The organism is Sphingopyxis sp. CR5, assembly GCF_059693785.1.
Genome location: NZ_JCATIE010000001.1, coordinates 469,463 through 527,133, shown reverse-complemented (window position 1 = coordinate 527,133; position 57,671 = coordinate 469,463). Strand labels below are relative to the sequence as shown.

The 57,671-nt window shown below is 66.5% G+C and carries 45 protein-coding genes (2 of these 45 running past the window's edge); 20 read left to right on the top strand and 25 right to left on the bottom strand.

Translation table 11 applies throughout. The annotated features are described in order from the left end of the window. Positions 1–1,595: the 5' portion of a TonB-dependent receptor gene (locus AC58D2_RS02490; protein ID WP_497387024.1), read on the bottom strand. It extends 529 nt beyond the left edge of the window; the window shows 1,595 of its 2,124 coding nt (coding positions 1–1,595); the start codon lies at positions 1,593–1,595; the stop codon falls past the left edge of the window. A 293-nt stretch (positions 1,596–1,888) separates the two neighbouring features. Beyond that, positions 1,889–3,712 (bottom strand): translation elongation factor 4, encoded by a 1,824-nt coding sequence (gene lepA, locus AC58D2_RS02485; protein WP_497387022.1) that lies wholly within the window; start codon positions 3,710–3,712, stop codon positions 1,889–1,891. A 312-nt stretch (positions 3,713–4,024) separates the two neighbouring features. Between lepA and AC58D2_RS02480 the strand changes: the two genes are divergently transcribed. Beyond that, a complete protein-coding gene (locus tag AC58D2_RS02480) occupies positions 4,025–7,261 on the top strand; it encodes a type ISP restriction/modification enzyme (protein WP_494227934.1) in 3,237 nt (1,078 codons plus the stop codon). A 47-nt stretch (positions 7,262–7,308) separates the two neighbouring features. Here AC58D2_RS02480 and AC58D2_RS02475 read toward each other — a convergent pair whose 3' ends face one another. The 7 genes from AC58D2_RS02475 to argH form a co-directional block, all read right to left on the bottom strand. Beyond that, a complete protein-coding gene (locus AC58D2_RS02475; RefSeq protein WP_494227935.1) occupies positions 7,309–8,193 on the bottom strand; it encodes a transposase in 885 nt (294 codons plus the stop codon). A gap of 93 nt (positions 8,194–8,286) precedes the next feature. Beyond that, positions 8,287–9,279 carry a HEAT repeat domain-containing protein gene (locus AC58D2_RS02470; RefSeq protein WP_497387019.1) on the bottom strand — a complete coding sequence of 331 codons (993 nt, stop codon included), beginning with the start codon at positions 9,277–9,279 and terminating at the stop codon, positions 8,287–8,289. A gap of 49 nt (positions 9,280–9,328) precedes the next feature. Next, positions 9,329–9,475 (bottom strand): hypothetical protein, encoded by a 147-nt coding sequence (locus AC58D2_RS02465; RefSeq protein ID WP_497387017.1) that lies wholly within the window; start codon positions 9,473–9,475, stop codon positions 9,329–9,331. Positions 9,476–9,554: 79 nt separating this feature from the next. After that, positions 9,555–10,331, bottom strand: coding sequence for a precorrin-2 dehydrogenase/sirohydrochlorin ferrochelatase family protein (locus tag AC58D2_RS02460; protein ID WP_497387015.1), 777 nt, complete (start codon positions 10,329–10,331; stop codon positions 9,555–9,557). Between the two features lie 151 nt (positions 10,332–10,482). Then, the gene (gene lysA / locus AC58D2_RS02455) at positions 10,483–11,742 is read right to left on the bottom strand and encodes a diaminopimelate decarboxylase (RefSeq protein WP_497387013.1); all 1,260 of its coding nucleotides are present in this window, start codon (positions 11,740–11,742) and stop codon (positions 10,483–10,485) included. A gap of 142 nt (positions 11,743–11,884) precedes the next feature. After that, positions 11,885–12,145: a hypothetical protein gene (locus AC58D2_RS02450; protein WP_497387011.1), complete on the bottom strand. Its 261-nt coding sequence runs from the start codon at positions 12,143–12,145 to the stop codon at positions 11,885–11,887. 1 nt (position 12,146) lies between these two features. Further along, positions 12,147–13,517, bottom strand: a complete 1,371-nt coding sequence (gene argH, locus AC58D2_RS02445; RefSeq protein WP_497387165.1) for an argininosuccinate lyase — start codon at positions 13,515–13,517, stop codon at positions 12,147–12,149. On the opposite strand from argH, the gene AC58D2_RS02440 reads away from it, so the two are divergent. Both AC58D2_RS02440 and AC58D2_RS02435 read left to right on the top strand, forming a co-directional pair. After that, positions 13,516–14,142 (top strand): TlpA family protein disulfide reductase, encoded by a 627-nt coding sequence (locus AC58D2_RS02440; protein ID WP_497387009.1) that lies wholly within the window; start codon positions 13,516–13,518, stop codon positions 14,140–14,142. The genes argH and AC58D2_RS02440 overlap by 2 nt on opposite strands. Before the next feature lie 229 nt (positions 14,143–14,371). After that, on the top strand, positions 14,372–15,523 hold the full coding sequence (locus AC58D2_RS02435) for an acyl-CoA dehydrogenase family protein (protein ID WP_497387007.1): 1,152 nt from the start codon (positions 14,372–14,374) through the stop codon (positions 15,521–15,523). A 151-nt stretch (positions 15,524–15,674) separates the two neighbouring features. Here AC58D2_RS02435 and AC58D2_RS02430 read toward each other — a convergent pair whose 3' ends face one another. The 3 genes from AC58D2_RS02430 to AC58D2_RS02420 form a co-directional block, all read right to left on the bottom strand. Continuing rightward, complete coding sequence (locus tag AC58D2_RS02430) at positions 15,675–16,133, bottom strand: outer membrane protein (protein ID WP_497387005.1); 459 nt, start codon at positions 16,131–16,133, stop codon at positions 15,675–15,677. A 207-nt stretch (positions 16,134–16,340) separates the two neighbouring features. Further along, complete coding sequence (gene rlmN / locus AC58D2_RS02425; RefSeq protein WP_497387003.1) at positions 16,341–17,570, bottom strand: dual-specificity RNA methyltransferase RlmN; 1,230 nt, start codon at positions 17,568–17,570, stop codon at positions 16,341–16,343. A 191-nt stretch (positions 17,571–17,761) separates the two neighbouring features. Beyond that, positions 17,762–18,505, bottom strand: a complete 744-nt coding sequence (locus tag AC58D2_RS02420) for an SDR family oxidoreductase (RefSeq protein WP_497387001.1) — start codon at positions 18,503–18,505, stop codon at positions 17,762–17,764. A gap of 117 nt (positions 18,506–18,622) precedes the next feature. Here AC58D2_RS02420 and AC58D2_RS02415 point away from each other — a divergent pair, with 117 nt between their 5' ends. Beyond that, positions 18,623–19,015 (top strand): winged helix-turn-helix transcriptional regulator, encoded by a 393-nt coding sequence (locus AC58D2_RS02415; RefSeq protein WP_497386999.1) that lies wholly within the window; start codon positions 18,623–18,625, stop codon positions 19,013–19,015. Between the two features lie 168 nt (positions 19,016–19,183). Here the strand turns inward: AC58D2_RS02415 and AC58D2_RS02410 are convergent, their stop codons facing one another. Further along, positions 19,184–19,513: a UrcA family protein gene (locus AC58D2_RS02410; protein ID WP_497386997.1), complete on the bottom strand. Its 330-nt coding sequence runs from the start codon at positions 19,511–19,513 to the stop codon at positions 19,184–19,186. A gap of 158 nt (positions 19,514–19,671) precedes the next feature. Here AC58D2_RS02410 and AC58D2_RS02405 point away from each other — a divergent pair, with 158 nt between their 5' ends. Further along, positions 19,672–20,553 carry a LysR family transcriptional regulator gene (locus AC58D2_RS02405; protein WP_497386995.1) on the top strand — a complete coding sequence of 294 codons (882 nt, stop codon included), beginning with the start codon at positions 19,672–19,674 and terminating at the stop codon, positions 20,551–20,553. 87 nt (positions 20,554–20,640) lie between these two features. Here the strand turns inward: AC58D2_RS02405 and AC58D2_RS02400 are convergent, their stop codons facing one another. The 8 genes from AC58D2_RS02400 to AC58D2_RS02365 form a co-directional block, all read right to left on the bottom strand. Beyond that, positions 20,641–20,973, bottom strand: coding sequence for a basic helix-loop-helix domain-containing protein (locus tag AC58D2_RS02400; protein WP_497386993.1), 333 nt, complete (start codon positions 20,971–20,973; stop codon positions 20,641–20,643). 127 nt (positions 20,974–21,100) lie between these two features. Beyond that, positions 21,101–22,102: an NAD(P)H-dependent glycerol-3-phosphate dehydrogenase gene (locus AC58D2_RS02395; protein ID WP_497386991.1), complete on the bottom strand. Its 1,002-nt coding sequence runs from the start codon at positions 22,100–22,102 to the stop codon at positions 21,101–21,103. A gap of 99 nt (positions 22,103–22,201) precedes the next feature. Continuing rightward, complete coding sequence (locus tag AC58D2_RS02390) at positions 22,202–23,137, bottom strand: alpha/beta fold hydrolase (RefSeq protein ID WP_497386989.1); 936 nt, start codon at positions 23,135–23,137, stop codon at positions 22,202–22,204. 42 nt (positions 23,138–23,179) lie between these two features. Beyond that, a complete protein-coding gene (locus AC58D2_RS02385) occupies positions 23,180–24,034 on the bottom strand; it encodes an alpha/beta hydrolase (RefSeq protein ID WP_497386987.1) in 855 nt (284 codons plus the stop codon). Then, positions 24,031–25,479 (bottom strand): DUF3336 domain-containing protein, encoded by a 1,449-nt coding sequence (locus AC58D2_RS02380; protein ID WP_497386985.1) that lies wholly within the window; start codon positions 25,477–25,479, stop codon positions 24,031–24,033. Before AC58D2_RS02380 ends, AC58D2_RS02385 begins: the two co-directional genes overlap by 4 nt. A 147-nt stretch (positions 25,480–25,626) precedes the next feature. Continuing rightward, positions 25,627–27,186 carry a wax ester/triacylglycerol synthase family O-acyltransferase gene (locus AC58D2_RS02375; protein WP_497386983.1) on the bottom strand — a complete coding sequence of 520 codons (1,560 nt, stop codon included), beginning with the start codon at positions 27,184–27,186 and terminating at the stop codon, positions 25,627–25,629. After that, positions 27,170–29,536, bottom strand: a complete 2,367-nt coding sequence (locus AC58D2_RS02370) for a glycerol-3-phosphate 1-O-acyltransferase (protein ID WP_497386981.1) — start codon at positions 29,534–29,536, stop codon at positions 27,170–27,172. Before AC58D2_RS02370 ends, AC58D2_RS02375 begins: the two co-directional genes overlap by 17 nt. A gap of 127 nt (positions 29,537–29,663) precedes the next feature. Beyond that, on the bottom strand, positions 29,664–31,217 hold the full coding sequence (locus tag AC58D2_RS02365; RefSeq protein ID WP_497386979.1) for an HAD-IB family hydrolase: 1,554 nt from the start codon (positions 31,215–31,217) through the stop codon (positions 29,664–29,666). A 285-nt stretch (positions 31,218–31,502) separates the two neighbouring features. On the opposite strand from AC58D2_RS02365, the gene AC58D2_RS02360 reads away from it, so the two are divergent. The 11 genes from AC58D2_RS02360 to ahpF all read left to right on the top strand — a co-directional run bounded on the left by AC58D2_RS02360 (position 31,503) and on the right by ahpF (position 49,211). Beyond that, a complete protein-coding gene (locus AC58D2_RS02360) occupies positions 31,503–32,504 on the top strand; it encodes a LacI family DNA-binding transcriptional regulator (RefSeq protein WP_497386977.1) in 1,002 nt (333 codons plus the stop codon). 126 nt (positions 32,505–32,630) lie between these two features. Continuing rightward, complete coding sequence (pgmB, locus tag AC58D2_RS02355; protein WP_497386975.1) at positions 32,631–35,600, top strand: beta-phosphoglucomutase; 2,970 nt, start codon at positions 32,631–32,633, stop codon at positions 35,598–35,600. Next, entirely contained in the window at positions 35,594–37,963 is a 2,370-nt protein-coding gene (locus AC58D2_RS02350) for a TonB-dependent receptor (protein ID WP_497386973.1), read from the top strand. The genes pgmB and AC58D2_RS02350 overlap by 7 nt, the downstream gene beginning before the upstream one ends. A 68-nt stretch (positions 37,964–38,031) precedes the next feature. Then, complete coding sequence (locus AC58D2_RS02345; RefSeq protein WP_497386971.1) at positions 38,032–39,285, top strand: MFS transporter; 1,254 nt, start codon at positions 38,032–38,034, stop codon at positions 39,283–39,285. 64 nt (positions 39,286–39,349) lie between these two features. Continuing rightward, complete coding sequence (locus AC58D2_RS02340) at positions 39,350–39,961, top strand: TetR/AcrR family transcriptional regulator (RefSeq protein ID WP_497386969.1); 612 nt, start codon at positions 39,350–39,352, stop codon at positions 39,959–39,961. A 299-nt stretch (positions 39,962–40,260) separates the two neighbouring features. Next, positions 40,261–40,665: a hypothetical protein gene (locus AC58D2_RS02335; protein WP_497386967.1), complete on the top strand. Its 405-nt coding sequence runs from the start codon at positions 40,261–40,263 to the stop codon at positions 40,663–40,665. Between the two features lie 7 nt (positions 40,666–40,672). Beyond that, the gene (locus AC58D2_RS02330; RefSeq protein WP_497386965.1) at positions 40,673–41,956 is read left to right on the top strand and encodes an efflux RND transporter periplasmic adaptor subunit; all 1,284 of its coding nucleotides are present in this window, start codon (positions 40,673–40,675) and stop codon (positions 41,954–41,956) included. Positions 41,957–42,049: 93 nt separating this feature from the next. Then, the gene (locus AC58D2_RS02325) at positions 42,050–45,226 is read left to right on the top strand and encodes an efflux RND transporter permease subunit (RefSeq protein WP_497386963.1); all 3,177 of its coding nucleotides are present in this window, start codon (positions 42,050–42,052) and stop codon (positions 45,224–45,226) included. Positions 45,227–45,363: 137 nt separating this feature from the next. Continuing rightward, positions 45,364–46,773 (top strand): efflux transporter outer membrane subunit, encoded by a 1,410-nt coding sequence (locus AC58D2_RS02320; RefSeq protein WP_497386961.1) that lies wholly within the window; start codon positions 45,364–45,366, stop codon positions 46,771–46,773. A 150-nt stretch (positions 46,774–46,923) separates the two neighbouring features. Continuing rightward, complete coding sequence (ahpC, locus tag AC58D2_RS02315) at positions 46,924–47,487, top strand: alkyl hydroperoxide reductase subunit C (RefSeq protein ID WP_497386959.1); 564 nt, start codon at positions 46,924–46,926, stop codon at positions 47,485–47,487. Positions 47,488–47,627: 140 nt separating this feature from the next. Further along, positions 47,628–49,211 carry an alkyl hydroperoxide reductase subunit F gene (gene ahpF, locus AC58D2_RS02310; protein WP_497386957.1) on the top strand — a complete coding sequence of 528 codons (1,584 nt, stop codon included), beginning with the start codon at positions 47,628–47,630 and terminating at the stop codon, positions 49,209–49,211. A gap of 66 nt (positions 49,212–49,277) precedes the next feature. Here ahpF and glpD read toward each other — a convergent pair whose 3' ends face one another. Beyond that, on the bottom strand, positions 49,278–50,816 hold the full coding sequence (gene glpD / locus AC58D2_RS02305) for a glycerol-3-phosphate dehydrogenase (RefSeq protein ID WP_497386955.1): 1,539 nt from the start codon (positions 50,814–50,816) through the stop codon (positions 49,278–49,280). Between the two features lie 127 nt (positions 50,817–50,943). Between glpD and zwf the strand changes: the two genes are divergently transcribed. The 3 genes from zwf to eda all read left to right on the top strand — a co-directional run bounded on the left by zwf (position 50,944) and on the right by eda (position 55,108). Further along, the gene (gene zwf / locus AC58D2_RS02300; protein ID WP_497386953.1) at positions 50,944–52,407 is read left to right on the top strand and encodes a glucose-6-phosphate dehydrogenase; all 1,464 of its coding nucleotides are present in this window, start codon (positions 50,944–50,946) and stop codon (positions 52,405–52,407) included. Positions 52,408–52,527: 120 nt separating this feature from the next. Then, positions 52,528–54,369 (top strand): phosphogluconate dehydratase, encoded by a 1,842-nt coding sequence (gene edd / locus AC58D2_RS02295; RefSeq protein ID WP_497386951.1) that lies wholly within the window; start codon positions 52,528–52,530, stop codon positions 54,367–54,369. A gap of 118 nt (positions 54,370–54,487) precedes the next feature. After that, positions 54,488–55,108: a bifunctional 4-hydroxy-2-oxoglutarate aldolase/2-dehydro-3-deoxy-phosphogluconate aldolase gene (gene eda, locus AC58D2_RS02290; protein WP_497386949.1), complete on the top strand. Its 621-nt coding sequence runs from the start codon at positions 54,488–54,490 to the stop codon at positions 55,106–55,108. A gap of 32 nt (positions 55,109–55,140) precedes the next feature. Here the strand turns inward: eda and AC58D2_RS02285 are convergent, their stop codons facing one another. Genes AC58D2_RS02285 through AC58D2_RS02275 form a run of 3 tightly spaced genes read right to left on the bottom strand, consistent with a single transcriptional unit; the run spans position 55,141 to position 57,433 of the window. Beyond that, positions 55,141–56,775 carry a sulfatase-like hydrolase/transferase gene (locus AC58D2_RS02285; RefSeq protein WP_497386947.1) on the bottom strand — a complete coding sequence of 545 codons (1,635 nt, stop codon included), beginning with the start codon at positions 56,773–56,775 and terminating at the stop codon, positions 55,141–55,143. 14 nt (positions 56,776–56,789) lie between these two features. Continuing rightward, positions 56,790–57,221 (bottom strand): hypothetical protein, encoded by a 432-nt coding sequence (locus AC58D2_RS02280; RefSeq protein ID WP_497386945.1) that lies wholly within the window; start codon positions 57,219–57,221, stop codon positions 56,790–56,792. Next, positions 57,218–57,433: a hypothetical protein gene (locus AC58D2_RS02275; protein ID WP_497386943.1), complete on the bottom strand. Its 216-nt coding sequence runs from the start codon at positions 57,431–57,433 to the stop codon at positions 57,218–57,220. Before AC58D2_RS02275 ends, AC58D2_RS02280 begins: the two co-directional genes overlap by 4 nt. A 126-nt stretch (positions 57,434–57,559) precedes the next feature. Between AC58D2_RS02275 and AC58D2_RS02270 the strand changes: the two genes are divergently transcribed. Then, positions 57,560–57,671 carry the 5' portion of a TetR/AcrR family transcriptional regulator gene (locus AC58D2_RS02270; RefSeq protein WP_497386941.1) on the top strand. It continues 500 nt past the right edge of the window, so 112 of the gene's 612 nt are visible here — the first part of the coding sequence; its start codon is at positions 57,560–57,562; its stop codon lies off the right edge, out of view.

Below are 57,671 nucleotides of genomic sequence, written 5' to 3'. Positions count from 1 at the left end.
GCTTCGAACGTATATCCCGTCCCCTGCCCGCGCAGCACGCCCTCGACGCTCCACGCCTTTTCGAGCTTGAAGTCGGGATTGCCGATCTCGAACGCTTCGGTTCCCGCGTGCGGACCGTTGGCGAACAGTTCCTCGGCCGCGGGGGTTCGCTCGGTCCGCGACACGTTGACGCCGAAACGCCAGTCGCCGGCAAGGCGATAGGAGGCGCCGAGCGAGCCCGAGAAGGAGTTTAAGCTGCGGTCGCCGGCAAAGAATTGCGGCTGGTCGGGCGTCGGCTTGGCGCTCAGGCTCGTATGCTCGAACCGGGCGCCCGCTTCGACCTTCAGCCGATCGAGATCGAGCTGCTGCAACGTGAACAGGCCCCATTGCCCGGTGCTGTTCTTGGGCAGGAAGGCTTCCTCGCCCACGACATTGAAGTCGCGGGTATAGAATTGCGCGCCGGTCGCGCCCGACCACACGCCGCGCTTTGCCTGCGTCAGCTCCAGCCGGCCCTCCATGCCCTTGTTGTAAAAGGTCGTGCCGACCGCGCCGTCTTCCTCCAGCTCCGAATGCTGATAGTCGGCATAGCCGTAGCGCAGCTTGATCTTGTCGATCAGGCCGCCGTTCGCATCGACCTCGGCGCGCGCGTCGATGCGGTCCTGTGCCAGGCTGAGCCGCGGGCCTTCCTGCTCCTGGCCCGGTTCGGTCGCAAAGCGGATCGGCACGCCATAAAGGCTGTCGTAATGGCTGTAGGCAATGCCCAGGCTGCCGCCCTCGCCGATATAGGCAATGCCGGCGCCCGCGGTCCACGTCTTCGCGGCGCTGTTGGGCAGCTTGCCGCGCACCGCGGCATTGGCGGCGAAGTCGACCGGCTCTTCCTCGTCGGGATCGACCGGCAATCCGGCCGATTCGAGCGCCTGCGCGCGCAGCTCGGGGGTCAGCGCATAGCCGCCGATCCGCATGTCGTCGGACTTCATATAGCTGCCGTCGGCGTGGACGACGAGATGATCGGTCAGCGGCACGTCGACCGCGCCCGCGACCGAGCGTTCCTTCGCCGCGGTGCCATAGGTCGCGATCGCGCCGACATGCACCGGCTCGTCGGGCACCTCGGTCGGGATGCGCTTGTCGAGCACGTTGACGACACCGCCGATCGCCGACGAACCATAGAGCAGCGACTGCGGTCCGCGCAGCACCTCGATACGGTCGGCAAGCAACGGGTTGACCACGGTCGCATGGTCGGCCGACGTATTCGACACGTCGATCGAGCCTATGCCGTCGGTGAGCACGCGGACGCGCTCGCCCTGCAGGCCGCGCAGCACCGGGCGCGAAGCGCTCGGGCCGAACGAGGTGGCCGACACGCCCGGCGTGCGCGCCAGCGTCTCGCCGATCGAGGGGCGCAGCTTCTGCGTCAGGTCGGCGCCTTCGAGCACCGCGACCCCCGACAGCATGTCCTGCCGTGCGGTCGGCAGTACGCCGGTCACCACGATGTCGCGGCTCGGCTCGGTGTGATAGCTGTCGTCCTGGTCGGCAGCGGTGGCGTCCTGGGCGTGGGAGAGAGTGGCAGCGCCCGTCATCGCGATCATCGCGCAGCCGGCCCGCAGAAGGATCATCCGCATGAATGCTTCCCCTAATATGTTATGATATAAAATAGTATGCGCCCGCCGCCGCAGCGCGACCGGCGAGGGTCCCGCTACGCCTTTCATGCAGATGTTACAACATCACATTGCTCGTTTCGACGCCGCAAAGCCTCGCTTCGTCGCAGCACCCGCGCATCAGGCCGCGCAAATGCGCCCAAAAACCGCGCCGCCACAATTTCCGCGTTCCCACAGAAATCCTATTTGGTTCTCTATATAGGCCTTAACAAACCAAGCGCGAAGCATCCATTCCGCAAGAGATGGGCCGCTGGTTACTAAGCATCATCCCCCATCCGCAGCGCCGCGATGAACGCCTCCTGCGGGATGTTGACGTTGCCATATTCGCGCATCCGCTTTTTGCCTTCTTTCTGCTTTTCCAGCAGCTTCTTCTTGCGGGTCGCGTCGCCGCCGTAGCATTTGGCGGTCACGTCCTTGCGCAGCGCGGCGATGGTTTCGCGGGCGATCACTTTCCCGCCGATCGCGGCCTGGATCGGGATCTTGAACATGTGGCGCGGGATCAGGTCCTTCAGCCGCTCGCACATGCCACGGCCGCGAGCCTCGGCGCTCGCGCGGTGGACGATCATGGAGAGCGCGTCGACCGGCTCGTTGTTGACGAGGATGCTCATCTTGACGAGGTCGCCGGGGCGGTGGCCGATCTGGTGATAGTCGAAACTGGCATAACCGCGGCTGATGCTCTTCAGCCGGTCATAGAAATCGAACACCACCTCGTTGAGCGGCAGTTCATAGGTGATCTGCGCGCGGCCGCCCACGTACGTCAGGTTCTTCTGGATGCCGCGGCGGTCCTGGCACAGCTTCAGGATCGGCCCCAGATAATCGTCGGGGACATAGATCACCGCCTCGATCCACGGCTCCTCGATCTCCTCGATGCGGTTCGGGTCGGGCATGTCGGCGGGGTTGTGCAGCTCCATCTCGGTCGGGCCGCCCTCCTTCGACCGCGCGAGCTTCAGCTTGTAGACCACCGACGGCGCGGTGGTGATCAGGTCGAGGTCATATTCGCGGGTCAGCCGCTCCTGGATGATCTCGAGGTGGAGGAGGCCCAGGAAGCCGCAGCGAAAGCCGAAGCCCAGCGCGGCGCTCGTCTCCATCTCGAAGCTGAACGACGCGTCGTTGAGGCGCAGCTTGTGGATGCTCTCGCGCAGCTTCTCGAAGTCGTTGGCGTCGGTCGGGAACAGGCCGCAGAAGACGACGGGCTGGGCTTCCTTGAACCCCGACAGCGGCGCCGCGGCGGGCTTTTTCGCGTCGGTCACCGTATCGCCGACGCGCGCCTGCGCGACGTCCTTGATCTGCGCGGTGATGAAGCCGATCTCGCCCGGGCCGATTTCGGTGAGGTCGGTGCGCTTGGGCGTGAAACAGCCGACGCGGTCGATCAGGTGGGTGGTCCCCGCCTGCATGAACTTGATCTGCTGCCCCTTTTTCAGGGTCCCGTCCATCACGCGGACGAGGATGACGACGCCCAGATAGGGGTCGTACCAGCTGTCGACGAGCATCGCGACCAGCGGCGCCGCGGCGTCGCCCTTTGGCGGCGGGATCTTGGCGACGATGGCCTCCAGCGTCTCCTCGATGCCGATCCCCGACTTGGCGCTGGTCAGCACCGCGTCGTCGGCTGGCAAGCCGATGATATCCTCGATCTCGGCCTTCACCTTGTCGACGTCGGCTGCGGGCAGGTCGATCTTGTTGATGACGGGGACGATCTCGTGGTCGTGCTCAATCGACTGATAGACGTTGGCGAGCGTCTGTGCCTCGACCCCCTGCGCCGCGTCGACGACGAGCAGCGCGCCCTCGCACGCGGCCAATGACCGCGACACTTCATAGGCGAAGTCGACGTGGCCGGGGGTGTCCATCAGGTTGAGCTGATAGGTCTCGCCGTCCTTCGCGGTATAGGACAGGCGCACCGTCTGCGCCTTGATCGTGATCCCGCGCTCTTTCTCGATGTCCATATTATCAAGGACTTGTGCCGACATCTCGCGCTCGGTCAGCCCGCCGGTGAACTGGATCAGCCGGTCGGCCAGCGTCGATTTCCCATGATCGATATGGGCGATAATGCTGAAATTGCGGATATGCGAGAGAGGAGTCGTCATCGCGCGCCGTTAGCAGGCGAAAGCGCGGCTGTCAGCAAGGAGTGGATGCCGCGGCCCGCGCGAGGCGATTTCGTCCAAAGTTCAGTAAAGGTCAGCCTTGTGCGCGTCCTTTCCCTGGCGGGTCCGCCGCCCTGAAAAGCCGGCGGTTTCCGGCGAATCAGCGAGCGAGCCGAAAGGATGCCACGGCCGGGGGCGTGTAGGACAGAGGTTTTTCGCGTGGGGACGCGGCGCGCGCGGAGGGGCTTGCCCCGGTTCGCGATGGTCGCCACTGTGGGCTGACGCAAGCGCGACGCATCGGGGGCGAAAAGACGAATGGATATTGCGGCTTATCTGGACGAGGTGCGCGCGCAGTTCGAGAGCGGGCACGCGACCGAGCACAGCTATCGCCCCGCGCTGTTCCGCCTGTTTCAGAGCATCGACCCGGCCATCACGGTGGTCAACGAACCAAAGCGCGGCGATGCGGGCATGGTGGACTTCCTGTTCGAACGCGACGGCGTGCCGTTCGGCTGGGCCGAGGCCAAGGACATCGACAAGGATGTCATCAAGCTGAAGGGTTATTCGATCGAACAGCGCAAGCGCTATGAAAAGGCCTATCCCAACCTGATCTATACCAACGGCGTCGATTTCGAATTCATTCGCGACGGCGCACAGGTCCATTTCGTCTCGATCGCCGATTTCCTGACGGAACTGCACCCCCTGCCCGAACGGTTCGAGGAACTGGAACGGCAATTGCGCCTGTTCGCCGAAGTGAAGCCGATCAGCATCCGGTCGGCAGCGAAGCTGGCAGAAATGATGGCGGCGAAAGCGGCGATCATCAAGGACGAGATCGGGATCGCGCTGGCCGACGAAGCCGAGGCGCGCAAGGGGCTGGAGGGACAGTATAAGAGCTTCAAGGCGAACCTGCTGCCCAATCTGACCCCGGACGAATTTGCCGACATTTATGCCGAAACCATCACTTATGGCATGTTCGCGGCGCGATTCCACGACGATGATCTGGACACGTTCAGCCGGCAGGAAGCGATGGACGACCTGCCCGCGTCCAATCCGTTCCTGAAAGGCCTGTTCGAATATATCGCCGGCCCCGCGCTGCCCAAGCGCCTGACCTATATCGTGGACGATCTGGTCGCGGTGATGCGCGCGAGCGACCCGCATTCGCTGTTCGAGAAATATGGCCAGTTCACCGCGCGCAACGACCCCTTCATCCATTTCTACGAAGACTTTCTGGCGGCCTATAACCCCAAGAAGCGCAAGAGCCGGGGCGTATGGTACACGCCCGAACCGGTGGTCGATTTCATTGTCCGCGCGGTCGATGACGTGTTGAAAAGCGAATTCGGGCTGGCCGACGGACTGGCCGACACCAGCAAGGTGACGGTCGATTGGGACACGGGCAGCAACGACCCCAGGACGGGCAAGGCGGTCACGATCAAGAAGGAGGTCCACAAGGTCCAGATTCTGGACCCGGCGACGGGGACGGGGACCTTTCTGGCGAAGGCGGTGCAACTGATTTCGGACCGGGTGAAGGCGCGCGCGCCGGGCAAATGGTCGGGCTATGTCGAGCAGGATCTGCTGCCGCGCCTGCACGGCTTCGAGTTGCTGATGGCGAGTTACGCCATGTGCCACATGAAGCTGGACATGCAGTTAGAGCAGACGGGTTACAAGCCGAGCGCCAACCCGCCGCGCCTGTCGGTGTGGCTGACCAATGCACTGGAACCCGCCGAACGCGAAGTGCGCGACCTGTTCTTCGCGCCGCTCGCCGAGGAAGCGCGCGGGGCGAGCGAGGTGAAGCGCCAAACGCCGATCATGTGCGTGATTGGGAATCCGCCTTATTCGGGCGTTTCGCAAAATATGGGCGAATGGATCACCAGCTTGATCGACGACTATAAATATGTCGCTGGAGAGCATTTCGGCGAGCGCAAGCATTGGCTGCACGACGATTACGTCAAGTTCATCCGGATGGCCGAACACACGATAGCCCAAAATCCGTCCGGCGGTATTCTCGGCTTCATCACTAATCACGGCTATCTTGACAACCCCACCTTTCGCGGAATGCGCTGGCACCTGCTGACCAGTTTCGACAAGATCTGGGTGCTCGACCTTCACGGCAACGCCAAAAAACAACGCACGGGACCTGACGGCAGCCCGGACAAAAATGTATTCGATATCATGCAGGGCGTGGCGATCATTATCGCCGTCAAGCACGGGGTGCCGAAAGGAAAACCTGCCCTAGCCGCCGTCCAGTACGGCGAACGGTGGGGATCGCGAGCATCTAAGACCGACGCGTTGTGGTCTGGTCATCTGGCCGATCTGACGCCGACGCCGATCCCGCCGAAAGAACCACAATTTGTCTTCGTCAATCGCAGCTATGAGAATGAAGACCAGTACGCAGCGGGGTTTTCCGTCGTCGATCTTATGTCAGTCAACGTCACCGGCATCGTATCGATGGGTGACGGTTTCGCAATCGCTGAAACGTCCCGCGAGGTACAATCAAACATCGACTATCTCCTGAACCCTGAACGTAGCGCGACCGAGATCAAGACGCGCTTCGGATTAGGAAAGAATTACGCGGATTGGGTCATAGAAAGCCGGACGCAACTTGTGTTCGACGCGGCACGGGTGCTGCCGATCGCATATCGTCCGTTCGATACTCGCTGGACATATTTCGACAATCGCGTGCTTTGGCGGTGGCGAGAAGGTGTCATGCGACAACTCTGCCAACCAAACATGGCGATGGCAGTTTGTCGACAGGGTGTAGGCACCAACTGGGCTAATGCGTTCATCACCAACCTGATCGGCGACGACAGTTTCGTGTCGAACCGGTCCAAGGAGCGAGGCTATTTCGCACCGCTATATCTCTACCCGGAAGAAGGGATGCTTGATCGGACCGTCCGAACCAACCTCGACCTCAACCTCTACACCGCTATCTGCTCGGCCGCCGACATCGACCCCGCCGACCAAGCCGACCCCGATGACGACTTCCGCGCCGCCACCGGCGATGCCCGCCCGAGCGAGGTCAAGGTTTTCGACTATATCTATGGCGTGCTGCATGCGCCCAACTATCGCGAGACCTATGCCGAGTTTCTGAAGATCGATTTTCCGCGCATTCCTTATCCCAAGTCGCCCGAGGTATTTCGCCATGTCAGCGAGAAGGGCGAGGCGCTGCGACGGTTGCACCTGATGGAAGCGGCAGCGATCGGCGAGGCGCCCTATCGTTATGACGGCGACGGCGACGATGGGGTGGCGAGCGGCTTTCCGAAGTGGGAGAAGAGCGGGACTCCGGATCGGGTCCGGGATGACGCGGGTGGGTCGACTTCGCTCGACACGAACGGGGTATTGGGCCGGGTGTTCATTAACAAGGACCAGTATTTCGAAGACGTGCCCGAGATCGCGTGGAACTTCCATATCGGCGGCTATCAGCCGGCGCAGAAATGGCTGAAAGACCGGCGGGGACGAGCGCTGTCGTGGGATGAGATCGGCCATTATCAGAAGATCGTCAAAATCCTGATCGAAACCGATCGGATCATGCGCGAGATCGAATTGCCGCTGGATTGAACGGCAACACGCCCTCCCCTGACCCCTCCCGCAAGCGGGAGGGGGGACTATCGCCCCAACCACCGCCGGCAATCGTCGCGCACCCGCGCGTCGGTATCGCGCAGTCCGCGTTCGAGTACCGCCGCCCTGCCCTCGCCCTCTGCCACGGCCGCAAGGGCGGCGATTGCGTTCGCTCTTACCCTTGGCACCGGGTGCGCCCTTGCGAAATGGTCGGCGAGGTCCTGGCCCTCTTCGGTCAGGTGGACTGCGCAGCGCAGCAGCATTTCGGCGGGGGTGATGGTGGGGCGCTTTGCGATCGTGCGGCGTTCGAGGTCGACGATATATTGGTCGCGCCAGGGGACATGCTCGCCCTCGTCCATGATGTTGAGGCTGATCGACAGGCGTTCGGGCGGACGCTGGCTGTGGATGTCGCGGTGGGCGCGGTAGAGGAGCATCGTGCCTTCGGCGAGGGCGCTGCGCTCGACGAATTCGAGGGCGAGCGGCTCGTCCAGGCGGCCGTCGACGGCTTCGGGATCATAGGTGTAATAGTCGCTGATATAGCCCGGCCCCCAATAGCCGGCGGTCAGGAAGCTGAAATTATGGTCGTGCGGCAGGCCATAGGCGAAGGCCGCGGGGCCGCTGGCCGCATAGGCGGCGTCGGTTGCGGCGGGCCAGAGGTTGGCGCGGAGGAAGAAGCCGCGGCGGCTGCGGTGGAGAAGGAAGACCTGCGCCGAGTAGCGGTTGGCGGCGAGCTGGTCGCGGTAGCTGGCCTTGAGCTCGGCGATGATGCGGTTGGCGAGGAAATGCCGGTTGCGCGCGAGCCCGGCGAGGAGGTCGGCGCAGCGCGCGAGGCTGGCTTCGCATTCGAGATCGACGCCGCTTTCGTCGAGGCGCGCGGCGACGGTTTCGAGGTCGAGTTCGGGGCCGGCGGACGGGTCGATGGTCTGGGGCATGGGGGTCCTTCCTGAGTGCCGCCGCTTTCGGGTGCGGGGTCTGGGGTAGTGCAGGCGGCTTTGCGCAAGGCCGCGGCAACCACCCCGCTGCGACTAGCCAGCAAGCTGGCGAGTCTCGCTGCCCCTCCTCTGGAGAGGAGGGGTGGGGTAGAGCGCCAGCGCCGCGGCGGCCGCCTGGCGGACCTCGGGATGCGGGTCGGCGGCGGCCATCCGGGCAAGGACGGGATGCGCGGCGGCGGGGTCGAGCGCGGCCAGCTCGCGCGCGGCGTGCCAGCGCGCGGCGAAATCCCCGGTCGTGGCTTCCGCGGCGAACAGCGGCGCGGCATCGGTGCGGCGCATCGTGCGCAGCAGGGTGAGCGCCATGCCCCGAAAGCTGCTGTCGCGGCGCGAGGCCGAGACATGGGTCAGGCGGCCGCTGGCGATGTCGTAGGCGCGCGTCGGCAGCGGCGCGGGCGGCTGTACCGCAAGCTCGAGCATCAGGATGTCGCCGTCGCCCCCGGAGAGGGTGAAGGCACGGCGCGCGCCGTCGAGGACAAAGGCTTCGCCCGTGCGCAGCGGGCGCGGCGGGACGGTTTCGCACCGGGCGGCACCGGCCGCAGTGAACGCGCCGCCTTCTTCGCCGGCGGAGACGCCTGCGCGGTGGAAGGCGATGTCGGCGCCGCCGCCTGCGAGGATGCGGGTGCGCGTACAGCCGGGGGCGAAGAGCGCGGCCGTCCCCTGCCCCCGCGCCTCCCGCGGACCGACGAGCAGGGTCAGGCGGATCGCGCCCGCTTCGGCCAGCAACAGCCCGCCGAGCGCGCCGCCGCCGACGGGACGCAGCGGCGGACGCGCGAACGGGTCGGCGCACAGCAGCGCAAGCGCCCGGGACAGGCGCGCGGCGAGCCAGCGGGGGTCGTCCTGCCACGGCGCGAGCGCGGCGACCGCATCGGCGGGGGCAAGCGCCGACGCGGCGCGCATCGCGGCGAGCAGGCCGTCCGGGGCGCTGTCGGCCGCCGCCCATTCGTCGGCAAGCCGGCTTGCGGCGGCGCGCATCGCCCGGCGGCGCCCGGCGTCGGCGCGCGGATAATGATCGTGGCGCGAGGGCATGGAGCAGCCAGTCGGCGCGCGGGCGGCGGCGGACCGCCCGCGCGGGCGATCAATCGTAGATGACGAGGACGACGGTGACGGTAACTTCGAACACCCCGGGCTTCGACGTCGCCATTTCGGTCGCGAACGAGCCGAACAGCCCGACCGCCGTGTCGAGCACCGGCAGCGCGGCGATGTCGATCGATGGCAATTCCATACTATCCCTCCTGTTTCGGCGCGGCGGATGCTGCCGCCCGGGATGGCTTAAGGAATCGATCGGACCCGCGATAATGAACTTATCGTAATGTGGAGAGCCACAGCGACAGGCCCGGCGGCGGCGCGGCGGGCGGCGCGGCGGCGGGGTGGCGCACCGCATCGGCGCGCGCGCGATCGAGGATCGCCGGCGCGACGGCGGGCGCGTGAAAGATATGGTCGGCCTGGCCGAGCAGGCGCGCGGCGCGCAGGGTCAGGTCGTCGGGGTCGTCGCTCGCCAGCCCGATCGTTTCGAGACGCGCCGGCGCCGCGTCGTCCGCCGGGGCCGCGAGCCATGCGTCGACACCGTCCGCGGCGCCGGGCGCGAGCGGATCGAGCGGCGCGCCGGCATCGAGCGCGGCGTCGATCGCCCGGCGGCGGGTCGAGGCATCGGGCCAGCGCGCCTTCATCGCCGCGCGCGCCGTCGACAGCGCGGCGGCAAGATCGCCGAGCCGCGCCGGCAGCAGCGCCTCGATGCGCTGGCGGATGGCTTTGGCCAGCCCCGCCGACGCGCCGCCGGTGCCGATCGCGATGGTGACGGGGGCGCGGTCGACGATCGCGGGGGTCGTGAAATCGCACAGCGCCGGGCGATCGACGACGTTGACGAGCAGTCCGCGCGCGCGCAGCCCCTGCGCGGCGGCCTGCGCGGCGCCCTCATCCTCGAGCGCGACGAAAGCGATGGCCGCGCCGGGTTCCCACGCCGACACGATGCGGCCGCCGGCGCGCGCGATCAGCCGCGCCTTGGCCGCGGCCGCCTCCCCCTCCCCGACCAGCACGACGATGCGGCCGGAAAGGTTCAGGAAGATGGGAAGCTGGTGCATGGCATGTCCTATATCAAGCCCCTCCCCTTCAGGGGAGGGGTTGGGGTGGGGTCCATCGGCCTTGCGCGGAATTCGATGCCCACCCCGCTGCGACTAGGCGGCACGCCGCCAAGTCTCGCTGCCCCTCCCGCAAGCGGGAGGGGTTTAGGTGCTACTTGATCCAGTCGGGCACCCGCTCGGCGGCCATGATCGTGCCCGCGGCGATGCGGTCGGCGACGACGATATAGCGGTCGCCGTCGACGAGCACTTCCGGCACGAGGCTGCGGCTGTTGTACGTCGACGCCATCGTCGCGCCATAAGCGCCCGCCGTGCGAAAGACCGCAAGGTCGCCCGGCTTCACCGCATCGATCGGCCGGTCGCGCGCGAAGGTGTCGCCGGTTTCGCACACCGGGCCGACGATCGAGGCCGTCATCGTCTCGCCGCTCGGTTCGACCGCAACGAAGTCGTGATACGCATCATAGAGCGCAGGCCGCGCGAGGTCGTTCATCGCGGCATCAACGATGACGAAGGGATTGGTCGCGCCGGGCTTGACCCACAGCACTTCGGTCAGCAGCACGCCGGTGTTGCCCGCGATGACGCGGCCGGGCTCGAACATCAGCGTGACGTCCCAGTCCTTCGTCACCCGCGCGACCATTGCACCATAGTCAGCAGGCGACGGCGGATCGTCGTCGGGGCGATAGGGGACGCCCAGCCCGCCGCCGAGGTCGACGTGCGTGATGCTGTGCCCCGCGGCGCGCAGGTCGGCGACGAGGCGGCCGACGCGCTCGAACGCCGCTTCGAGCGGCGCGAGGCTGGTGAGCTGGCTGCCGATATGCAGCGCGACACCGCGCAGCCGAAGGCCGGGAAGTCCGGCGAGGCGATCGAAGATTTCGGGCGCCACGTCGATACCGACGCCGAACTTGTTTTCGGCCTTGCCGGTCGAGATTTTCGCATGGGTGCCCGCATCGACATCCGGATTGACGCGCAGCACCGCCTGCGCGGTCATTTCCTTTGCCGCCGCGATTTCGGCGAGGGCGACGCCTTCGGGCTCGTGCTCGATATTGAACTGGCCGATGCCGCGGTCGAGCCCCTGGGCGAGTTCCGCACGCGTCTTGCCGACGCCCGAAAAGACGATGTCCGCGGCCGCCATGCCCGCGGCGAGCGCACGTTCAAGTTCGCCCCCCGATACGACGTCGGCGCCATAACCCTGTCGCGCCAGCACGCGCAGAACGCCGAGATTGGGATTGCACTTGATCGCAAAGGCGATGTGCTTTTTCGGCACGTCCTTCAGCGCGTCGCGAAACACCTGCGCATGGCGCTCGAGCGTGGCGCGCGAATAGACATAGACGGGAGTGCCGATTTCCTTTGCAATACGCGGCAGCGGGATATCTTCGGCGTGGAGGACGCCGTCGCGGTAGTCGAAATGGTCCATTGGAGAAATCCTTGGAAATCTATGACCGCCTGAATCGCCGTTCGCATCGAGCGAAATCGAGATGCCTCTCGACGTAGCACGGCTCCGATGGGTGTCGCGACTTCGCTCGACACGAACGGATCAATCAAGGGTCGTCATATCGTCAGCCCGGCGGGGGCAGGTCGAAATCGTCGGGTTCGCGCTGTTCCGAGCGTTTGAGAAGTTCGTCGCTGCGCGCGGGCCTGGCCTGCGCGTCGGGCGTCGTCAGCTCCTCGTTCGTCGGGGGGCGGGTCGCACCGACCGGGGTGACCGGTGGTGCCTGTCCGGCCACGGGCTTCAAATCCTCTTGCTGACCGCAGGCGCCGAGCGTCGCGAGCAGCGCGAGGCTCGTCAGGGTCGCGGCGACCGGGCGGCGGTTTCGCATCTCAATCCTCCAGCGCGGCGCGCGCCGCGGCAATGGCCTGCCTTACCCGCTCGGGCGCGGTGCCGCCATAGCTCATCCGGCTGGCGACCGATGCCTCGACGGTCAGCGCCGCAAGCGCCGCCGGCGTGACCGCCGCATGGATCGCTGCGGCTTCGGCCGGGGGCAGGTCCGACAGGTCAACGCCGAGCTCTTCGGATCGTTTCACGCAGGCGCCGACGATGTGGTGCGCGTCGCGGAACGGCACGCCCGCTTCGCGCACCAGCCAGTCGGCCAGGTCGGTCGCGGTCGAGAAACCCGAGGCCGCGAGTGCGCGCATCCGGTCGGTCCGGAAGGTCAGCGTTTCGACCATCCCCGTCATCGCCGCCAGCGACAGGGCGAGCGCGTCGAAAGCCTCGAAAACCGTCGCCTTGTCGTCCTGCAGATCCTTGGAATAGGTGAGCGGCAATCCCTTCACGATCACCGCCAGCCGCTGAAAGGCGCCGAGCAGCATGCCCGCGCGCCCGCGCACCAGTTCGGCGGCGTCGGGGTTGCGCTTTTGCGGCATGATCGAGCTGCCCGTCGACCAGGCATCGGGCAGGCTTACGAAGCCGAACGGCTGGCTGGCCCAGATCACCACCTCTTCGGCGAGCCGCGACAGGTGGATCGCCGCGATAGACGCCGCAGCGCAAAATTCGAGCGCGAAGTCGCGATCCGATACCGCGTCGATGCTGTTCGCCATCGGCCGGTCGAAACCCAGCGCCCGTGCCGTCGCCTCGCGATCGAGCGGAAAGCCGGTGCCCGCGAGCGCGGCGGCGCCGAGCGGCGATTCGTTCAGCCGCGCGCGCGCATCGCGAAAGCGCGAGCGGTCGCGGCCCGCCATCGCGACATAAGCGAGCAAATGGTGGCCGAGCGTCACCGGCTGCGCGACCTGCAAATGGGTGAAGCCCGGCATGATGCTGTCGGCATGCTCCTCGGCGCGCGCCAGCAGGGCGGCTTGCAGCGCTTTCAGCCCCGCGTCGATCCGGTCGGCGGCGGTACGGACCCAGAGGCGGAAATCGGTCGCGACCTGGTCGTTGCGCGACCGCGCGGTGTGCAGGCGCCCGGCAGCCTCGCCGACGATGTCCCTGAGCCGCGATTCCACCGTCATGTGGATATCCTCGAGCGCAAGGTCGACGGGCACCCCGTTCGCGGCATATTCGTCCGCGATCTGTGCAAGCCCCGCATCGATCGCCGCGGCATCCGCAGGCGTGACGATCCCCTGGGCGCCGAGCATCGCGGCGTGTGCACGGCTGGCGGCGATGTCCTCTTCCCACAGCCGTTTGTCGACGGGGATCGACGCATTTATTTCTTGCATGATCGCCGCAGGACCGCCACCGAAGCGGCCACCCCACATGCTGCTCTTTTCGGGAGAATTCGTCATTCGCCGCGTCCCAGATCCGAAACTTGCCTTGGTCGCCCTGCTGCTCGCGGGGGCGGTCGCGGGCTGCGATAGGGAAAAGCAGCAGGCGGAGCAAGCGGGCGCGGGGCAAGCAAATGTTTCGGCCGGTGAAGGCGCGCGGGGAATCGAAAGCTTCGAGCACAAGGTCGACCGGAGCCACGCCGGCGAAGCGGCGCCGACGGCGACGTTCCGCGGTCCCGACGATGGCCCGGTGACGCTGGCGGCCTTTCGCGGCAAGCCGCTGCTCGTCAACCTGTGGGCGACCTGGTGCACGCCTTGCGTCGCCGAAATGCCGACGCTCGACACGCTCGCAGCGGCGCGGCGCGATACGCTGACCATCGTGCCCATCGCGCAGGATCTGCAAGGCGCCGAGATCGTCGACCCCTGGTTCCAAAAGGCGGGACTGAAGACGCTCCAGCCCTATATCGATCCCGACAACGCCCTGCTCGACGCCGCGGCTGGCGGCCTGCCGACGAGCATCCTCTACGACGCCGACGGCAAGGAAGTGTGGCGCATCATCGGCGCGATCGACTGGCAGGGTGCCGAAGCGAAGGCGCTGCTCGCGGAGGTGGGGGCATAGGGTCAGGCCGATTGGTCACCGCACCTCCCTCCTTTCGTCATTCCCGCGAAAGCGGGAATCCAGCTTGGGGTCAGCCTATGCAAGCCCTGGATCCCCGCTTTCGCGGGGATGACAAAGGGAGCCTGCCGCTCTTCAGCTAGTTTTCATGTATTTGAAAGGCGCTTCGCAATATTGAAATTTTGCAGCCGCTGACCTAGCGCCGATCCGAACGATGAAAGCGGGGCGGCCGATGCACGATTATTCCGATATCCGCGCAGAGGTGGCGAAGCTCTGTGCGCAATTTCCCGGTCCCTATTGGCAGGCCAAGGACCGGCAGCGCGAATATCCGTGGGAGTTCGTCGCCGCGCTTGGCGAGGCCGGCTATCTGGCGGCGTTGATCCCCGAAGCCTATGGCGGCGCGGGACTGCCGCTGTCGGCGGCCGCCGCGATCCTCGAGGAGATCCAGCGCCAGGGGTGCAACGGCGGTGCGGTCCATGCGCAAATGTATGTGATGGGAACGCTGCTGCGCCACGGGTCGGAGGAGCAGAAGGCCCGCTATCTGCCCCGGGTGGCGACCGGCGAGCTGAGGCTACAGGCCTTCGGTGTTACCGAACCGACGAGCGGGACCGATACGCTGAGCCTGAAAACGACGGCCAAAAAGGATGGCGACCATTATGTCGTCAACGGCCAGAAACTCTGGACCAGCCGCGCCGAACATAGCGACCTGATGATCCTGCTCGCGCGCACCACGCCGCGCGAGGACGCGGCGAGCCGCACCGAAGGGCTGTCGGTCTTTCTGGTCGACATGAAGGAAGCACTCGCCGCGGGCACGCTGACGATCCGGCCGATCGACACGATGATGAACCATGCGACGACCGAAATCTTCTTCGACCAGATGCGCGTCCCCGCCGCGAACCTGATCGGCGAGGAAGGCAAGGGGTTCCGCTATATATTGTCGGGGATGAACGCCGAGCGGCTGCTGATCGCCGCCGAGTGCATCGGCGATGCGAAGTGGTTCATCGAAAAGGCCTCTAGCTACGCCAAGGAACGGGTGCTGTTCGGCCGTCCGATCGGCCAGAATCAGGGCGTGCAATTCCCGATCGCGCGCGCCTATGCCCAGATGCGCGCCGCCGAATTGCTCGTCCACGACGGGCTGTCCAAATATGAGGCGGGCGGCAACGTCGGCGCCGAGGCGAATATGGCGAAGATGCTTGCCGCCGAAGCAAGCTGGGCCGCGGGCGAGGCATGCATTCAGACCCACGGCGGCTTCGGCTTCGCTGCCGAATATGACATCGAACGAAAATTCCGCGAGACGCGCCTCTACCAAGTCGCGCCGATCAGCACGAACATGATCCTGTCCTACGTCGCCGAGCATGTGCTGGGGATGCCGCGCAGCTATTGAGCCGGGTCCTTTCGACGCGAACGATCCTTTCGGAGCAGCGAGCCCGGGCATTCGCACCGTCGTCGCACGGCGGCGGCCCCGCGATCTCAAAAGAAAGGGGCGGCCCCGCAGGACCGCCCCCTCTCCTGTCGTGGCTTTCCGTCCGCAGGGATCAGAAAGCGACGCCCAGACCGACCGCGAAGGTATCGAAATCGCTGAAGTTGCCGATGAACTGGTGGCGATATTCGGCCTTGGCATACATGTTCTGGCCCAGCTTGTGCTGATAGCCGGCGCCGACATAGGGATCGTCGATGTCGGTGAAGGTGTAACCGCCGGTGACATAGGCCTTGCCCGCGGCACCGACCTTGGCGCCGACGCGGCCGCCGGCCGAGAACTGGACGTCGAAGCCGTCCTTCAGAACCTTGTCGCCCGCGACTTCGGCGCCCGCGAAAGCGGTCCGGCCGAGGTCGAAGTCATAGCCGGCGGCGGCACCGATGGTGGCGTCGTCGAGGCCGGAGCCGGTGATATACCCGCCGCGCACTTCGGCGCGGGCTTCGCCACCGTCGGCGGCCATGGCGGGGACGGCAACGACGGCCGAGAGGAGAGCGGCTGCAACTGCGAACTTTTTCATTTTGTCATTCCTTTTCTTCATCAGGACCACGCCCTTTGGGTCGCGGCCCGGGGCCCTAAATGGCGCTCGCGGCTGTCGCTTCAATGAACATGTCATTCAGAATATGACAATTTTAATATCTGTGTTATTTTTACAACACGGTACAGAAAGGACGCGCGTTTTTACGCCCGCTTTTCAGCGGCAAACCGTGATTCCGGGATGGACGATTCAGCCCAGCGCGGCCTGTTTTTCGGCGGCGATGCGATCGAGCTGCGCGCGCGTCGGCTTCGTCGCGGCGCTCTTGAGCTGGCCGCAGGCGGCCATGATGTCGCGCCCGCGCGGGGTGCGGACGGGGGCCGAGATCCCGGCTTCGAAAATCAGGTTGCTGAACGCACGGACCCGATCGGGGGACGAGCATTCATAGGGGGCGCCGGGCCAGGGGTTGAAGGGAATCAGGTTGACCTTTGCGGGCAGCCGATACTGCTTGATCAGCCGGACGAGCTCGCGCGCGTCGGCGTCGCTGTCGTTCTTGTCCTTCAGCATCACATATTCGAAGGTGATGCGCCGCGCATTGTTCGCGCCGGGATAGGCGGCGCACGCTTCGAGCAACTCCTCGATGCCGTATTTGCGGTTCAAGGGCACGATCTCGTCGCGGATTTCCTTGCTGACCGCATGGAGCGAAACCGCGAGGTTGACCCCGATCTCTTCGCCCGCGCGCGCCATCATCGGCACCACGCCGCTGGTCGACAGGGTGATGCGCCGCTTCGAGAGTGCAAGGCCGTCGCCGTCCATCACGATCTTGAGCGCGCCCTTGACCTCGTCGAAATTATACAGCGGCTCGCCCATGCCCATCATCACGATATTGGTGAGCATCCGGCCGTCGGCGGTGTAATGGCCCGCCTCATCGTCCTCCTGCTCGCCGCCCGCCATATTGCCCTTTGGCCACTCGCCGAGCGCGTCGCGCGCCAGCAGGACCTGGCCGACGATCTCGCCCGCGGAAAGGTTGCGCACGAGCCGCATCGTGCCGGTGTGGCAGAAACGGCAATTGAGGGTGCAACCGACCTGGCTCGACACACAGAGCGTTCCGCGGTCGGCGTCGGGGATGAACACCATTTCATATTCCTGGCCATCGGCGGCGGCGAGCAGCCATTTGCGCGTGCCGTCGTTCGACACCTGCGCCTCGCGCACCGTCGGGCGGCCGACGATGAAACGCTCGGTGAGCCAGGGGCGCATCGTCTTTGCGATGTCGGTCATCGCGTCGAAATCGGTGACGCCGCGATGATAGATCCAGTGCCAGATCTGCTTGCCGCGCAGCTTTGCCGCCCTGGCGTCGAGCCCGGCGTCCTCGAGCGCGGCGCGCACGCCCTCGCGCGTCAGGCCGACGAGGTCGACGCGATTGCCACCGCGCAGGGGAACGGTGCCCGTCGTGACCGGGTCGATATGGCCGGGGATCTGCATGATGGGCGGCCATATAGGGAGGTTGGCGGGATTGCGCAATCTCCGCCGAAATCCTCCCCGTGACCGCAGGTCATGGGGAGGGGGACCGCCGAAGGCGGTGGAGGGGCCGCGCGCGCTCGCTGCGCTCGCCGCCCCTCCACCATGCTTCGCATGATCCCCCTCCCCATCGCTGCGCGACGGGGAGGATCGAGCTAGAGCGCCTTCAAGAATGCCAACCGTTCGGCGACCACGCCGTCCGCCTCGGCCTTGCGCAGCGGCAGCACATTCTGCACCAGGATTTCGGACGGCGTGGGCTGCGCCGCGAACAGCGCCATCACCTCGTCGGCGAAGGCATCGAGCGGCATATAGCCCTCGCGCGTCGATTGCCCCGGGGTGAGTTCGGTACGCACCGCGGGCGGCGCGAGTTCGATCACTTCGACCCGACCCTCGAGCTGGACGCGCAGCGCCTGCGTATAGCTGTGGAGCGCCGCCTTGGTCGCCGAATAGGTCGGCGCCTTGGGCAGCGGGACGAATGCGAGCCCCGAGGTGACGTTGACGATCGCGCCACCGTCCTGCGCCGCGAGATGGTCGATCAACGCATCGGTCAGCCGGATCGGACCGAGCAGGTTGGTGGCCACCGTCGCCTCGGCGTCGGTCAGGTCGCGCTCGCTGCCGAGCGCCTCGACCATCATCACCCCGGCGTTGTTGACGAGGATGTCGAGCGCCGGGAAGCGCGCGACGATGTCCTTGGCAAAGGCGGCGATCGCGTCGGGGTCGGTCACGTCGAGCGTCATCGCGTGCATATTCTCGCGTCCCGCAGCCGCGGCTTCGAGCTTTGCGGCGTTGCGGCCGGTGACGATCACGACGTTGCCCGCGTCGTGCCAGCGCTGCGCGAGCGCGAGCCCGATGCCCGAGCCGCCGCCGGAGACGAGGATGGTGTTGCCGGTGGTTTTCATGGTGGTTCCTCCGTTCAGGGGTTGGGGAGGACGCCTATTTATGCCTATACTCTCCAAAGGAAAGAAGGCACCCAAAAGTGCTATAGTTACCCAGAAGTGAGAATTGGATAATCCGCGATGCAACAGGCCGAAAAATTATCGCACGATCCGCATTCGCCGGTCGATCCGCGCGTCGAAATGCTGGTGAACGAGCTGATCGGGCGCGTTGCCGACAAATGGACGCTGCTCGTGCTCGAGGAGCTGGAGGATCATGGCACCTGCCGCTTCACCGAGCTGGCGCGGCTGGTTCCCGGCATCAGCCAGAAGATGCTGACCCAGACGTTGCGCGCGATGGAGCGCGACGGGCTCGTCCATCGCGAGGTGTTCGCGGTCGTCCCGCCCAAGGTCGAATATCGGCTGACCGACCTCGGCCGCAGCCTCGGCGAAGCCTTTTGCGGGGTGTGGCACTGGGCGGAGGCCCATCTGTGCGAGGTCGAAGGCGCCCGCGCGGCGTTCGACGCGCGAGGGTGACGAGTCATCATCAGCGATAAAATGCGCGGTGTGCTCCCGCGAAGGCGGGAGCCCATCTCCTGACCGCTCCACCTTGGGCCGGCTGGAGATGGGTCCCCGCCTTCGCGGGGACACACGGATTTTCCTGAGCGCGGTCCATAATGAGGGGCTGGCTGGAGGATGTTCGCTTCACTTCGCGCGCGTCGTCACCCGGATCGGCTGGCCCTGCTTCGCCTCGGCGATCGCGAGTTCGGCCTCGGCTGAGGCGAGGCGGCGGGTGTCGCGGCGACATTCGCGAACGTCATTCTTGCCTTCGAGGTCGTAGTCGGGCGCGGTGCCGCAGACTTCGACGACCGCGCGCCAGATTCGGCGGTCGAGCGTGCGCGCGCCCTTGTCGGTCGAAAGGTCGAGATCGCGATGCTCGACGACCGCGGTCCGGGTCGCGGGCGCATCCTGGGCGAGGGCGGGCTGGCCGAGCGTTAACGCGGTCAGGGCGGCGAGGATCGGAAGCTTTTGCATCTCAAATCTCCTTCGTCCGGCTGGTTGAGGAGGGGAGGAAGCCGGCAGGAGCAAATTAGGCGTTGGGGCGCGCCGGCGGGAGCAACGATGTTGCCGGACCATTCTGCGAAATTGCAGAATGCGGCGGCAGCGGTTATCGCGCACAAGCGGGGGACGCCATGTTCGACTGGAACGACCTCAGATCCTTTCTCGCCGTAGCCGAAAGCGGCAGCACGCTTGCGGCGGCACAGACGCTGCGCGTCAGCCAGACGACGGTCGCGCGGCGCATCGCGGCGCTCGAGGCGGCGACCGGCCTCGCGCTGTTTGAGCGGCGGCAGGCGGGCTATGCGCTGACCCCGGTGGGAGAGGCGATGTTCGGCCACGCGCTTGCGGTACGCGAGGCCGCCGACCGCTTCGGCGAAGCCGCGGGCGCGCGCTCGCGCGATACCGGCGGCACGGTCAGCGTGACGGTGATGGAAATCTTTGCCGTCACCATCCTGCCGCCGATCCTGCGCGACCTGCGCGCCGCGCATCCGGAGATCCACATCCACCTCGACACGTCCGACGAAACCCGCGATCTGGCAGCGGGCGCGGCCGATATCGCGATCCGCAGCAGCAAACAGCCGTCGGGCGCCGGCCTTGTCGGGCGGCGCATCGCCGACAATGGCTGGACGCTCTATAGCAGCCGCGATTACGCCGACCTGCACGGCATCCCGCGCAGCCGCGAGGACCTCGCCGCGCATCCCTTCATCGGCGGCGGCGGCCACGTTTGGGAACCCTATCGCGCCTGGTTGCGCCAATATGGGCTCGAGGATGCGGTGGTGATGCAATATGACACGGCGTCGGGCCTGTTGTCGGGCGTGCGCGCGGGGATGGGGCTATCGGTCCTGCCCGCCTTTGTCGCCGACCGCGACAGCGACCTGATCCGCTGCATCCCGCCGAGGAATGCGGACACCACCGGCCTCTGGCTGCTGACCCACGAACGCCTGCGCCATGTCCCGCGCGTGCGAACCGTGCTCGACTTCCTCGCGACCGCACTGACACGGCTGGCGCGCGCCTGAGCCGGCTGCTCCAAGCCTCCACGGAAAAGGGCGAATGCCGCGAAGCATCCGCCCTTCCCTTGCGACCCGGAACAGCTCCGGGGAAGGTCAGCCGACCGTCACACGGCCGGCGCGATAGCCCTTCTTGCGCATTTTCTTCACATAATCCTTGTCGGCGTCGACGATCTCGTTCGCCCATTCGTCCCACGCGTCCCAGCGATCCTCGCGGTCGCTGGCGCGCTTCAGATCGCTGCCGAGCTCCTTTTCGGCCTCGGTTATATCGGTCTGATAATTATACCAATATTGGTTATAGAGGCCGGCGATCGGTTCGGCGCGCACTTCGGGCGTTTCAAAGCCCGGCGGCGGGTCGTAGCGCAGGCTGCCGGCGGCCGCGCCGGCGGGGAGAGCCATCAGGATCGCGAGCGTCGTCCATTTTTTCATCGTCCTTCTCCTTCGTGACGCGATGGTCGAAGGGAACAACGAAGCGGAACGGCAAAATCTTCCCGGCTCGTCGGGACTTCGGCACGGCTGGCAGCGGAATTACGCCCCGTTGCCAGGGATTCCGAGGTTAACCCGGATGCGCTTCGTCGCCGACGGCGGAGCGCAGCAGGCCGCGGAACACCTCCTGCGCGCTGCGCCGGCCTTGCGTCACGTCGAACACGTCGCGTGCGATCGGCATGTCGATGCCGTGGCGATCGGCCAGCGCCATCACCGTCGGGGCGCTTTTCACGCCTTCGGCAACCATGTGCATCTCGGCAACGATCGCATCGATGTGCCGCCCCTTGCCGAGTTCGACCCCGACATGGCGGTTGCGCGACAGCGGGCTGGTGCAGGTCGCGATCAGGTCGCCCATCCCGGTCAGGCCGGCGAAGGTTTCGGGTCGTCCGCCCATCGCCACCCCGAGCCGGGTGATTTCGGACAGGCCGCGCGTGATCAGCCCGGCACGCGTATTGTCGCCCGCCCCCAGCCCGTCGCCCATGCCAACCGCGATCGCGACGATATTCTTGAGGACACCGCCCAACTCGCAGCCGAGGCGGTCGGTGTTGGTGTAGACACGGAACAACCCCGAATGGAAGAGCGGCTGGAGCGCGCGCACGACGATCTCGTCCTCCATCGACAATACGCTTGCCGCCGCCTGCCCGCTCATGATTTCGCGCGCGAGATTGGGACCGGTCAGCACGCCGACCGGGTGACCGGGCAGAATTTCCTCGATCAGTTCGGTCATCCGCTTGCCCGATGCGAGTTCGAGGCCCTTGGTCAGGCTGATCACCGGCACCCACGGACGCAGATGCGCCCGCGCCTCTTCGAGCACGCCGCGAAAGCTGTGCGATGGCACGCCGACGACGAGGACGTCGGCCCCGGCCACCGCTTCGGCCATGTCGGCGGTCGCATGCAGCGCCGGCGGCAGGCCGATATCGGGCAGGTATCTGGGGTTGCGGTGATCGCCGTTGATCGCCGCGACGGTATCGGCGTCGCGCGCCCACAGCATGATCGGCGCGTTGCGCGACACCACCGCCGCGACCGTCGTCCCCCAACTGCCGCCGCCGAGCAGTCCCACCTTGAGGCGCATATGTCTCTCCCTGTTATCGGGCGAGAGTGGCGCGGGATGGAAAGGTTGGCAAGCGGCACCTGTGCGTCGCCCGGGATCGAGCGCCGGGGGCGGGGATGATCAGGGATGCGCCGCCAGGAAGGCGCGCTGGACCTCGGCGGTGGCCTTCGGGTCCTCGATCATCGGAACGTGCGCGACATGGTCGAAGACGTGGCTGCGGCTGCCCGCGATTCCGGCCTCGAGCACCGCGACGCAGCTGACATCGATCAACTTGTCGTGGCGGCCCCAGATAATCAGCGTCGGGACGGTGACCCCGGCGAGTGCATCGTTGAGCGGTTTCGCCTCCATCTCGTCGGCGATGACCCAGAAGATCGTGTCGAGCAGGTCGCGGTAGCGCAGCGCGTCGGCATAGACCGCGGGCTTCAATCGCGCGGGCACGCGCACCGGCTTGTGAACGACGAACTCGACCAGCCGGTCGGCATCCTCGATATTGGCCAGCACGAGCGGGTTGTAGTCGCGGTCGGCGGCGAGCCGCTGAAGCTCGCTGTCGTTCGCACCGAGCACCCCCGCATTGTTGAGCAGGGTCAGCGTGCGCAGGCGGTCGGGATAATCGATCGCGAAGCGCAGCGCGATCCAGCCCCCCATGCTGTTGCCGCCGAGATGCGGACGCTCGATCCCCAGCGCGTCGAGGAAAGCCTTGAGCCGCGCGGTCTGGCTTGCGATGTCGAAGGGCAAGGTCGGGTCGCGATCATTGTCGCCGAACCCCGGCAGGTCGGGCGCGATCAGCCGATAGTCGCGCGTCATCCACGGCGCATAGAAGCTCCAGTGATCCTTGTCGGCGCCAAAGCCGTGGACCATCACCAGCACCGGCTTCGACGGATCGCCACCCTCCAGATACGGCCAGGCGCGGCCGTCGACGGTCACGCTCTTCTGCACGAGCCGCCCACGCCGCCGCATCAGGCCGCGCATCAGCGCGACGAGCCGGCCGGGGAAAACGAAGTAGAGCAGCGCAAGCGCGATCAGCGGCGCAAAAATGAGGACGAGAAGGAATTTCATATCTCTCTCCTTACCCCCACCCCTTCAGGGGAGAGGCTCGATCTACGCCGCCACATGCGCGTCGAACCAGGCGATCAGATCGCCGAGTACCGCGTCGCGTTCGGGCTCGTTGAAGATTTCGTGAAACAGGCCGGGATAGATTTCGAGCCTCTTGTCTGCCGATGCGACATGATCGAACAGGAAGCGCGAACCCGCGGGCGCCGTGAGCCGGTCGGCTTCGCCATGCTGGATCAGCAGCGGCAGCGAAATCGCCGCCGCGCCGTCGCGGGCCCTTGCCATCGCATCGAACATCTCGGCGGCGAGCCGCGCGCTGAGCTTGCCGGTGTGGACGAAAGGATCGGCAAGATAGGCGGCGACGACCGCGGGGTCGCGGCTGACGCCCGTCGGATCGAGCTTCATCACCCCGGCACGCGGGACATAGCGCGACAGGAAGCGACTGATCCAGACCGTCAGCTTCGACGGCGGCGCGGGGGTCAGGATCGCGGGGCCGGAGAGCGCGGCGGCAGCGAAATCGCGCTGGCGCTCGATCAACAGCAACGTCGCGATCAGTCCGCCCATGCTGTGCCCGAGCAGCAGGCGCGGCTTTCCCGGCCATGCCTCTCGCACCCGCTCGACCAGCCCCGCCATCCCGTCGACATAGAGCGAAAAGGACGGGACAAAGCCCATCGCGCCGCTCGACTTGCCATGCCCCCAATGATCCACGGCATAGACGGCATAGCCCGCCGCGGTCAGACGCGCAGCGACATGGCCATAGCGCCCGGCATGCTCGGCATAGCCGTGCGCGAGCAGCACCACGGCTTTCGGATCGCCCGGCGGCAGCCAGCGCGTGACGTTCAGGCTCGATCCGTCGCCCCCTTTCCACGGCGGCAGGACGATCGGTTCGTTGTCGGCGCTCACCGTACGGGCTTTTTGAGCGCGGCGCTGCGATGCCCCGGCCCGTCGTCGCCACCCTTGTCGATCCTCGCCAGGATCGCATCGAGCGCGCGACTGATCGCGGTCTGGGTGCGGACCATTTCGATCTTGGGCCAGGCGGTGCGCAGGCCGGTGTCGATCAGTTCGTCGATGTCGTCCTGCCCCAGGTCAGAGAGGATCTTCGTCGGCGACCAATATTTTGCGGGGCGGATGATGTTGATGTCGCCGGTATATTCCTGATTGATCACCGAACGCGCCATATTGGCGAGGCTGTTGAGCGGCGGCACGAGTTCGAGCGGCTTGCGAAAAATCACCATGTTCGCGTTGAGCCATGCCTTGAAGGTGGCCATCGACGCGTGCTGGATCGCCTCGATCGGCGCCATCTGCTTGCGGGTGTCGGTCGCGAAGGGCAGCGCGAGCGGGTTCGCCTGGCTGACGATGTGGTGGTTGACGCCATAGAGACGCTCGAGCCGCTTGGTCGGGATATCGTGGGTCACCGACCCGTCGACCCAGCGCCGGTCGGGCTGGTAGGGCACGCGCGCGCCGCTTTCGTCGCGGGCCATCAGCATCACCGGCGGAAACACGCCGGGCACCGCGCAGGATGCGAGAACCGCCTCGCGGATCAGCACATTGGGTGCGGTGATCGCGTTGAGCAGCCGGCCGTTCTGATGCTTTTCGGCCGGCGCGACCGAAACGTTCAGGTGCCGACCGGAAATCTCATAGGCTTCCTGAAAGGTCAGGTCGGGAATCAGCTGGGCGAGCCGGTCGGCGACCTCGCCCGGATCGAGGCGGCGCAATTCGGGGTCGCGGTCGGGATTGGCGAGGCGTTCGCTGACGAGGAAGGCCCCGATCTCGCTGTCCTTGCGCGTGCAGACGATCGCCGCGACGATTGATCCGCCGCTCGATCCCGCCAGGATGTTCGGCAGGACGCCAGCGTCCCACAAGGCCTCGACCACGCCGACGTGAAAGAAGAGGTAGCTGCCCGACCCCGACAGCAGGAGCGCCGACCGGCCGTAGCAATGCTGGGCACGGCGGAAGAAATCGCGCTTTTCGTCGAGCGGAATGCTGCGCGCCGCCGCGATCTTGCCCAGCGCGGCAACGACCTCTTCGACATAGGCCTCGATCAGTTTCTTGGTGCCGAACCGCGCCTTTTGATAGAGACGCTCGTTCCCCATCCCGTCGATATTGCCGTGAATGCCCTCGTTGAGCACGAACAGCAGGCCCTTGACGTCGTTGGCCGCCGACAGCATCCGCAGCTTTTCGAGGCGGCCGCGGATCGCGCGATAGTCGAAATGCTCGCTCTCGTCGGCATCGCGCCACGCCTGCATCCCGGATCTGGCATCGTGCGCCTGCGCGGCGTCCGACCAGCTTGCATAGTCGCTTGCCCTGGCAAGTCCGGCGTCGGCGCTGAGCGTCGGGGAAAAGATCATCTATTGGTCCTGCACGATTTTCATTTTCAGCGATTCTTGCGGGTTACGTTGCCTTTGGCAACTGTTTTGACGCCAGCTTCCACACCTTCGTCATCCCGGACTTGATCCGGGATCCATTGACCCGGCGCCGCGCGAATGGACCCCGGATCAAGTCCGGGGTGACGAAGGAGGTGATGCCTTCTTCCCCTTCGTCGGCGTTTTTGGTTTCGCTTTCGCCTTGGGTGTCGCTTTGGATGAAGCCTTTGTCTTCGAAGCGGGCTTTTTTGCAGGCTTCGGTTTGGCCGCCACCGTTTCGGTCTTGGACTGCGCGGCGAGCAAGTCGGCGAAACTTTCGTCGATACATTCGCGAAAAAAGGCGATATCGGGCATGATCGCGCGTTCGGAGATGATCGAGAAGCCGACCTCGCCATGATAGCTTGGCGTCGCGATGAACAGGCCCATGTTGTTGGCCAGCGGCCCGGCCCCATATTGCTGCACCAGTCGGGCGCCGGCGAGATAGAGCGGGACCTGCGCGCCCGGCACGTTCGAGATGAACAGGTTGGTGCCGCGTACCGCGAACCGCTCGCTGGTCAGGATGCGCGCGACCGCGGCCATCGTCGCGCCGGGAATATGCTGGGACAGGTCGGTCATCAACCGCGCGCTGACCCCCGCCTTCGCTTCCTTTGCCTCCACCGTATAGTCGCGGATCGCCGCGAGCCGCTTCAGCGGGTCGGCGATGTCGGTGCGCAGCGGCACGCTCATCGCGGTCACCTGGTTGCCCGGGCTATCGGCCTTGCCGCCCTTGCCGCGCCGGTTGATCGGTGCGACCGCGACGACGCTTTCCTTCGGCAATTCGCCATGCGCCTGAAGATAGATGCGCAGCGCGCCCGAACAGGTCGCCAGGATCACGTCGTTGACCGTCGCGCCGGGCACCTTTGCCCGCACCTTTGCGATGTCGGCAAGCGCGACCCGGGTCGCATCGAACATCTTGTGCGGGCCGACGGGCGCGTTGAAGCGCGTTTCGGGAACGCCGGCGGTCATCCCGCCGTCGGTCAGCATCGACTTGCGCGCCGCGGTCATCAGCGAAGGCGACACCTTGAGCAGCGCATTCATGAACTTGACCGGCGATTGCATCGACGCGGTCCAGGCGCGCGTCGCGACCTCCGCGCTGGACGGGGCGCGGCCCAGATCCTCCTCGGGCGGGTCGGGGATCGCGGGGGCCCCCTTGGCGTCGATATCGCTCATCGCGATGAAGGCATGCGCGCCCGATGCGCCGTCGACCGCGGCGTGATGGACGCGGTGGAGCATCGCGAAGCTGCCCTTCGGGATACCGGGGATACGGTCGAGCCCCTCGATGATATAGATGTCCCAAAGCGGCCGGTTCATATCCATCGGCTTCGAGAAATAGCGCGCGACCGCGATGCAGAATTGCCGCCAGTCGCCGGGTTCGGGCAGGCGCGCGTGGCTCATATGCGCCTCGATGTCGAAATGTTCGTCCTCGACCCAATAGGGATGGTCGAGATCGAGCGGCAGCCGATGGAGCCAGCGCTTGAACAGCGGCGAGGTGTGCACCCGGCTTTCGACATGCGCGATAATATCCTTGAACCGCACGAAACCGCCCGGCGCGGTCGAAGGATCGTAGATATAGATCCCCATGATGTGCGTCAGGTTGTTCGCGGTCTGCGTATAGAGGAACTGCGCGTCCTGAGCGCTAAGCTGTTTGAGCATCCTGTCCTCCCGTAGGTATCCGATCGGCGAGCGCCAGCGTCGACAGGCGCATGGCTTCCATGACGGTAGAAAGCCCGCGCAATTCGGCGAGCAGCGCGCGGCGGCGCGCGAGGCGGTCGGGCGTCGCGGTCTCGGCCAGCCCCATGTGACGCATCAGCGCCAGGCCGTTGGCAAAGAGCTGCTTGCCGATCGCCGCCTCGCTGCTGATCCGGCGGAGCAGCCAGGCCTGCCGCCCCTCGACGAGCGCGGCGTCGAGCAGCGCCTTTTCGTCGACCGCTTCGCCCGGCTGGGCGCGGGCGAGCAGATCGGCAACGACCGAATAGGCCTCCGCAAAGGGCAGCAGGATCGCGTGGCCGACGATCGGCTGGCAGCGCCGGATGATCTGCGCCACGCCGCGGTCGCCGCTTGCCAGCCGTTTCGCCCAGGCGGGATCGATCCGCGCCAGTTCGACCTCGATGGCCGCCCGATGCTCGTCGCGGGGCGGGTAGAAGAATTCGAATTTGAAGAGGTCGCGCAGCCTGTCGACCTGCGCCCAGAAGGCCGCGGTCGCATCCTGGCTGTCGGCATCGCGCAGCGCGAACAGCGCCAGTTCGATCATCGCGCGGTCGAGGAAATGGTGCGCGATGATGTTGCGGTAATAGCTCGCCATCGGATGATGCGCGGGCTCGATCGAATAGACCGTCTCGCTGCCCGCCGCGAAGCGCGTGAGGAGCCCGCCCCTGACCAGCGTGTCGAGCGTGGCGGGCAGCGCCGCCGCATCGCCGCTTTCGAGTTCGCGGCACAGGCGGATGCCGCGCGTCCGCGCCCAGTCGACGAGACGTGCGATCGTCGCCCGCATCTCCGCCTCGGTCACCCCGCGCGGTGCGGTGCCGAGCAGGATCAGGCACATCACCGACGTCACGGTCAGCGGCGTCACCCGGTTCGCCTCGACCGCGACCGCGAAGGCGATGCGTTCGAGCGCCCGCCTGTCGTCGGGACCGGGCGCCTCTTCGATCACGACGGGCTCGCCGATGTCGAGCCGGATGCGGCCCGATGGTTCCTTCAGGCTCTTCATGTAACCGATGAACCACGACAGGCTTTCGGGCTTCTTGGTCCGGCCGGTCTGTTCGGCAGCATATTCCTCGACATCGCGGATCAGGTCGAAGCTTGTCACGAAGGGAACGAATTTCACGCCCTTCGTCCCGGTCGCATGGGCCGCATCGAGGACATATTTCATCAGCCCGTATTTGGGCGGCATTAGCTTGCCCAGCCGCGAGCGGGTTCCCTCGAAGGCCCAGCTCAACGGAAAGCGCTTGGCGAGCAACCACGCGATATAGTGGCGCAAAACCAGCTTGTAGACTGGCTGGTCGCGAAAGCTGCGGCGCACGAAGATCATCCCCGAGCGACGGAAGAAACCGCCCATCACGGCGAAGTCGAGGTTCGCGCCCCCGAAACTGTGCAGCATCGGCAAGTCGTTTTCATAGGCGAGGCGGCTGGGTGTCGCGCCGTCGATATAGGTCTTGTGGGTAAACAGGATGCAGGTCGGATGCTCGCGAAGCACCGCGCGCAGCTTCGCGAGCGCGGCAGGATCGATCTCCATCTCCGGCTCGTAGCCGCCGAACATCATCCGGTCGAGCCGCGCGCGCAGGTCGAGGAAAAGCGCGCTCGGTGTCGCGATGACTTCCTTCATCAGGGGCCGTGCCTCGCGATACAGGTCGCCGACCGGACGCCCGAGGCTCGTCGCCAATTCGGCGAGCGCCGCGCGGAATTTCGGATCGGTGCGCAGGCTGTCGGCAACGAAGCGCGGAACCTTGTAGCGGCTACCGCGGATGCCGCGCTCGGCCACGTCGAGCGCGAGGCCCGCCTGACGCGCGACGAAGCCGGCGAATTCGGGTCCGTCGCCCTCTCCGTCCCCGCCCCCCGTCTGGTCCAGGAATCGCGCCCGCAGCGCGTCCTGCGTCGCCGCCTCCCCCACCAGTATCTGCGCCCGCCGCCGGTCGCGCAGCAGGATCGACCGCGCACGCAGCGCCCCCGGCCGGCGCGGGTCGCCGAACAGAAGGTGGCGGAATTTCAGCGCCCGGTCACGCTCGAAGCCCGGAATCCGCCACGCGACGCGCAGCGGCACGATCTCTCGCGGTGCGCCGTCGGCGAGCCTGGCGGCGAGCGCGTCCAGGTCCAGCGCATGGTCGCCCTCGGCGATCGACAGGCTGACCCAGGCCGGCTCGTCGTCTCCGTCGGGGTGGGCGACCGTCGCGTGGAGCCAGTCGAGCAGCACGCGTCGTTCGACCCCGTGGCGCGCGTCGATGATGTAGAGGCGTTCGGCCGGACCGGCTTGCAATGCGACGGGCGCGCGGGGCGTTCCGTCGGCCATGATCCTATGCCCCTTTCGTCATGGCGAGGAGCGGAGCGACGAAGCAATCTGCGGCTCGCGGCCATAGCGCTGGGCCGATGGCTGGAGAGTGCTTCGCTATGCTCGCAACGACGACGGAGCTCATGCGCTAGGCCGCCTTTCCCTTGCGCGGCGGAGGTTTCTTGGCGGCCGCCTTCTTCGGGCGTTTGGCCTTGGCCTTCTTCGCGGGCGGCGTCCCGGCCGGCTTCGCTTTCTCCTGGGCCTCCTCCTCCGCCTGCCCCAGCGCGCGCAGGAACATGCCGCGCACCTCGCGCACATGGTCGGCCATCGTCGCCACGCGCCACGCCGACGTGTCGACCGGTGGCAGCACGGTGACGCGCACCGTCGCGGGGCGCATCACGAATTCGTTCTTCGGCGCCACGTCGGTCGCATTGTGGATCACGATCGGGACGATCGGCACGCCTGCCTGCATCGCCAGATGGAAGGCGCCCTTTTTGAACGGTTCGAGCTTCGGCGTCAGGCTGCGTGTGCCTTCGGGCGCGATGCAGATCGACTTGCCGTCCTTTTGGATCGCCTCGACCAGCGGCTCCATCGCCCGAATCGCGCTCTTGCCGTCGGCGCGGTCGACGAAGACCGTGCCGCCCCATTCCATCAGCTTCCCCAATATGGGGATGTCCCTGATCTCCTTTTTCCCCACCCCGCCCATGTCGCGGCGGATGAGTTTGGCCAGGATCATCACGTCGGCCTTGCTCTGGTGGTTGAAGACGAAGACGCACGGCCGCGACGACCACAGGTGGCGCTCGTCCTCAACCTCCAGCTCGACCCCGGTGATCGCGGTCGCGAAATCGCCGAACAGCCCCATCGAGAAATTGACCGCCTCGCGTTGCGAGCGGGTCAGCGCCCAGATCGGCAGGCCCGCGGCGAAGGCGCCGACCAGCGAACCGGTGGCATAGATGGTGCGCGTATAGTCCACCCACGACGGCGTCCCGCGACTCGCAAAGCGCTGCACCGGCCAGCCGCGTTCGTCGGCGATCGCCTTCAACTTCATATTGGGATTGAGCGGGCGCGGCTTGCCGACGCGTTCCAGCAGTTCGATATCGTCGTCGCTGTCCGAATAGAAAAAGCTCTGATCGAGGTCGAGGCCGTATTCGGCGGCCAGTTCCTCGGCCGCGAGTACCTTGCCCTCGCCGAAGCAGAGCGGCCGAATGATGCCGCCGGTGAAGACCCCGTCCTCGATCTCGTACGACGAGCATTTGACGTCGGCGATGCCGAGGTCGCGCGCCGTCGGTTCGATCTGATAGATCGTCGCCGACGAGATGATCGCGACGCGGTGCCCCTTGGCCTGGTGTGCCTCGATGATCGCGCGCGTCTCGGGATAGATTTTGCGTGCGATATGCTTTTTATAGAGCTCCTCGCCGAACGCGACGAAGCTCTCCTCCTCCACGCCCTTCATGAATTTGGCGGCGCCGCTCATCAGCCCCGAAAATCCGATGGTGCCCAGGCTGTGCTGCGCGATGACGTTCGCGGTCTCGGCAATCTCCTCGACCGACATTTCGCGCCGCTGGAGCTTTTCGCGCAGCATCGCGGTCGCCGAATAGCCGGCGATGATGGTGCCGTCGAAATCGAAGAGCGCGGCGATATGCGGTCCGGGTTCGGACGCGAGAACTTCTTCCAAATGCGGTTGCGGCCTCGGCACGCGCATCTCCCCACCAGCGGCTTGTGTGCCGCTCTATTGCTGCACGATGACAGGTAAAATGGGGTTAATCAATGGCGCGAAAAGGCGCTCGCTCCGCCCGCCACGCCCGCCGCCTTGCCGTCGGCCGGGCCGCCCGGCTATGTCGCGCTCTATCAGGCGCTTGGCGGCGGCGCGGCGGCGTGGCAGCACTCTTGTGAAACAGCGACGCCGCGCGTTATGGGGGGGCATGGGCCAGCGCGCGATCCGTACCGACCGTCATCTCTCCGCCGACCATCGCGGCCGGACGCGCTCGTGACGCGCGGCGCCGGGGATGGCGGGGCGTCGCGCCCGACAATGGCCGATATCGCGCGCGAACTGGGCGTCGCAAAGATCACCGTATCGCGCGCCCTGTCGAACCATTCGACGGTCAAGGACAGCACGCGCCAGGCAATCCGCGAAGCCGCCGAACGCATGGGATATCGCCTCAACGTTTCGGCACGCAACCTGCGCCAGCAGCGCAGCCGGACGATCGCGGTGGTGATCGAAATGACCCCGTCGCACGACCGGTTGATGAGCGAGCCCTATCCGCTGCTTCTGCTCGGCGGGATTCTACAGGAATTGACGGAGGCGGGTCAGAATATGGTGCTGACCACCATCGACCTCTTCTCCGACTGCCCGCCGTCCGCCGACGGCGTGATCCTGCTCGGCCAGGGGGTGCACGACGATGCGGCATCGGTGATCGAAGCGACGGGACTGCCCTATGTCGTGTGGGGCGCCGAACATGGCCCGCCCGAGCGCATTGTCGTCGGCAGCGACAACCGCGCCGGCGGCCGGCTCGCAGCCGACTATCTGCTCGGCCGCGGGCGCCGGCGCCTCCTATTCCTCGGCGAGCCGATGCACGGCGAGGCGGAAGACCGTCTGCGCGGCTTTGCCGAACGCGTCGCCGAATCGGGGGCCGCCCTCGTCGACGAGATTTCCTGCGCCTTCACCGTGGCGGCCGGGCGCGATGCGGTCGCCGCGGCGCTCGCCGGCGGAACGTCCGGTTTCGACGGCATCTTCGCATGCAGCGACGCCATTGCAATGGGTGCGATAGAGGCGCTGCGCGCCGCCGGACGCGAGGTGCCCGCCGACGTGTCGGTCGTGGGTTTCGACGATTCGCCCGGCGCCGCCCTGTTTTCGCCGAGCCTGACCAGCATCCGCCAGGACTGGGCGCTCGGGGGGGCGCTGCTCGCGCAGAAGGTGCTTGCACGCGTAGCCGGAAAGCCGGTCGAATCACGCGCGATGCCGGTCGAGCTGGTTACCCGGGAAAGCTGATCCGAACCTTCGAAAATCCCAATCGAACCAGAGCTTTATTTTCAAATGGTATCGATATCTTGACATCGATACCATTTTGCCGAAAATGCGCTCATTCAGAATACGCGCCAGCCAAGGCGCGACAGGGTGAGGACGCTGGTGGCACTATCCGGGACCAATTCCGACACGATGCGGCTCGTCCGGCGCGGCAAGGACGCGGCCGGCGATCAGGCGCGCGCGCTGTTCGCGCTCGCCAACGGCCTCGTCGGGGTCGAGGGCGTCGCCGACGAATGCGCCGACGCCCCGTGCTGCTACCTGCCCGACGCTTTCGTCAGCCGCCCGCTTTCCTATCATGAGAGCTTTCCGGGCTATGCCACCGCGACCGACACGCGGATCAAATGCCCGAGTCCGCTGCTGCTGCGATTGCACATCGACGGCCGCCCCGTCGATTTTGCCGCCGCCGAGCTTGTCGACGCGGTACAGGACCTCGACCTTGCGTCGGGCCAGCTCCATCGGAGCGCCCGGTGGCGGCTGACCGACGGGCGCGAGATCGCGATCGCAGCGATCCGCATCGTGCCGCTCGAAGGCGCCGCGACGATCGCCTCGCGCTTGGAGATCACGCCCTGCGGATTCGCGGCGCGGGTGCAGGCATGGCTGACCTATGGACATGAATCCGCCGCCGGCGATGCCGCCGACGCCGACGACCCGCGCATTTCGGCCCGGCTGCCATCGACCTGGCCGGTCGCGCCGGCCGCGCCCGGCGATACGCCCGCGATCACCCGCTTCGCGCAGGCCGGGATCGAGCTCGCCTATCGCCAGCAGGTCGTCAGCGCGGGCGCGCAGGTCGCGGCGGTGCATGCGGGCCATGTCGTCCGCGCCGAGCTGGCCGCGGACACGGCGCTACAGATCGATCGCATCGTCGACATCGCTTCGGCCCGCGGTGCGCCGGCCGAACCGGGGGCCGCCTCGGCGGGGTTCGACGCGATCGCCGAACAGCAGCGCGCAGCAGCCGGCCGCCTGTGGCACAGCGCCGCGCTGACGATCGACGGCGACGAGCCGCTGACCGAGGCGCTGCGCTTCGACCTCTTTCAGCTCCATCAATCGGCGAGCCGCAACCCCGCCTACAGCATCGCCGCCAAGGGCCTGTCGGGCGAAGGCTATGAAGGTCATGTGTTTTGGGACGCCGAAGCCTTCATGCTCCCCGTTCTCGCCCTCCAGGCCCCCGAACGGGCCCGCACCTTGCTGGCCTATCGCATCGGAAAGCTCGATCGGGCGCGCGATCACGCCGCGGCGATCGGCCATGCGAAAGGCGCGCTGTATCCGTGGCGCACGATCGCCGGGGACGAATGTTCGGCGCATTATCCGACGGGGTCGGCGCAATATCATATCAATGGCGATATTGCGCACGGGGTCGCGCTGTATGTCGCGGCGACCGGCGACGAGGCGTTGCGGCGCGATGCCGCCGAAATGCTGAGCGAGACCGCGCGGATATGGATCGACATCGGCCATTTCGACCCGCGGCGCGGCGGTGCCTTCTGCCTGCCGGGCGTCACCGGACCCGACGAATATTCCGCGCTCGTTGACAATGATTTCTATACCAACGCGATCGCGAAGCGGCACCTGACCTATGCCGCCGATACCGCCGACTGGCTGAACCGGACGGCACCCGGCGCCTTTGCCGCGCTGGCGGACGCCATCGGCCTCGATACGGCGGAGGTCGCCGAATGGCGGCGCGCAGCGGAGGCGATGTGGCTGCCGGTCGATGCAGAAACCGGCATCAACCCTCAGGACGACGCCTTTCTCGGCCGGCCCGAACTTCCCGGGCTCAAGCCGCTCGGCGAACGCGGGCCGCTGCTCCTCGACTATCATCCGATGATCCTGTTCCGCCACCGCATCTGCAAGCAGGGCGATGTCGTACAGGCGATGGCGATGGACCTGGTGCCGATGCCGCTGTCGCGCCAGCAGCGCAACCTCGCCTTTTACGACGGTGTCACCGCGCATGATTCGACGCTGTCGTCGGTCGCCTTCGGCATCGCCGCGGCGCGGCTCGGCCACGCGCAGCACGCGCTGCATTTCCACGCCGAATGCGCCTTTGTCGACCTCGAAAACCGGCACGGCAACACCTCGCACGGCCTGCACATGGCGGCGCTCGCGGGAAGCTGGCTCGTGCTCGCACAGGGCTGGGGCGGGCTGGCGCTCGACGGGCCGCTCCCCGCCTTTCGCCCGCTGCTCCCCGACGCCTGGCGCGGCTTCAGCTTCCGGCTTTGCTGGCGCGGCAGCACGATCGAGGTCGCGGTCGATCGGGCGGGCGCCACCTATCGCCTGCTCTCGGGCGACCCGCTCGCGATCCTCGATCACGGCCGCGCGCTGACGGTCGGGGCCGATCCGGTCTTCGCGCCGCGGCCGGCGCTGAAGGGCGTGATCTTCGACCTCGACGGCGTGCTGACCGACACCGCCGAGGATCATTATGTCGCGTGGCAGGCGCTCGCCGACAAGCATGGCCTGCCGTTCGACCGGGCCGCGAACCAGCGGCTGAAAGGGGTCGACCGCGCAGGCTCGCTACGGCTGATTCTCGAAGGTGCGGGCAGCGACGTCGACGACGCGCGCTTCGCTGCGATGCTCGCCGAAAAGAACGACATCTATCGCGCGCGACTTGCCGCCTATTCGCCCGACAATCTGTTTCCCGGCGTGACCGACCTGTTCGCGGCGCTGCGGTGGGCGGGGCTCAGAATCGGGCTTGCTTCGGCAAGCCGCAACGCCCCCGACGTCGTCCGGCGGCTCGGCATCGCCGACCAGTTCGATTTCATCGCGGATGCGGGTGCCGTCGAGGCAGCAAAGCCCGCGCCCGACATTTTCCTGGCCTGTGCCGACGGCATGGGCCTTGCGCCGGACCAGTGCATCGGCATCGAGGATGCGCGGGCCGGCATCACGGCCATCCATGCGGCGGGCATGGTGGCTATTGGCATCGGGTCTGAAGAGGCGCTGCCCGACGCCGACCTCAACCTTCCCGCCATCGGCGACCTGACGGTCGGCACCATCCTGTCGGCAGAACAGCGAGCGGCCGCGCCGGGGAGCCCGAAAACCAGACCAGGAAAAGTGGAGGAACTACCATGTTGAAGACGAGCTATCTGCTGTCGTCTATCGCGCTCGCCGCCCTGCCGGCGGCCGCCTTTGCCCAGGAAGCGCCCGCATCGGACGACACGGGCGCGGACCAGGAAATCATCGTCACCGGCACCGCCGGGGGCGGCGTCAACCGCCAGGACGCGGCCTTTGCGGTGACCAATATCAACTCCGACGCGATCGCGCGCGCGGCGCCGAACAGCACCGCCGACCTGTTCAAGGTCATCCCCGGCGTCTCGGCCGAAAGCTCCGGCGGCCAGAATGGCGCGAACGTCTTCGTGCGCGGCTACCCGTCGGGCGGCGACGCCGAGTTCGTGACGCTGACGACGCAGGGCGTCCCCTTCTTCTCGCCCCCGACGCTGTCCTTCCTCGAAAACAGCCAGCTCATCCGCATCGACGAGACCATCGAGCGAGTCGAGGCGGTTCGCGGCGGCACCGGCGCGCTGTTCGGCAATGGCCAGCCGGGTCTGACGATCAACTTCGTCCAGAAAGAGGGCGGCCCCGACTTCGAAGGCCTCGTGAAGGCCGGCATCACCGACTATGGCGACATGCGCGGCGACATGCTGCTCTCCGGCCCGCTCGGTGAGAATACCAGCTTCATGGTCGGCGGATATTATGCGAGCGGCCACGGCATCCGCAACCCGGGCTTCACGTCCGAAAAGGGCGGACAGATCACCGCCAATGTCCGGCACGAACTCGACAAGGGCTCGATCCTCGTCTTTGCCCGCTATCTGAACGATCATGGCCAGTGGTTGCTGCCGATTCCGGTGATCCAAGACGGCAACAAGATCAGCCAGTTCGGCAATATCGATCCGGGCAGCGGCGCGCTCGCCGGACCCGAAACGCGGCTCGCGCTGCTCCAGGACGGCCAGCGCGCCGACCTGGGCGACGGGCGCGGCGCCGATCTGGTCAACCTCGGCACCAATTTCGATTACGAACTCGGCGACGGCATCAACCTGCGCTATCGTGCGAGCTATCTGAAGGGCGACGCCGACACGACCGGATTCGTCCCGGCAAGCTCGGCGATGTCGGCCGCCGACTATGCCGCCTCGCTCGGCAGCACGATCGGCAGCCTGACCTATGTCAACGGCGGCGATGCGGTCGCCAACCCCGGCGCGCAGCAGGTGATACTCGCCGGCACCTGGATCGTCCGGAAACAGATCGAGGATTTCACCAACGACCTTGCGGTCGAATGGGACAGCGGCAGCAACAAGTTCACCGTCGGCGCCTATTTCTCCGACTTTTCGTCGAACGACCAGTGGAACCTCGGCAATAACCGGCTGATCACGGCGGAAAATAACGGCCGGGTTCTCGATCTCGTGCTCGCCAACGGGCAGCTCGCGACGACGCGCGGCTTTACCGGCGGGTCGACCTTCAACGTCAACGCCGCCTATGACGGGCGCGAATATGCCTTCTATGCGGTCGACGAGTTTCAGCTGACCCCCGAGCTGCGGCTCGACGCGGGGTTGCGCTACCAGCATTACAAGGCGACGGGGACGCTCGAAAACAATGATTTCGGGGTCAATGTCGACGGCGACGACGACACGCTGTACGACAACAGCACGGCGGTGCTCAACGGCACCTTCAGCACGCTCGCGTACAAGAAGGGCGCATGGTCGTGGACGGCGGGTCTCAACTACGACTTCTCGCCGACGGTCGCCGCCTATGTTCGCTACAATCGCGGCAACACCAACCCCTTCTTCGACAATCTACGCGACGGCATCTTCGTCTCGCCCCGCGTCGACAATTTCGAAGGCGGGTTGAAGGTGCGGACCGACATGCTGTCGCTGTATGCGACGCTGTTCCACACCAAGTTCAAGGGACTGTCCACCTCTGTCATCACCGACGGCGCGCCGATCGCGTCGGTCGGCGGAGCGCGCAGCACCGGTCTCGAGCTCGAAGGTGCGTTGCGCCCGACGCGCGATTTCACCATCGCCTTTTCGGGTACCTGGCTCGACGCCAAATACCGCGACTTCTTCTCGGGCGGCGGGACGGTCGACCTGACCGGCAACCGCGTGCAGCGCCAGCCGAAGTGGCAATGGCGCGTCACGCCCTCCTATGATTTCGAGTTCGGGGACGACAGCAAGGTTTCGGTCTATTCGACCTTCTCCTATGTTGGCGACCGCTTCTCCGATCCCGAAAACCAGCAGAACCTGCCGCATTATTTCAAGATCGACGCGGGCATCACCTTCGACGTCAATCGCGCGCTGCAATTCGCGGTGACCGCGGATAATCTGACCGACAAGGTGGGGCTCACCGAAGGCAATCCGCGGGTCATCGGCTCGCAGGGCGCCGGGGTGATCAACGCGCGTCCGATCCTCGGCCGCTCGTTCCGGTTCAGCGCGGCCTATAAATTCTGATCCATCCCTCCCCTTGGGTGGCCGCGGCCTCTTCGCGGCCACCCCTCTTTTTGGCAGAAGGGTGAGCGATGACCATGGCCCGTACCCGGCTGATCGCCGCACTGATCCTGACCTATGTCGCCTTTGCGATGCTGCTGAACAGCGTCGGCACGGTGATCCTCCAGTCGATTTCCAGCTTCGACGTGACCAAGCCGCAGGCGAGCACGCTCGAAGGCTTCAAGGACATCACTATCGCGGTCGTGTCCTTCGCCACCGCCAGCTATCTGCCGCGCGTCGGCCTGAAAAATTCGCTCGTCATCGCGCTGATCGTCGCACTCGCGGCGTGCGCGGTCATGCCGCTCGGCCAGAGCTTCGATATCGCGCGACTGCATTTCGCGATGGTCGGAGCGGCCTTTGCCGTGGCCAAGGTCGTCGTCTATTCGATGATCGGGCTCGTTACCGATAGCCCGCGCAAGCACGCCAGCCTGACCAGCCTGATCGAGGGCATGTTCATGGTCGGGGTGCTGTCCTCCTATTGGGTGTTCAGCGCCTTCATCGACCCGACCGGCCTGCGTTGGCTGAGCGCCTATTGGGTGCTCGCGGCGATCCCGGCGCTCGCGCTTGCGCTGTTGCTTTCGGCCCCGGTCGACGAGCGCAAGGCCCATGAAGGCGAAGAGGCGGCAACGGCGGAAGGCCCGCCACTCTTCGCGATGCTGCGCCTCGCCCTGCTGCCGCTCGTGCTCATCTTCATCGCCTGCGCCTTCCTGTTCGTGCTGATCGAGCAGGGAATCCAGACCTGGCTGCCGACCTTCAACAAAGAGGTGTTGCACCTGCCCGCCCAGATGAGCGTCCAGGCGGCCAGCCTGTTCGCCGCCGCGCTGGCAGTCGGACGGTTCGGCGCCGGTGCCGTGATGGCGCGTTTCGACTGGTATCCGGTGCTCAACACCTGCCTTGCCCTTCTGGCGGCGCTGATCGTCCTCGTCCTGCCGCTCGCCGACGGCCTGTCGCCGCGTGCGATCGCAAGCTGGGGCGAAGCGCCCGTCGCGGCGTTCCTGTTCCCGCTGATCGGCGTGGTGCTGGCGCCGGTCTATCCGACGATCATCTCGGTAATGCTCAGCGCGATGCCCGCCCGGCAGCATCCGCCGCTAATGGGTCTTGTCGTCGTGTTTTCGGCGCTGGGCGGAACGACGGGGTCGCTAATTACCGGGGCCTTGTTCGATCATCTCGACGGGCGTACGGCCTTTATGCTGATGCTGGTGCCGACCGCGGTGCTGGCCCTTGGTCTCTTCTGGTTGCGCCGACGCATCCGGCATGACGCCGCCGGCACAACCGCCCTCGCCTGAGGCCCTTGCCCGGCCACCGATGTCCTCTGGACTTATCGGGGCGGATTATTATATACCGCTCGTTATGGAAAGTGACACCCTCCCCGTCGCCAAAGGGCGCCCGCGCGAATTCTGCGTCGACCAAGCGCTCGCCGAAGCGCTGCGCGTCTTTTGGGCGAAAGGCTATGACGGGGCGTCCATGGCCGATCTGACCGAGGCGATGGGGATTACCAAGCCCAGCCTCTATGCCGCCTTTGGCAACAAGGAAGCGCTGTTTCACAAGGCGCTCGACCTCTATGAATCCGAAAAGCTCGACTATACGCGCGCCGCACTCGAACAGCCGACCGCACGCGCCGTCGCCGAATATTATCTGCGCGGCGCGCTTGATCGCCATTGCGGCGCCGAGGATCCCAAAGGGTGCATGGGCCTGCTCGGCACGCTTGCGTGCAGCCCGGAGGCCGATTCGATCAAGGCCGATGTCGTGCGCCGCCGCGCCTCGTCACAGCGCGCGCTCGTCGACCGCTTTGCGCGCGCCAAGGCGGAGGGCGACCTGCCCGACCATATCGATCCCGAAGGATTGACCGGCCATATGCTCGCCATCCTGCAAGGTTTGACGGTTCAGGCAAGCGCCGGGGCCCCCCGCGCCGATCTTGAGCGGCTGGTGGAAACAAGCCTGGCTTTATGGCCCAGCAAATAATTCTGTAACAGCTGGTACAAAACTCCTTGACAAGATGAACGGCGGATTTATATACCGCATAGTACAGATGGTCGGGGCGGCCACTTCGCCGCGACGAGCGAAGGGAGCGCCCATGAGCCACTGTCCGTTCAATCCCGACCTGGTCCGCTAGGTCAGCCCAACACATCGCGAGAAACCGGATCGGTGCCCCCCGGGCGTCGGACGGCTTCCCCAACTTCGAAATCTCCCCTCGCCGGGCGCAAGTATGTCCCGGGGCGTGAGCCCCCTTGCGCCCGGCAAATCGACCCAAGGAGGACCCGATGATGGCCACACTTGCCCTTGCCGAGCGTGCCCCGCGCGCCATCGAACCCACCCCGCGCTTCCCCGCCCCCGCAGCGCCGAAAGCCCAGAATCCCGCAGGTTTCTCGGCGCTGGAATGGTCGGTCGTGATGCTTGCGCGTCACGACCGGCCATCGAGCCTGCGCGAACCGGGGCGCATCGCGAAGATCCTTGCCGCACTGTTCGGAAACGCCGTCAACCGGCGGCTCGCCGATCCGAAGCTCGAGGCGCTGCGCCGCATGGCGGTGCTGACCTGGCACCACAGCTATTCGGTGCCGAAGAGCGAGCTCAAGGCCTTTTTCGCAGCCGGCTATTCGCCCGATCATTACGAACTGCTGGGCAAGCGCGTCGCCGAAGTGCACGTCGCCCGCCTCTTCCGAAAGTAACCGTCCCATGAACATGCTCTCCCCGATCCGGCGCGAGGAGGCGGCAAAGACCGCCCCCGCGCCGACCTCCCCCGTGTCGCCGCGCCGCTGGCGCCGCGCGCTCCAGATCGGCCTGCCGCTCGCGATCCTCGTCGCGGCAGGCTATGCGCTGACCCACCGCGAAGGCCCGGCGAACGCCGCACCGTCGTTGCCCGTCGTCACCGTCGCTGCGCCGCTGGCGCGCGAGATTACCGAGTGGGACGACTATGTCGGCCGCTTCGAGGCGAGCCGCTCGGTCGAGGTGCGTCCGCGCGTCTCTGGCCAGCTCACCGGCATTCATTTCAAGGACGGCCAGATCGTGCGCAAGGGGCAGCTGCTCTTCACGATTGACCCGCGTCCGTTCAACGCCGCGCTCGCTGAAGCACAGGCCGACGCCGCGAGCGCGCGCAGCAAACTCGCGCTTGCCCGCACCAACCTGGCGCGTGCGAACCGGCTCGTCGCCGACGATGCGATCTCGCAAAGCGATGTCGATCAGCTCAACGCCGAAGTCCGCGCCGCGACTGCCGCACTCGCAGCCGCCGACGCACGCGTCCGTTCGCGGTCGCTCGACGTCGAATTCACCCGCGTCCGCGCGCCGATCGGCGGCCGCATTTCGGATCGCCGCGTCGACCCCGGCAACCTGGTCGCGGCGGGCGAAGGCGCGGGCACGCTGCTCACGACGATCAACGCGCTCGATCCGATTTATTTCGCCTTCGACAGTTCGGAAGCGCTGTTCCTCAAGGCGCAGCGCGACCGGCAGGCCGGCCGGACGACGGGTCAGCAGGTCGAGGTCCGGTTGCAGGACGAAAGCGCCTATAACTGGACCGGCCACGTCGATTTCACCGACAATGCGATCAACGATCATTCGGGAACGCTCCGCGTGCGTGCGGTAATCGACAATCCCGACTATTTCCTGACCCCCGGCATGTTCGGCAACATGCGGCTCGCACAGGGTGGCCAGGTGTCGGCGCTGCTCGTTCCCGACGCCGCAGTCCGCACCGATCAGGCGCGCAAGCAGGTGTTCGTCGTCGCCAAGGACGGCACGGTCGCGGCACGAACGGTCGAAACCGGGCCGCTCGTCGCCGGCCTGCGCGTGATCCGGTCGGGCCTGACGGCACAGGACCGGGTGATCGTGCAAGGCATCCAGTTCGCCCAGCCGGGCGGAAAGGTCACGGCGAAGCCGACGACGATCCGGCCGAAAACCGCGCCCGCCGCGACCGAGATCGGCGAGGGACAGTCGCCCGCCGCATCGCAGGCGACGCTCGCGGGGTAAGGCCGGACATCGCGCCGGCCGTGTCCGGGGCGATGCCGCGCTGCCATCCGATTTTCATCATTTGCCGGCCCCCGTGGGCCGAGGAGGCTCGACATGCGTCTCAGCCATTTCTTCATCCGCCGCCCGATCTTCGCGGGCGTAATCGCGATCATCATCACGATCATCGGCGCCTTCGCCTATTTCGGGCTGCCGGTGTCGCAATTCCCCGCGGTGGTTCCGCCGACGGTAACGGTCAGCGCCAGCTATCCGGGCGCGTCGGCCGAAACCGTCGCCGACACCGTCGCGGCGCCGATCGAGCAACAGATCAACGGCGTCGACAACATGCTCTATCAATCGTCGCAATCGACCGGCGACGGGCGGCTGACGATTACCGTCACCTTCAAGCTCGGCACCGACCTCGACACCGCGCAGGTGCTCGTCCAGAACCGCGTCGCGCTCGCCGAACCGAGCCTGCCCGAAGAGGTCCGGCGGCAGGGCGTCGTGGTGCGCAAGACCTCGCCGTCATGGCTGATGGCGGTCAACGTCCTCTCGCCCGACGGCTCGCTCGACCGCAGCTATGTCTCCAACTATGCGCTGACCCAGCTCAAGGACCGGCTGACGCGCGTCGACGGCATCGGCGACGTGCAGGTGTTCGGCGCGCGCGACTATGCGATGCGCGTGTGGATCGACCCCGGCCGCGCGGCGGAGCTCAACCTGACCGCGGGCGACATCGTGTCCGCGCTGCGCGCGCAGAATGTCCAGGTCGCCGCCGGCGTCGTTGGCCAGCCGCCGTTCGACACGGGCGCCGCGCACCAGCTCAATGTCGAGACGCAGGGCCGCTTCAAGACCGCCGACGAGTTCGCCAATATCATCGTCCGCACCGATCCGACCGGCGCAATCACGCGCCTGCGCGACGTCGCGCGCGTCGAGCTGGGGGCCGAGGATTATGGCGTCAACGCCTATCTCTCGGGCCAGGATTCAATCATCATGGGGATCACCCAGCGGCCGGGCACCAACGCGCTCGCCGCCTCCGAAGGGGTGAAGGCCCAGCTCGCCGACGCGGCGAAAACCTTCCCCAAGGGCCTCGAATACAGGATCATCTGGAACCCGACCGAGTTCATCAGCGAATCGATGCACGCGGTGCAGAAGACGCTGCTCGAGGCGATGCTGCTCGTCGTCGTCGTGATCATCGTCTTCCTGCAAAGCTGGCGCGCCGCGATCATCCCGATCGTCGCGATCCCCGTGTCGCTGATCGGCACCTTCGCGGTGCTCGCCGGGCTCGGCTATTCGCTCAACACGCTGTCGATGTTCGGACTCGTGCTCGCGATCGGCATCGTCGTCGACGACGCGATCGTCGTCGTCGAGAATGTCGAACGCAATATGGAACACGGCCTGTCCCCGCGCGATGCCGCGCACACCTCGATGGACGAGGTGTCGGCGGCGCTCGTCGCGATCGTGCTCGTGCTGTGCGCGGTGTTCGTCCCGACGACCTTCCTCACCGGCATCACCGGCGAATTCTATCGCCAGTTCGCGGTGACGATCGCCACGGCGACGGTGATTTCGCTCGTCCTCTCGCTCACCCTGTCGCCCGCGCTCGCCGCGTTGCTGCTGCGTCCGCGCGAAGCACAGGCGCCCGCGTCGGGATGGCGCCGCCATGCCTGGCTCGCGGGCGACCGCTTCAACCGCGCCTTCGATCGGCTCAGCAACTGGTATGGAGAGAGTGCGCGCCGGATCATCGGCGTCCCGCGCAAGGCGCTCGCGACTTACGGCGGGCTGATCGTCGCGACCACCGCGATCTTCTGGGCGACGCCGGCGGGCTTCGTGCCTGCGCAGGATCAGGGCTATGCGCTTGCCGCGATCCAGCTCCCGCCCGGCAGCTCGATCCAGCAGACCGATGCGGTGCTCAAGAAGGTGGTGAAGAAGCTGCTCGACGTGCCCGGCACCGAGGCGGCGGTGATGTTCGCCGGCTTCGACGGCGCCTCGGGAACGCAGGCGTCGAACGCCGGGGCGGCCTATGTCACCTTCAAGCCCTTCGCCGAACGCGCGGGAACCGACCGCACCGAACGCAATATCGAGGACGATATGCGCGCGGCGCTCGCCGACGTGAACGACGCCTTCGTGTTCGTGATCCCGCCGCCGGTGATCCAGGGCATCGGCAATGGCGGCGGCTATCGCATGATCGTGCAGGATCGCGGCGACGCGGGCTATCAGGCGCTCGAACAGGCGTCGGGCCAGTTGATCGGCGAAGCGCATCAGCAGCGCGAGCTCGCGAATGTCTTCACCCTCTACAACACCGCGACGCCGCGCGTGTACGCCGACATCGACCGCGCCAAGTCCGACATGCTCGGCGTGCCGCCGTCGCGGGTGTTCGAGGCGCTGCAAGTCTATCTGGGCTCGGCCTATGTCAACGACTTCAACCTGCTCGGGCGCACCTTCCGCGTCACGGCGCAGGCCGAAGCCGCGGCGCGCGACGATCCGTCGGACATCGCGCGCCTGAAGACGCGGTCGAACACGGGCGAGATGGTGCCGATCGGCGCGGTCGCGACCTTCAGCGACAGGACCGGTCCCTATCGCGTCACCCGCTACAACCTCTTCCCCGCGGTCGAGGTCGATGGCGAGACCGCGCCGGGAACTTCGACCGGCCAGGCGATCGAGGTGATGGAAAAGGTCGCCGAAAATCTGCCCGCGGGTTTCTCGGCCGAATGGACCGGCATCGCTTTCCAGCAAAAGGCGGCGGGCAATATCGCCGCGCTGATCTTTGCGCTGTCGGTGGTGTTCGTCTTCCTGGTGCTGGCCGCGCAGTTCGAAAGCCTGATGCTGCCGCTCGCGATCATCCTGATCGTGCCGATGACGCTGCTGGCCGCGATGGCGGGCGTCAACCTCAGGGGTCTCGACAATAATATCCTGACCCAGATCGGCCTGATCGTGCTGATCGCGCTTGCGGCGAAGAATGCGATCCTGATCGTCGAATTCGCCAAGCAGGCCGAAGAGCGCGGCGCGACGGTGGTCGAAGCGGCGGTAGAGGCGGCGCGCGCGCGGCTTCGCCCGATCCTGATGACCAGCTTCGCCTTCATCCTGGGCGTGGCGCCGCTCGTCTGGGCGTCGGGTCCCGGCTACGAGCTGCGCCAGGCGCTTGGCACCGCCGTCTTCTATGGGATGATCGGCGTCACCCTGTTCGGGCTGATCTACACCCCGACCTTCTATGTCGTCTGCCGCACGATCGGCGACCGCATCGCGGCGCGCGGCCGGCAGGGCGGACAGGGCGCGCCGGCCCCTGTGGCAGCCGAATGATGGCGGCGACCGCGCAGAACCTTGGTGTGCTCCCGCGAAGGCGGGAGCCCATCTCCCGACGGCGCCATCTCGAACCCGTCGGTAATGGGTCCCCGCCTTCGCGGGGACACACAGTCCCAAATTTCAGGAGCCGTTCGATGATCCTCCGCAGCTTCCTCATCTCCACCGTTTCCGCGCTGATGCTATCGGCCTGCGCGGTCGGGCCGGACTTCGCTCCCCCCACGCCTCCCTCCGCGGCGTCCGGCCCGCTCCTGTCCGTCAAACAAGGTGTGACGACGACCGCGCCCGCCGATCCCGAATGGTGGCGGCTCTACCAGGACCCGGTGCTCGACGGCCTCGTCGCCGACGCGCTTGCGGCGAACACCGATATCCGCGTTGCCATCGCCCGCATCGCCAAGGCGCGCGCGAGCTTGCGCGAAGTGCGCGGCGACCGCCTGCCGTCGACGAACCTCGGCGCCGGGGCAAACTACGGCCGCGTCAGCGAGAACCAGACGCTGCCCGGCGCCGACCGCGAGGGGTGGCAGGTCGATGGCGGCCTGTCCGTCGGCTACGAGGTCGACCTGTTCGGCCGCGTCTCGCGCGGGGTCGAGGCGGCGCGCGGCGATCTCGCCGCCGCCGAGGCCGATGCCGATGCCGTCCGCGTCATCGTCGCCGCCGAAACCGCGCGCGCCTATGCCGACGCCGCTTCGGCCGCCGAGCGCCTGAGCGTCGCGCGCCATATCGTCGATCTGCTCGACAAGTCGGTCGCGCTCAGTGCGCGTCGTGCCGAGGTTGGCCTGACAACGAAGCTCGATACCGCGCGCGTCGCGGCGCTGCGCGACCAGCGCCGCGCCGACATTCCGGCCATCGCGGCCGAACGCGATGCCGCGCTCTTCCGCCTTGCGACCCTCACCGGCCGCGCACCGGCCAACCTGCCGCCGATCGCTGGCGAACGGCAGACAACCCTGCGGCTCGACCAGCCGATTCCGGTCGGCGACGGCGCCGCGCTGCTCGCGCGCCGTCCCGACGTTGCCGCCGCCGAACGCCGGCTCGCGGCGGCGACGGCGCGCATCGGCGTCGCGACCGCCGACCTTTATCCCCGCATCAGCCTGGGCGGTTCGATCGGACAGACGAGCACCGGGCTGGGCGACTTGTTCGGCGGCGGCCCGCTGCGCTGGCTGCTCGGACCGTTGATCAGCTGGTCCTTCCCCAATCAGGAAGCGGTGCGCGCGCGGATCGACGGCGCCGAAGCCGACAGCCAGGCCGCGCTCGCCGCGTTCGACGGCACAGTGCTTGGTGCGCTCGAAGAGACCGAAACCGCGCTCTCGACCTATGCCCACCTCCTCGACCGGCGCACCGCGCTCCAGTCGGCGCGCGACCAGGCCGAGACCGCCGTCAGGATCACCCGCGCGCAGCAACGCGAGGGCGCGATCGACGGGCTCGAGGCGCTCGACGCCGAACGCACCTTCGCCGAAGCTCAGGCCGCACTCGCGCTCGCCGATGCCCGCATCGCCGACGCGCAAGTCGACCTGTTCCGCGCGCTCGGCGGGCGCTGGTCGCAAAGCTGATGAGAAACGGCCGTCGATATGTTCGGGGAATTGTGAAATCAAGGAGTTATTAATCGATAATTTCGATCAAGACTAAGGGTATTTCCAATTTCCGCACTGCACAATGAAACGCTAGGTGGAGCCTTCCAATAACCAAGCAGGAGGCTCTCCATGTCCGTTCTCAACACCAAGCTCAAACCCTTCAGCGCCACGGCGTACAAGCAGGGCAAGTTCGTCGACATCAGCGACGCCGACGTGAAGGGCAAATGGGCGGTTTTCTTCTTCTATCCGGCCGACTTCACCTTCGTCTGCCCGACCGAACTCGAGGATCTGGCCGACATCTATCCGAAGCTGCAGGATATGGGCGTCGAGGTCTTCTCGGTCTCGACCGACACCCATTTCTGTCACAAGGCGTGGCACGACACCTCGCCCGCGATCGGAAAGATCGACTATTATATGGTCGGCGACCAGAATCACACGCTGTCGAACAATTTCGAAGTCCTGCGTGAAGGCGTCGGCCTGGCCGATCGCGGCACCTTCGTCCTCGACCCCGAGGGCGAGATCCAGCTCCTCGAAATCACCCCCGAGGGCGTGGGCCGCAACGCGGCCGAACTGCTGCGCAAGATCAAGGCGCTGCAATATTGGGTCAGCCATCCGGGCGAAGTCTGCCCCGCGAAGTGGGAAGAAGGCGCCGACACGCTCGCGCCCTCGCTCGACCTCGTCGGCAAGATCTAAGTCACGACACAATGATGCGGTGTGCCCCCGCGCAGGCGGGGGCCCATCACCGGCCGGCGCAATTTCGCACCATCAGGAGATGGATCCCCGCCTTTGCGGGGATACACCTACCTTCTATCGACACAGCAGGAGCTCTCCCCATGCTCGACGCCAATCTGAAGCAACAGCTTGCGTCCTATCTCGCGAACATCCGCGAGCCGATCGAACTCGTCTCGTCGCTCGATGACGGCGCGAAGTCGATGGAACTGGCCGAGCTGCTCGACGAAATCGCGTCGCTGTCGGACAAGGTGAGCACCCGGCGCAGCGACGACGACGCCCGCCGCCCGAGCTTCCTGATCCGCCGCGCAGGCGACCAGGATGTCGCGGTGCGCTTCGCCGGCATCCCGCTCGGCCATGAATTCACCTCGCTCGTCCTCGCGTTGCTGCAGGTCGGGGGGCATCCCCCCAAGACCGCGCCCGAGGTGATCGACCAGATCGCCGCACTCGACGGCGACTATCATTTCGAAACCTATTTCTCGCTTTCGTGCCAGAACTGCCCCGACCTGGTGCAGGCGCTGAACCTGATGAGCGTCGTCAACCCGCGCATCACCCACACCGCGATCGACGGCGGCCTGTTCCAGACCGAAGTCGAGGACCGCAAGGTCATGGCGGTGCCGACGGTGTTCCTGAACGGCGAGGCTTTCGGCCAGGGCCGCATGGAGCTGGAACAGATCCTCGCCAGGCTCGACAGCGGCGCCGAAGCGAAGGCCGCCGAAAGGATCGCCGCCAAGGATCCGTTCGACGTGCTCGTCGTCGGCGGCGGTCCCGCCGGCGCGGCAGCGGCGATTTACGCCGCGCGCAAGGGCATTCGCACCGGCGTCGCCGCCGAACGTTTCGGCGGGCAGGTGCTCGACACGATGGGAATCGAAAATTTCATCTCGGTCGCACACACCGAAGGCCCCAAGCTCGCCGCGCAGCTGGAAAGCCATGTCAAGGAATATGACGTGGACATCATGAACCTGCAGCGCGCCGAAAAGCTGGTCCCGGCATCGCGCGAAGGCGGGCTGCACGAGGTCAGGCTCGCCAACGGCGCGTCGTTGAAGGCGCGCACGCTGATCCTGTCGACCGGCGCGCGGTGGCGCCAGATGGGCGTCCCCGGCGAGGAGCAGTATCGCAACAAGGGCGTGGCCTATTGCCCGCATTGCGACGGCCCGCTCTACAAGGGCAAGCGCGTCGCGGTGATCGGCGGCGGCAATTCGGGCGTCGAGGCGGCGATCGACCTTGCGGGCATCGTCGCGCACGTCACCCTGATCGAATTCGATAGCGAACTGCGCGCCGACGCCGTGCTGCAACGCAAGCTCGCGAGCCTGCCCAACGTCAAGATCATCACCTCCGCCCTGACCACCGAAGTGCTTGGCGACGGCAGCAAGGTCACCGGCCTTGCCTATAAGGACCGCAACAGGGACACCCCGCACCAGATCGAGCTGGAAGGCGTGTTCGTGCAGATCGGGCTGGTTCCCAACACCGAATGGTTGGCGGGCGCGGTCGCACTGTCGGGCCGCGGAGAGATCGAGGTCGACCATCGCGGGGAAACGAGCCAGCCGGGCATCTTCGCGGCGGGCGATTGTACGACAGTACCCTATAAGCAGATCGTCATCGCGATGGGCGAAGGGTCGAAGGCGGCGCTGGCGGCGTTCGACTATATGATCCGCCTGCCCGCGGAGGCCGAAGCCGAAGCGGCTTGATATCTTCCCGGTCATGCCGGATTTGATCCGGCATCCCTTTGCAGCGGCCGTCGAATGGACCCCGGATCAAGTCCGGGGAGACGATTGTTCGGGCTGTGCCGGCTTCGTTCCAATCGCCCCGATGCACTCGGCCAACCGCCCCACCTCCACCTCGGTGAAATGCAGCCCCAGCTTGCTGCGCCGCCACAAGATGTCGTCGGTCGTCCGCGCCCATTCGCGGTCGATCATCCACTCGACCTCTGCAACGCTGAGCCCGTGCGCGATCTCGCCGCCGAGCGCGTCCCAGTCCTGCGCGTCACGGAGCCAGTGCCGCGCCTCGGTGCCATAGGCCTTGACGATGCGGTCGACGGTCGCGGCGGGCAGGAAGGGATGAGCGAGCCGATATCCGGCCACCAGCGCCGCGGCGCCGTCGGTCGGAAAATCGCCACCGGGAAGCGGAGCCCGGCCGGTCCAGCGTTTGCCCGTCAGCGCGGGCACGACATCGGCGAGCGCGTCGACCGCCTCTTCGGCGACATGGCGATAGCTGGTGATCTTGCCGCCATAGATGGTGAGCAGGGGCGCCCCTTCGTCGCTGTCGAGGTCGATCCGGTATCCGCGCGTCGCCGCTTCGGGCTTGCCCGAACCGTCCTCGACCAGCGGGCGCACCCCCGAATAGGTCCACACGACGTCGGCGGGGGTGATCGCGGCGCGGAAATACTGGTTCGCTCCTTCGCACAGATAGGCGATTTCCTCTGCACTCGCATGGACGTCGCCCAGCGGGCCGTCATGGTCGGCGTCGGTGGTGCCGATCAGCGTGAAGTCGCGTTCATAGGGGATGGCGAAGAAGATGCGCCCGTCGGGAAGCTGGAAGAAATAGGCATAGTCGTGGTCGAAGATCCGCCGCACGACGATATGCGAACCGCGCACCAGCCGCATGCCATAGTCGGGCGGCACCGATGCGCGGTGCAGCACGTCGATCACGCCGGGACCCGCCGCATTGACGAGCGCGCGCCCGGTGAAGCGATAGGCGCGGCCACCCGGACCGACCCCGTCGACCACCCACAGCCCGTTTTCGACGCGCATCGCGTCGGCCCGGGTGCGGGTGCGGATGCGCGCGCCCTTGTCCGCCGCGTCGCGCGCGTTGAGCAGGACGAGGCGCGCGTCGTCGACCCAGCCATCGGAATATTCGAAGCCGTGGACATAGCGCGATTCGAGCGGCGCGCCGGCCGGATGCCGGCGCAGGTCGATCGAGCGCGTCGCGGGCAGTTTCCGGCGCCCGCCGATATGGTCGTAGAGGAACAGGCCCAGGCGGAGCAGCCAGCGGGGGCGCAATCCGTCGCGATAGGGCAGGACGAACCGCATCGGCCAGATGATGTGCGGCGCGATGCCCCACAGGATCTCGCGTTCCTTCAGCGCCTCTCGCACCAGGGAAAATTCATAATGCTCGAGGTAGCGAAGGCCGCCGTGGATCAGCTTCGTCGACGCCGAAGAGGTGCCACCGGCCAGGTCGCCCGCTTCGAGCAGCAGCACGCGCGCGCCGCGCCCCGCGGCATCGCGCGCGACCCCGGCGCCGTTGACGCCGCCGCCGATCACGATGACGTCATAGGGTTGCGCCGGGTCGTTCATCGCATTGCTTCCTAGGAATGTTTGGCCGACAAGGCCAGTCGCCGCAAAGCTATGCGGTTTACGTATGCGCGTTGCAATCGCGGCGGGCATTGGCCACTTCACAGGCGATATCCAAGGGGAAGAGTGCGTGAGCGTCAAAGTCGAAACATTGGTGCTGTTCGGGGCGACGGGCGACCTGGCCCACCGCATGCTCTTTCCCTCGCTCTACAACCTTCACATGGACGGGCTGCTCGCCGAGACGCTGACGATCGTCGGATCGGGACGCTCGCAGATGGATCGCGCCGCCTTTCACGCCCAGGTGCGCGCCGCGCTGGCCGAGCATCTGGCCGAAGATCGGATCGATACCGAAACGATCGACGCCTTCGTCGCGCGGATCGACTATTGCGCGGTCGATGCCGGCAAGGGGAGCGGCTACGACGACCTCGCCGCCCTGCTGGGTCCGCGGATGGAGCGGCCGATCGGCGTCTATCTGTCGACCCCGCCGTCGATGTTCGGCCCGATCGCGCAAGGCCTGGCCGCCGCGGGGATCGCCTGCGCCGAATGCCGGATCGCGATGGAAAAGCCGATCGGCCACGACCTTGCTTCGTCGCGCGAGGTCAATGAACAGGTCGGCACCGCCTTTGCCGAGGACCGCGTCTTTCGCATCGATCATTATCTGGGCAAGGAAACGGTGCAGAACCTGCTCGCGCTGCGTTTTGCCAACATGCTGTTCGAGCCGCTGTGGAACGCCCAGGCGATCGACCATGTCCAGATCACCGTCGCCGAAACCGTCGGCCTGGAAGGGCGCGTGTCCTATTATGACGGCGTCGGCGCGTTGAAGGACATGGTGCAGAACCATATGCTCCAGCTGCTCGCGATCATCGCGATGGAGCCGCCCTCGAGCGTTTCGTCGACCGCCGTGCGCGACGAGAAGGTCAAGCTGTTACGGTCGTTGCGCAAGATGACCGCCGAGGATGTGAAGGCGCACAGCGTCAAAGGGCAATATACCGCCGGCGCGGTCAACGGCGAAGCGGTCGGGGGCTATGCCGATGAACTCGGCGCGCCGTCCAACACCGAAACCTTCGTCGCGCTGAAGGCGTACATCGACAATTGGCGCTGGAAGGGCGTGCCCTTTTATCTGCGCACCGGCAAGCGGATGCCGCGGCGCCGGTCGGAGGTGCTGATCCAGTTCAAGCCCGTACCGCACAATATTTTCGCACGGACCGGGTCGGGCAAGCTCGACGCCAATATGATGATCATCAACCTGCAGCCCGAAGAGAATATCCGGGTCAAGGTGATGGCGAAGCAGCCGGGGCTCGACCGCGAGGGGGTCAAGCTGAAAGAGGTGACGCTCGACGTGTCGCTGTCGCACAGCTTTGCCGGCGAGCGCCGGCGGATCGCGTACGAACGCCTGCTGCTCGACTTCATCGAGGGCGACCAGACCCTGTTCGTCCGCCGCGACGAGGTCGAGGCGCAGTGGCAATGGATCGATTCGATCCGCGACGCCTGGACGGCGGTCGACCTGGCGCCGCAAAACTACACCGCCGGCAGCTGGGGGCCGTCGAGCGCGATCGCGCTGATCGAGCGCGACGGGGCGAGCTGGCATGACTGAACGGCTCCCCGACCCCAGATTTCCCGTTCGCCCCGAGCATGTCGAAGGGCTGTCCTTTTCCCTGGGCGTAGCAAGGAAGAACGGTCCTTCGACACGCTCAGGACAAGCGGATCCTCCATTATGACAACTCTGAACCCCACCGTCGCGCGTGTCACCGACCGCATTATCGAGCGCAGCCGCAAGGGACGCGCCGCCTATCTGGAGCTGATGGATCGCCAGCGCGAAGCGGGGACCAACCGCGGGATGCTCTCCTGCGGGAACCTGGCGCACGGCTTTGCGGCGTCGGGCGAGGACAAGCCGGCGATCCGGACCGGCGCGGCGATGAACATCGGGATCGTTACCGCCTATAACGACATGCTCTCGGCGCATCAGCCCTATGGCCGCTATCCCGAGCAGATCAAGATCGCGGCGCGCGAGGTCGGTGCGACCGCGCAAGTCGCGGGCGGCGTTCCGGCGATGTGCGACGGGGTGACGCAGGGCCAGGCGGGCATGGACCTGTCGCTGTTCAGCCGCGACACCATCGCCCAGGGCACCGCGATCGCGCTGAGCCATGCGATGTTCGAAGGCGCGCTGCTGCTCGGCATTTGCGACAAGATCGTGCCCGGCCTGCTGATCGGGGCGCTGCGTTTTGGCCATTTGCCGACGATCCTCGTTCCCGCGGGGCCGATGCCGTCGGGCCTCGCCAACAAGGAAAAGGTGCGCGTCCGCCAGCTCTATGCCGAGGGCAAGGCGAGCCGCGAGGACCTGCTCGAGGCCGAATCGGCCTCCTATCACGGCGCGGGCACCTGCACCTTTTACGGCACCGCCAATTCCAACCAGATGATGATGGAACTGATGGGCCTGCACATCCCCGGCGCCGCGTTCGTCAATCCGGGGATGAAGCTGCGCCAGCACCTGACTCGCGCGGCGACCCACCGCCTCGCCGAAATCGGCTGGGCCGGAGACGATTACCGCCCGCTCGCGCGCTGCATCGACGAAAAGGCGATCGTCAACGCGATCGTCGGGCTGCTCGCGACGGGCGGGTCGACGAACCATGCGATCCACCTGCCCGCGATCGCGCGGGCGGCGGGAATGATCGTCGACTGGCAGGATTTCGACGAGCTGAGCCACGTCGTGCCGCTGCTCGCACGCGTCTATCCCAACGGCGCCGGCGACGTGAACCATTTCCACGCGGCGGGCGGGATCGGCTTCGTCGTGCGCGAGTTGCTCGATGCCGGGCTGCTCCACGGCGATATCCTGACCGTCGGCGGCGAGATGGCGGACTATAGCGGTGAACCGCTGCTCGTCGACGACGAGCTTCACTGGGAGGCCGCGCCCGCCGAAACGCGCGACGAGGCGATGCTGCGCCCGGTGGCCGCGCCCTTCTCCCCCGATGGCGGGATGCGCCTCTTGTCGGGAAATCTGGGACGCGCGATCATCAAGACGAGCGCGGTCGACAAGGACCGTTGGACGATCGAAGCGCCGGCCCGTATCTTCGACGACCAGAACCAGGTCATCGCCGCGTTCAAGGCAGGCCAACTCGACCAGGACTGCGTCGTCGTCGTCCGGTTCCAGGGACCGCGTGCCAACGGCATGCCCGAACTGCACAAGCTGACCCCGGCGCTCGGCGTGCTCCAGGACAAGGGCTATCGCGTCGCGTTGCTGACCGACGGTCGCATGTCGGGCGCGAGCGGCAAGGTGCCCGCGGTGATCCACCTGTCGCCCGAGGCACTGCCGGGCGTCGACGGAACGAGCGGTCCCGTCGCCTATCTCCGCGACGGCGATATGGTGCGCGTCTGTGCCCGCAAAGGCGAGGTCGTGGCGCTGGTCGACGACGCCGAATGGGCGGCGCGCACGCCCGCCGCCGCGCCGCCGCCGGCGCTCGGCGTCGGGCGCGAGCTGTTCGCGCTGTTCCGTATCCACGCCGACGAGGCGGAAAAGGGCGGGTCCGCGATCCTCGCGGCGATGGAGACCGTCACTTAGGGTCCTGACCCTAACTTTCCGTCATTCCGGCGAAGGCCGGGATCTCGACGGTAGTGTGGACGCAAACGCAACGATGAGACCCCGGGCTTTGCCGGGACGACCAGGAAGGTAAAACAGAATGTCCGACAGCGGTATCGAACAGATCATGCGCATGGCCCCGGTCATCCCCGTCATCGTGATCGACCGGGTCGAGGATGCGGTGCCGATGGCCGAGGCGCTTGTCGCCGGCGGCCTGCCCGTGCTCGAAGTGACGCTGCGCACCCCGGCCGCGCTCGACGCGATCAAGGCGATGAAAGCGGTGCCGGGCGCCGTCGTCGGCGCCGGCACGGTCCTGAACGCGAAGATGCTGGACGACGCGATCGATGCGGGTTCCGAATTCATCGTTTCGCCCGGCCTGACCGACAGTCTGGGGGAAGCCGCGGTCGCCGCGGGCATCCCCTTCCTGCCCGGTGTCGCCAACGCCTCTACGATCATGGCCGGGCTCGACCTCGGGCTCGACAGCTTCAAATTCTTTCCCGCCGCGACCAGCGGCGGCGTACCGGCGCTGAAGGCGCTGGCGGGGCCGTTCGGTGGCGTCAAATTCTGTCCGACCGGCGGGATCAGCGCCGCGACCGCCCCCGAATGGCTCGCGCTGGCCCCGGTGCTGTGCGTCGGGGGAAGCTGGGTCGTGCCGTCCGGACCGCTCGACCCCGCGCGGGTCGAGGCGCTCGCACGCGAAGCGGCGGCGCTCAGCGGCTGAATCGCCCCGCCCCGCTTGGCGGAGCACCCCGCCTAGTTGGTCCAGTAGATATAGTCCTGCCCGTCCTTCCACGGGGTATTGAGGGGGACGTCGATGCGGATCGGGCCTTCGAACAGGCCGGGCCAGATCGGCTTTGCCATGCCCCTGTTCTGCGCGTCGATCATGGCGCGAAGCGCCGCGACCCGCTGAGGCTGCTGCGCCGAGACATCGTGCTGCTCGGTCGGGTCGACGGCGAGATTGTAGAGGCGGGCCTTTTCGGGGCGCTTCGTCACCTGCAATTTCCAGTCGCCGGCACGCACGGCCCGATAATCGCCCGAGCGCCAGTAGAGCGCGTCGCGGGTCGCCGGACCGGCCAATATGTCCTGGCTGTCCATCACGCGGTCGGTGGGCAGTTTGGCCCCCGCCGCCGCCGCGACGGTCGCGAAGATATCGATATGTCCGGTCGTGTCGCCACGGGTCGAGCCCGACGCGATATGACCCGGCCAGCGCATGAAGAAGGGCGTCCGGATCCCTCCTTCGAAAAAGGTCGCTTTCCAGCCGCGATACGGCGCGTTGAGGTTCGGTATGCCATTGTACCATGCCCCGCCGTTATCGCTGGTGAAGATGACGAGCGTATTGTCGTCCAGTCCGGTGCGCTTGAGTTCGGCCATCACGTCGCCGATCCGCCGATCGAGCTGCGCGATCATCGCGCCATAGACGCGCGTCTTTCGATCCTTGATCTGCGGCAGCCTTGCATAATCCTCTTTCGTGGCCTGCAACGGCGTGTGCGGCGCGTTGAACGCCAGATACATGAAGAAGGGCCGGTTTCGGTTCGCGTCGATCGCCCGGATCGCCTGATCGGCGAAATAATCGGTCATATGCCCCTTGGGATGGAAGCGCGCGCTGCCGTTGAAGGTCACCGCATGACGCAGATTGGCCCAGATGAAACGGTCGATGGGGTCCCACGGCAGCTTCGCATTGACCGTGTCGGGATCGTCGTCAGACAGATATTTCGCGCCGCCGGCCAGCACCGCCAGGCTTTCGTCGAACCCCTGCGCCTGCGGCTGAAGGCGCGGCGCTTCGCCCAGATGCCATTTGCCGATGTGGATCGTGTGATAGCCCGCCGCCTTGACCGCTTCGGCGATGGTTACCTCGCCGGGGGGGACGCCCATATCGGGATAGTCCGGGATATCCTCGGTAATCAGTTCCTTGTGGAACACGGGCTTTAACGGCCCGACACCGCTGCCATGCGTCAGATTTTCGGCAAACTGGACGGGAACGGCCGTGAATTCGAAGCCGAAGCGCGTCGGATAGCGTCCCGTCATCATCGCCGCGCGCGACGGCGAGCAGGTCGCGTTGGCGGCATAGGCGGTGGTGAAATTCACCCCGCCGCGCGCGAGCGCGTCGATGTTCGGCGTCTGGACGATCCCGCCCGCGACGCCGCCGCCGTTCAGGCTGATGTCGTTCCAGCCCAGGTCGTCGGCGACGATCAGGATGATGTTCGGCGGTCGCTTGCCCTCCGGCGCCTGTGCGGGCCCCTGCTGCCACGTCACCGGGCGGTTCGCCTGCACGGGGCTGCGCCAATCCTGGATCAGGCCCGGCAACCGGTATTTGTTCGCCTGAAATGCCTGATACCCGCCGGCCGCGATCAAAACGCCGGCACCAAGCGCGATCCACCGCTTTTTCACCGCAACTCTCCCCCTCACCCGAACGTCAATATCGCAATGTGGCCGAACGCGGCGAGCAGCGCGAGCAGCAGGCCGGCGGTCGTGCGCGGGCTGGCATGAAAACCGAATTCGCGCCGCGACGGAAAGCTGAAGGTCGTCTCTATACCCAGACGCTTGGCCGGATGCGCCGCCCGGAACACCGGGTCGCTCGCCAGGCGGACCAGGTCGCGGCGGCTGCGATAGCGCATCGCGCCGAAGAGCGACCAGCCGGGATCGGCCGGGGTGTTCCAGGCATCGACGTAGCCGCCGACCTTGCGCCCGACGAAGACCGGATGTCCACCACGGCGGACAAGGGCGCGCACGAATGGCCGCGAATAGCGGGTCAGCCATTCGGCACCGCCCAGCGTTTCGCCGCTCGCGGGATCGGTGATCAGGCCCGGACGCGTGCGGACGAGGTTGAGCATCACGAATTCGCGCCCGTCGTCAGCTTCAGAAAGGTGCGCAGGCGCGCGGCGTCGTTACCCGTTTCATCCATCCGGTCGCCGAGCGACGCGAGGAAAGCATCGACCTCCTCCGCGCGCAGAGGACGGCGCAACCCGTCGTAGTAAAGACGAAACAGCGTCCACAGGAGCAGCGCAGCCGCCCATGTCGCCGCGATATAGAGGCCCCTGTCGTCCATCCCCACCCCATCCGCGCGATTGCGCCGAAAACTTATGACACTATATGTGTCATTATATGCGTGGGCCCGCAAGCGTTATGAACGCGGGCCATTGACCTGACCGGCCCGCTGGGCCAGCGGAGAGCGATGGCATCGAAGACCGACAGACAGGCAGCGGAGAGCGACGGACGCCGCGCGCGCAGCCGGTCGAGCCGGCGGCGGATCGTCGCCGCCATGCTCGAACTGATCGAAGCCGGCG

Excerpts from the sequence above, each read along its gene's own strand:
- lepA (WP_497387022.1), bottom strand. The coding sequence starts at position 3,712 with ATGACGACTCCTCTCTCGCATATCCGCAATTTCAGCATTATCGCCCAT.
- AC58D2_RS02480 (WP_494227934.1), top strand. The coding sequence starts at position 4,025 with ATGGATATTGCGGCTTATCTGGACGAGGTGCGCGCGCAGTTCGAGAGC.
- AC58D2_RS02475 (WP_494227935.1), bottom strand. The coding sequence starts at position 8,193 with ATGCCCCAGACCATCGACCCGTCCGCCGGCCCCGAACTCGACCTCGAA.
- AC58D2_RS02470 (WP_497387019.1), bottom strand. The coding sequence starts at position 9,279 with ATGCCCTCGCGCCACGATCATTATCCGCGCGCCGACGCCGGGCGCCGC.
- AC58D2_RS02465 (WP_497387017.1), bottom strand. The coding sequence starts at position 9,475 with ATGGAATTGCCATCGATCGACATCGCCGCGCTGCCGGTGCTCGACACG.
- AC58D2_RS02460 (WP_497387015.1), bottom strand. The coding sequence starts at position 10,331 with ATGCACCAGCTTCCCATCTTCCTGAACCTTTCCGGCCGCATCGTCGTG.
- lysA (WP_497387013.1), bottom strand. The coding sequence starts at position 11,742 with ATGGACCATTTCGACTACCGCGACGGCGTCCTCCACGCCGAAGATATC.
- AC58D2_RS02450 (WP_497387011.1), bottom strand. The coding sequence starts at position 12,145 with ATGCGAAACCGCCGCCCGGTCGCCGCGACCCTGACGAGCCTCGCGCTG.
- AC58D2_RS02440 (WP_497387009.1), top strand. The coding sequence starts at position 13,516 with ATGCTGCTCTTTTCGGGAGAATTCGTCATTCGCCGCGTCCCAGATCCG.
- argH (WP_497387165.1), bottom strand. The coding sequence starts at position 13,517 with ATGTGGGGTGGCCGCTTCGGTGGCGGTCCTGCGGCGATCATGCAAGAA.
- AC58D2_RS02435 (WP_497387007.1), top strand. The coding sequence starts at position 14,372 with ATGCACGATTATTCCGATATCCGCGCAGAGGTGGCGAAGCTCTGTGCG.
- AC58D2_RS02430 (WP_497387005.1), bottom strand. The coding sequence starts at position 16,133 with ATGAAAAAGTTCGCAGTTGCAGCCGCTCTCCTCTCGGCCGTCGTTGCC.
- rlmN (WP_497387003.1), bottom strand. The coding sequence starts at position 17,570 with ATGCAGATCCCCGGCCATATCGACCCGGTCACGACGGGCACCGTTCCC.
- AC58D2_RS02420 (WP_497387001.1), bottom strand. The coding sequence starts at position 18,505 with ATGAAAACCACCGGCAACACCATCCTCGTCTCCGGCGGCGGCTCGGGC.
- AC58D2_RS02415 (WP_497386999.1), top strand. The coding sequence starts at position 18,623 with ATGCAACAGGCCGAAAAATTATCGCACGATCCGCATTCGCCGGTCGAT.
- AC58D2_RS02410 (WP_497386997.1), bottom strand. The coding sequence starts at position 19,513 with ATGCAAAAGCTTCCGATCCTCGCCGCCCTGACCGCGTTAACGCTCGGC.
- AC58D2_RS02405 (WP_497386995.1), top strand. The coding sequence starts at position 19,672 with ATGTTCGACTGGAACGACCTCAGATCCTTTCTCGCCGTAGCCGAAAGC.
- AC58D2_RS02400 (WP_497386993.1), bottom strand. The coding sequence starts at position 20,973 with ATGAAAAAATGGACGACGCTCGCGATCCTGATGGCTCTCCCCGCCGGC.
- AC58D2_RS02395 (WP_497386991.1), bottom strand. The coding sequence starts at position 22,102 with ATGCGCCTCAAGGTGGGACTGCTCGGCGGCGGCAGTTGGGGGACGACG.
- AC58D2_RS02390 (WP_497386989.1), bottom strand. The coding sequence starts at position 23,137 with ATGAAATTCCTTCTCGTCCTCATTTTTGCGCCGCTGATCGCGCTTGCG.
- AC58D2_RS02380 (WP_497386985.1), bottom strand. The coding sequence starts at position 25,479 with ATGATCTTTTCCCCGACGCTCAGCGCCGACGCCGGACTTGCCAGGGCA.
- AC58D2_RS02375 (WP_497386983.1), bottom strand. The coding sequence starts at position 27,186 with ATGCTCAAACAGCTTAGCGCTCAGGACGCGCAGTTCCTCTATACGCAG.
- AC58D2_RS02370 (WP_497386981.1), bottom strand. The coding sequence starts at position 29,536 with ATGGCCGACGGAACGCCCCGCGCGCCCGTCGCATTGCAAGCCGGTCCG.
- AC58D2_RS02365 (WP_497386979.1), bottom strand. The coding sequence starts at position 31,217 with ATGCGCGTGCCGAGGCCGCAACCGCATTTGGAAGAAGTTCTCGCGTCC.
- AC58D2_RS02350 (WP_497386973.1), top strand. The coding sequence starts at position 35,594 with ATGTTGAAGACGAGCTATCTGCTGTCGTCTATCGCGCTCGCCGCCCTG.
- AC58D2_RS02345 (WP_497386971.1), top strand. The coding sequence starts at position 38,032 with ATGACCATGGCCCGTACCCGGCTGATCGCCGCACTGATCCTGACCTAT.
- AC58D2_RS02340 (WP_497386969.1), top strand. The coding sequence starts at position 39,350 with ATGGAAAGTGACACCCTCCCCGTCGCCAAAGGGCGCCCGCGCGAATTC.
- AC58D2_RS02335 (WP_497386967.1), top strand. The coding sequence starts at position 40,261 with ATGATGGCCACACTTGCCCTTGCCGAGCGTGCCCCGCGCGCCATCGAA.
- AC58D2_RS02330 (WP_497386965.1), top strand. The coding sequence starts at position 40,673 with ATGAACATGCTCTCCCCGATCCGGCGCGAGGAGGCGGCAAAGACCGCC.
- AC58D2_RS02325 (WP_497386963.1), top strand. The coding sequence starts at position 42,050 with ATGCGTCTCAGCCATTTCTTCATCCGCCGCCCGATCTTCGCGGGCGTA.
- AC58D2_RS02320 (WP_497386961.1), top strand. The coding sequence starts at position 45,364 with ATGATCCTCCGCAGCTTCCTCATCTCCACCGTTTCCGCGCTGATGCTA.
- ahpC (WP_497386959.1), top strand. The coding sequence starts at position 46,924 with ATGTCCGTTCTCAACACCAAGCTCAAACCCTTCAGCGCCACGGCGTAC.
- ahpF (WP_497386957.1), top strand. The coding sequence starts at position 47,628 with ATGCTCGACGCCAATCTGAAGCAACAGCTTGCGTCCTATCTCGCGAAC.
- glpD (WP_497386955.1), bottom strand. The coding sequence starts at position 50,816 with ATGAACGACCCGGCGCAACCCTATGACGTCATCGTGATCGGCGGCGGC.
- edd (WP_497386951.1), top strand. The coding sequence starts at position 52,528 with ATGACAACTCTGAACCCCACCGTCGCGCGTGTCACCGACCGCATTATC.
- eda (WP_497386949.1), top strand. The coding sequence starts at position 54,488 with ATGTCCGACAGCGGTATCGAACAGATCATGCGCATGGCCCCGGTCATC.
- AC58D2_RS02275 (WP_497386943.1), bottom strand. The coding sequence starts at position 57,433 with ATGGACGACAGGGGCCTCTATATCGCGGCGACATGGGCGGCTGCGCTG.